General features: G+C 52.6%; 54 protein-coding genes and 1 riboswitch (2 of these 55 cut by a window edge). Of the genes, 35 read left to right on the forward strand and 19 right to left on the reverse strand.

Translation table 11 applies throughout. The features are described from left to right. The 3 genes in view from Q3O12_RS02480 to Q3O12_RS02490 are tightly spaced (at most 60 nt apart) and all read left to right on the forward strand, a layout consistent with a single transcriptional unit that may run on beyond the window. Positions 1 to 820, forward strand: partial view of a ferritin-like domain-containing protein gene (locus Q3O12_RS02480; protein ID WP_301669182.1) — the 3' portion only. It extends 8 nt beyond the left edge of the window; only the last 820 of its 828 coding nucleotides appear in the window; its start codon lies beyond the left edge, outside the window; its stop codon occupies positions 818 to 820. Between the two features lie 44 nt (positions 821 to 864). Beyond that, positions 865 to 1,824 (forward strand): cation diffusion facilitator family transporter, encoded by a 960-nt coding sequence (locus Q3O12_RS02485; protein WP_301669183.1) that lies wholly within the window; start codon positions 865 to 867, stop codon positions 1,822 to 1,824. 60 nt (positions 1,825 to 1,884) lie between these two features. Beyond that, positions 1,885 to 2,547, forward strand: coding sequence for an HAD family hydrolase (locus Q3O12_RS02490; protein ID WP_301669184.1), 663 nt, complete (start codon positions 1,885 to 1,887; stop codon positions 2,545 to 2,547). A 63-nt stretch (positions 2,548 to 2,610) separates the two neighbouring features. On the opposite strand, the gene ppsR is transcribed toward Q3O12_RS02490, so the two are convergent. After that, positions 2,611 to 3,432: a posphoenolpyruvate synthetase regulatory kinase/phosphorylase PpsR gene (gene ppsR, locus Q3O12_RS02495; protein ID WP_301669185.1), complete on the reverse strand. Its 822-nt coding sequence runs from the start codon at positions 3,430 to 3,432 to the stop codon at positions 2,611 to 2,613. Positions 3,433 to 3,843: 411 nt separating this feature from the next. On the opposite strand from ppsR, the gene ppsA reads away from it, so the two are divergent. The 3 genes from ppsA (at position 3,844) to Q3O12_RS02510 (ending at position 9,595) form a co-directional block, all read left to right on the forward strand. Next, positions 3,844 to 6,228, forward strand: a complete 2,385-nt coding sequence (ppsA, locus tag Q3O12_RS02500; RefSeq protein ID WP_301669186.1) for a phosphoenolpyruvate synthase — start codon at positions 3,844 to 3,846, stop codon at positions 6,226 to 6,228. Between the two features lie 221 nt (positions 6,229 to 6,449). Continuing rightward, positions 6,450 to 7,709, forward strand: coding sequence for a transcription termination factor Rho (gene rho, locus Q3O12_RS02505; protein ID WP_003710445.1), 1,260 nt, complete (start codon positions 6,450 to 6,452; stop codon positions 7,707 to 7,709). 581 nt (positions 7,710 to 8,290) lie between these two features. Continuing rightward, entirely contained in the window at positions 8,291 to 9,595 is a 1,305-nt protein-coding gene (locus Q3O12_RS02510) for an ammonium transporter (protein ID WP_107862645.1), read from the forward strand. 244 nt (positions 9,596 to 9,839) lie between these two features. Here Q3O12_RS02510 and Q3O12_RS02515 read toward each other — a convergent pair whose 3' ends face one another. From Q3O12_RS02515 to yajC, 8 genes are all read right to left on the reverse strand, one after another. Then, entirely contained in the window at positions 9,840 to 11,135 is a 1,296-nt protein-coding gene (locus Q3O12_RS02515; protein ID WP_301669328.1) for an NAD(P)/FAD-dependent oxidoreductase, read from the reverse strand. 125 nt (positions 11,136 to 11,260) lie between these two features. Continuing rightward, positions 11,261 to 12,148: an ABC transporter permease subunit gene (locus Q3O12_RS02520; protein WP_003753981.1), complete on the reverse strand. Its 888-nt coding sequence runs from the start codon at positions 12,146 to 12,148 to the stop codon at positions 11,261 to 11,263. Further along, on the reverse strand, positions 12,148 to 13,113 hold the full coding sequence (locus Q3O12_RS02525; RefSeq protein ID WP_301669187.1) for an ABC transporter permease subunit: 966 nt from the start codon (positions 13,111 to 13,113) through the stop codon (positions 12,148 to 12,150). The genes Q3O12_RS02520 and Q3O12_RS02525 overlap by 1 nt, the downstream gene beginning before the upstream one ends. 15 nt (positions 13,114 to 13,128) lie before the next feature. Then, entirely contained in the window at positions 13,129 to 14,253 is a 1,125-nt protein-coding gene (locus Q3O12_RS02530) for an ABC transporter ATP-binding protein (RefSeq protein ID WP_301669188.1), read from the reverse strand. A gap of 276 nt (positions 14,254 to 14,529) precedes the next feature. After that, a complete protein-coding gene (rpsO, locus tag Q3O12_RS02535) occupies positions 14,530 to 14,799 on the reverse strand; it encodes a 30S ribosomal protein S15 (RefSeq protein ID WP_002217790.1) in 270 nt (89 codons plus the stop codon). A 202-nt stretch (positions 14,800 to 15,001) separates the two neighbouring features. Beyond that, positions 15,002 to 15,937 carry a protein translocase subunit SecF gene (gene secF, locus Q3O12_RS02540; protein WP_301669189.1) on the reverse strand — a complete coding sequence of 312 codons (936 nt, stop codon included), beginning with the start codon at positions 15,935 to 15,937 and terminating at the stop codon, positions 15,002 to 15,004. A 3-nt stretch (positions 15,938 to 15,940) separates the two neighbouring features. Continuing rightward, positions 15,941 to 17,794: a protein translocase subunit SecD gene (secD, locus tag Q3O12_RS02545; RefSeq protein WP_301669329.1), complete on the reverse strand. Its 1,854-nt coding sequence runs from the start codon at positions 17,792 to 17,794 to the stop codon at positions 15,941 to 15,943. Positions 17,795 to 18,005: 211 nt separating this feature from the next. Continuing rightward, complete coding sequence (gene yajC / locus Q3O12_RS02550) at positions 18,006 to 18,272, reverse strand: preprotein translocase subunit YajC (protein WP_107818542.1); 267 nt, start codon at positions 18,270 to 18,272, stop codon at positions 18,006 to 18,008. 130 nt (positions 18,273 to 18,402) lie between these two features. Between yajC and Q3O12_RS02555 the strand changes: the two genes are divergently transcribed. The 22 genes from Q3O12_RS02555 (at position 18,403) to Q3O12_RS02660 (ending at position 37,887) form a co-directional block, all read left to right on the forward strand. Continuing rightward, a complete protein-coding gene (locus tag Q3O12_RS02555; RefSeq protein ID WP_301669190.1) occupies positions 18,403 to 19,521 on the forward strand; it encodes a histone deacetylase family protein in 1,119 nt (372 codons plus the stop codon). A 204-nt stretch (positions 19,522 to 19,725) separates the two neighbouring features. Then, positions 19,726 to 20,790 carry a 2,3-butanediol dehydrogenase gene (locus Q3O12_RS02560; protein WP_301669191.1) on the forward strand — a complete coding sequence of 355 codons (1,065 nt, stop codon included), beginning with the start codon at positions 19,726 to 19,728 and terminating at the stop codon, positions 20,788 to 20,790. Positions 20,791 to 20,930: 140 nt separating this feature from the next. Beyond that, positions 20,931 to 21,254 (forward strand): phosphoribosyl-ATP diphosphatase, encoded by a 324-nt coding sequence (locus Q3O12_RS02565; protein WP_025457909.1) that lies wholly within the window; start codon positions 20,931 to 20,933, stop codon positions 21,252 to 21,254. Positions 21,255 to 21,325: 71 nt separating this feature from the next. Next, positions 21,326 to 21,649, forward strand: a complete 324-nt coding sequence (locus tag Q3O12_RS02570; protein WP_301669330.1) for a histidine triad nucleotide-binding protein — start codon at positions 21,326 to 21,328, stop codon at positions 21,647 to 21,649. A 46-nt stretch (positions 21,650 to 21,695) separates the two neighbouring features. Beyond that, on the forward strand, positions 21,696 to 21,899 hold the full coding sequence (gene tatA / locus Q3O12_RS02575; protein WP_003753955.1) for a Sec-independent protein translocase subunit TatA: 204 nt from the start codon (positions 21,696 to 21,698) through the stop codon (positions 21,897 to 21,899). Between the two features lie 3 nt (positions 21,900 to 21,902). Then, positions 21,903 to 22,586 (forward strand): Sec-independent protein translocase protein TatB, encoded by a 684-nt coding sequence (gene tatB, locus Q3O12_RS02580; protein WP_301669193.1) that lies wholly within the window; start codon positions 21,903 to 21,905, stop codon positions 22,584 to 22,586. A gap of 14 nt (positions 22,587 to 22,600) precedes the next feature. After that, positions 22,601 to 23,371, forward strand: coding sequence for a twin-arginine translocase subunit TatC (gene tatC / locus Q3O12_RS02585; RefSeq protein ID WP_107818536.1), 771 nt, complete (start codon positions 22,601 to 22,603; stop codon positions 23,369 to 23,371). 43 nt (positions 23,372 to 23,414) lie between these two features. Continuing rightward, positions 23,415 to 24,017, forward strand: a complete 603-nt coding sequence (locus tag Q3O12_RS02590) for a Maf family nucleotide pyrophosphatase (RefSeq protein ID WP_301669331.1) — start codon at positions 23,415 to 23,417, stop codon at positions 24,015 to 24,017. Positions 24,018 to 24,032: 15 nt separating this feature from the next. Beyond that, complete coding sequence (locus Q3O12_RS02595; RefSeq protein WP_002222851.1) at positions 24,033 to 24,386, forward strand: DUF2069 domain-containing protein; 354 nt, start codon at positions 24,033 to 24,035, stop codon at positions 24,384 to 24,386. After that, positions 24,376 to 26,190, forward strand: a complete 1,815-nt coding sequence (locus Q3O12_RS02600; RefSeq protein WP_301669194.1) for a PglL family O-oligosaccharyltransferase — start codon at positions 24,376 to 24,378, stop codon at positions 26,188 to 26,190. The genes Q3O12_RS02595 and Q3O12_RS02600 overlap by 11 nt, the downstream gene beginning before the upstream one ends. Before the next feature lie 189 nt (positions 26,191 to 26,379). Further along, positions 26,380 to 27,057, forward strand: coding sequence for a two-component system response regulator MisR (gene misR / locus Q3O12_RS02605; RefSeq protein WP_061699231.1), 678 nt, complete (start codon positions 26,380 to 26,382; stop codon positions 27,055 to 27,057). A gap of 12 nt (positions 27,058 to 27,069) precedes the next feature. Beyond that, positions 27,070 to 28,476 (forward strand): two-component system sensor histidine kinase MisS, encoded by a 1,407-nt coding sequence (gene misS / locus Q3O12_RS02610; RefSeq protein WP_301669196.1) that lies wholly within the window; start codon positions 27,070 to 27,072, stop codon positions 28,474 to 28,476. A 117-nt stretch (positions 28,477 to 28,593) separates the two neighbouring features. Then, positions 28,594 to 31,020, forward strand: a complete 2,427-nt coding sequence (locus Q3O12_RS02615; RefSeq protein ID WP_301669197.1) for a bifunctional acetate--CoA ligase family protein/GNAT family N-acetyltransferase — start codon at positions 28,594 to 28,596, stop codon at positions 31,018 to 31,020. Between the two features lie 45 nt (positions 31,021 to 31,065). After that, positions 31,066 to 31,311, forward strand: a complete 246-nt coding sequence (gene rpsP / locus Q3O12_RS02620) for a 30S ribosomal protein S16 (RefSeq protein WP_301669199.1) — start codon at positions 31,066 to 31,068, stop codon at positions 31,309 to 31,311. A gap of 15 nt (positions 31,312 to 31,326) precedes the next feature. Next, entirely contained in the window at positions 31,327 to 31,836 is a 510-nt protein-coding gene (gene rimM / locus Q3O12_RS02625) for a ribosome maturation factor RimM (RefSeq protein WP_301669200.1), read from the forward strand. Further along, complete coding sequence (gene trmD / locus Q3O12_RS02630) at positions 31,836 to 32,585, forward strand: tRNA (guanosine(37)-N1)-methyltransferase TrmD (RefSeq protein ID WP_301669201.1); 750 nt, start codon at positions 31,836 to 31,838, stop codon at positions 32,583 to 32,585. Before rimM ends, trmD begins: the two co-directional genes overlap by 1 nt. A gap of 15 nt (positions 32,586 to 32,600) precedes the next feature. Then, entirely contained in the window at positions 32,601 to 32,966 is a 366-nt protein-coding gene (rplS, locus tag Q3O12_RS02635; protein WP_002217809.1) for a 50S ribosomal protein L19, read from the forward strand. Between the two features lie 18 nt (positions 32,967 to 32,984). Beyond that, positions 32,985 to 33,290: a hypothetical protein gene (locus Q3O12_RS02640; protein ID WP_301669202.1), complete on the forward strand. Its 306-nt coding sequence runs from the start codon at positions 32,985 to 32,987 to the stop codon at positions 33,288 to 33,290. Continuing rightward, positions 33,287 to 34,012 (forward strand): metal ABC transporter ATP-binding protein, encoded by a 726-nt coding sequence (locus tag Q3O12_RS02645; protein WP_301669203.1) that lies wholly within the window; start codon positions 33,287 to 33,289, stop codon positions 34,010 to 34,012. The genes Q3O12_RS02640 and Q3O12_RS02645 overlap by 4 nt, the downstream gene beginning before the upstream one ends. Before the next feature lie 23 nt (positions 34,013 to 34,035). Then, positions 34,036 to 34,911, forward strand: a complete 876-nt coding sequence (locus Q3O12_RS02650; RefSeq protein ID WP_002219667.1) for a metal ABC transporter permease — start codon at positions 34,036 to 34,038, stop codon at positions 34,909 to 34,911. A 76-nt stretch (positions 34,912 to 34,987) separates the two neighbouring features. Beyond that, complete coding sequence (locus Q3O12_RS02655) at positions 34,988 to 35,905, forward strand: metal ABC transporter substrate-binding protein (RefSeq protein WP_301669205.1); 918 nt, start codon at positions 34,988 to 34,990, stop codon at positions 35,903 to 35,905. Between the two features lie 320 nt (positions 35,906 to 36,225). After that, positions 36,226 to 37,887, forward strand: a complete 1,662-nt coding sequence (locus Q3O12_RS02660) for an electron transfer flavoprotein-ubiquinone oxidoreductase (protein ID WP_301669206.1) — start codon at positions 36,226 to 36,228, stop codon at positions 37,885 to 37,887. 238 nt (positions 37,888 to 38,125) lie between these two features. On the opposite strand, the gene Q3O12_RS02670 is transcribed toward Q3O12_RS02660, so the two are convergent. The 10 genes from Q3O12_RS02670 to gcvT form a co-directional block, all read right to left on the reverse strand. After that, a complete protein-coding gene (locus Q3O12_RS02670) occupies positions 38,126 to 38,620 on the reverse strand; it encodes a nitrous oxide reductase accessory protein NosL (RefSeq protein WP_301669207.1) in 495 nt (164 codons plus the stop codon). After that, positions 38,617 to 39,447, reverse strand: coding sequence for an ABC transporter permease (locus Q3O12_RS02675; protein ID WP_301669208.1), 831 nt, complete (start codon positions 39,445 to 39,447; stop codon positions 38,617 to 38,619). Before Q3O12_RS02675 ends, Q3O12_RS02670 begins: the two co-directional genes overlap by 4 nt. Beyond that, entirely contained in the window at positions 39,444 to 40,340 is an 897-nt protein-coding gene (locus Q3O12_RS02680) for an ABC transporter ATP-binding protein (RefSeq protein ID WP_301669209.1), read from the reverse strand. Before Q3O12_RS02680 ends, Q3O12_RS02675 begins: the two co-directional genes overlap by 4 nt. Before the next feature lie 57 nt (positions 40,341 to 40,397). After that, positions 40,398 to 41,753: a nitrous oxide reductase family maturation protein NosD gene (locus Q3O12_RS02685; RefSeq protein ID WP_301669210.1), complete on the reverse strand. Its 1,356-nt coding sequence runs from the start codon at positions 41,751 to 41,753 to the stop codon at positions 40,398 to 40,400. A 172-nt stretch (positions 41,754 to 41,925) separates the two neighbouring features. Then, positions 41,926 to 43,887 (reverse strand): TAT-dependent nitrous-oxide reductase, encoded by a 1,962-nt coding sequence (gene nosZ, locus Q3O12_RS02690; protein WP_301669211.1) that lies wholly within the window; start codon positions 43,885 to 43,887, stop codon positions 41,926 to 41,928. A 128-nt stretch (positions 43,888 to 44,015) separates the two neighbouring features. Then, on the reverse strand, positions 44,016 to 46,322 hold the full coding sequence (locus Q3O12_RS02695) for a NosR/NirI family protein (protein WP_301669212.1): 2,307 nt from the start codon (positions 46,320 to 46,322) through the stop codon (positions 44,016 to 44,018). 400 nt (positions 46,323 to 46,722) lie between these two features. Beyond that, positions 46,723 to 47,970, reverse strand: coding sequence for a glutamyl-tRNA reductase (gene hemA, locus Q3O12_RS02700; RefSeq protein ID WP_002241216.1), 1,248 nt, complete (start codon positions 47,968 to 47,970; stop codon positions 46,723 to 46,725). Positions 47,971 to 48,115: 145 nt separating this feature from the next. Further along, positions 48,116 to 48,502, reverse strand: coding sequence for a glycine cleavage system protein GcvH (gene gcvH, locus Q3O12_RS02705; RefSeq protein WP_002236767.1), 387 nt, complete (start codon positions 48,500 to 48,502; stop codon positions 48,116 to 48,118). Between the two features lie 51 nt (positions 48,503 to 48,553). After that, the gene (locus tag Q3O12_RS02710; protein WP_301669332.1) at positions 48,554 to 49,171 is read right to left on the reverse strand and encodes a hypothetical protein; all 618 of its coding nucleotides are present in this window, start codon (positions 49,169 to 49,171) and stop codon (positions 48,554 to 48,556) included. Positions 49,172 to 49,240: 69 nt separating this feature from the next. Further along, positions 49,241 to 50,341 carry a glycine cleavage system aminomethyltransferase GcvT gene (gene gcvT / locus Q3O12_RS02715; protein WP_301669213.1) on the reverse strand — a complete coding sequence of 367 codons (1,101 nt, stop codon included), beginning with the start codon at positions 50,339 to 50,341 and terminating at the stop codon, positions 49,241 to 49,243. A 214-nt stretch (positions 50,342 to 50,555) separates the two neighbouring features. After that, positions 50,556 to 50,652, reverse strand: a riboswitch (glycine riboswitch). 202 nt (positions 50,653 to 50,854) lie between these two features. Here gcvT and Q3O12_RS02720 point away from each other — a divergent pair. From Q3O12_RS02720 to Q3O12_RS02750, 7 genes are all read left to right on the forward strand, one after another. Beyond that, complete coding sequence (locus tag Q3O12_RS02720; protein ID WP_003753890.1) at positions 50,855 to 51,331, forward strand: Lrp/AsnC family transcriptional regulator; 477 nt, start codon at positions 50,855 to 50,857, stop codon at positions 51,329 to 51,331. Positions 51,332 to 51,432: 101 nt separating this feature from the next. After that, a complete protein-coding gene (locus tag Q3O12_RS02725; RefSeq protein ID WP_003753889.1) occupies positions 51,433 to 51,792 on the forward strand; it encodes a YbaN family protein in 360 nt (119 codons plus the stop codon). A gap of 358 nt (positions 51,793 to 52,150) precedes the next feature. Next, positions 52,151 to 53,572, forward strand: a complete 1,422-nt coding sequence (locus Q3O12_RS02730) for a sodium:proton antiporter (RefSeq protein ID WP_301669214.1) — start codon at positions 52,151 to 52,153, stop codon at positions 53,570 to 53,572. A gap of 244 nt (positions 53,573 to 53,816) precedes the next feature. Beyond that, on the forward strand, positions 53,817 to 55,160 hold the full coding sequence (locus Q3O12_RS02735; protein WP_301669215.1) for a Na(+)-translocating NADH-quinone reductase subunit A: 1,344 nt from the start codon (positions 53,817 to 53,819) through the stop codon (positions 55,158 to 55,160). A 2-nt stretch (positions 55,161 to 55,162) separates the two neighbouring features. Then, positions 55,163 to 56,395: an NADH:ubiquinone reductase (Na(+)-transporting) subunit B gene (locus Q3O12_RS02740; RefSeq protein ID WP_301669216.1), complete on the forward strand. Its 1,233-nt coding sequence runs from the start codon at positions 55,163 to 55,165 to the stop codon at positions 56,393 to 56,395. Beyond that, positions 56,388 to 57,164 carry a Na(+)-translocating NADH-quinone reductase subunit C gene (locus Q3O12_RS02745; RefSeq protein ID WP_003753877.1) on the forward strand — a complete coding sequence of 259 codons (777 nt, stop codon included), beginning with the start codon at positions 56,388 to 56,390 and terminating at the stop codon, positions 57,162 to 57,164. The genes Q3O12_RS02740 and Q3O12_RS02745 overlap by 8 nt, the downstream gene beginning before the upstream one ends. Then, positions 57,164 to 57,671: the 5' portion of an NADH:ubiquinone reductase (Na(+)-transporting) subunit D gene (locus tag Q3O12_RS02750; protein WP_002214361.1), read on the forward strand. It continues 119 nt past the right edge of the window; the window shows 508 of its 627 coding nt (coding positions 1-508); the start codon lies at positions 57,164 to 57,166; its stop codon lies off the right edge, out of view. The genes Q3O12_RS02745 and Q3O12_RS02750 overlap by 1 nt, the downstream gene beginning before the upstream one ends.

Here is a 57,671-nt window from a genome sequence, read left to right on the forward strand (position 1 = left end):
TGATATCTATGCTTTGCTGGAACTTGCCCTGCTTTCAGACGACCCCGATGAAAAAGGACGGCTGACGGATGAGGCGTTTGCCGCCGTTCAGAACATGGACGGTGCTGAAGCAAACGCTGCGCCACTGGACTTCCGCCACGCGGGACGGCCGCCGAAGCCTGTTTTGGTCGCGCCGTCGCAACTGACGCCGCGCAAGATGAACACGACCGAAGGCTATGCGGCGATGCTGCATGCGATTGCTCATATCGAGTTCAACGCCATCAATCTGGCTTTGGACGCGGCATACCGTTTCCGCACGCTGCCGTTTCAGTTTGTGCGCGACTGGGTGCGGGTGGCGAAAGAAGAGGTGTACCACTTCCGCCTGATGCGCGAAAGGCTGCGCGCTTTCGGCTTTGATTACGGCGATTTCGAGGCGCACAACCATTTGTGGGACATGGCGTATAAAACCGCCTACGACCCGCTGTTGCGCATGGCGTTGGTGCCGCGCGTGTTGGAAGCGCGCGGGCTGGACGTTACGCCGGGGATACGCGCGAAGGTGGAACAGCGCGGCGATTCGGAAACCTGCGGCGTGTTGGACATCATTTACCGCGATGAAGTGGGCCATGTCGCCATCGGCAACCATTGGTATCAGTACCTCTGCCGCGAACGCGGTTTGGAACCTGTCACCCTGTTCCGCAGTCTGATTGCCCGTTACGATATGTTTATCTTCCGCGGCTATGTGAACATCGAAGCGCGCGAAAAAGCAGGCTTCAGCCGCTTCGAATTGGATATGTTGGAAGATTTCGAGCAGGGTTTGAAACAAGGCAAAAAGGTCGTCTGAAACCCTGAATCCGGATTTTCAGACGGCCTCTGTTGAGGAACGTTATGTCTCACCATCACGAACACCATCATCACGCACACGCCCACACGCATACTGCCAACAAAAAAGTATTGCGCGTGTCGTTCATCATCATCGCCGCCTTTATGCTGCTGGAGGCGGTCGGCGGCTGGCTGACCCACTCGCTCGCGCTGCTTTCCGACGCAGGGCATATGTTCAGCGACGCATTTTCCTTGGGCGTGGCATTGTGGGCGTTCAAACTCGGCGAAAAAGAAACCACGCTGCAAAAGACCTTCGGCTACAAACGTTTCGAAATCCTCACCGCTATGTTCAACGGCTTGTCGCTGGTGGTCATCGCCGTGCTGATTTTCTACGAAGCCGTCAAACGCCTGCTTTATCCGCCCGAAATCGCCACGCTGGGGATGCTCGTCATCAGCGTCGTCGGGCTGCTGGTCAACATCGGCGTGGCGGTTTATATGCTGAAAAACAGCGACACAGAAGCCAACGTCAACATGCGCGGCGCGTATCTGCACGTTTTAAGCGACCTTCTCGGCTCAATCGGCGCGATTGCCGCCGCCGTACTCATGATGGCGTTCGGCTGGAAATGGGCGGATCCGCTCGCCAGCGTGTTCGTTGCCGCGCTGGTCGGACGCAGCGGCTGGAGCCTGCTCAAACAAACGCTGCACATCCTGATGGAAGGCGCACCGGAAAACATCCACACCGACGACCTGCTCGCCGTCATCCGCAACACCGACGGCGTCAAATCCGTCCACGACTTACACGTCTGGACGATTACCAGCAATATCAACGTCCTATCCTGCCACATCGTCGTGGACGGCAGCATGACCGTTGCCGAATCCGAACAAATCGCCTACCGCATCGAACACGAGTTGTCCCACAAAAACATCGGACACTGCACCATCCAAATCGAAAGCGAACACCACCCGCATCCCGACAGCGTCTTGTGTGCCAACGAGACCGATAACGCGCACCATCACCACCACTAAACCCAAAGGTCGTCTGAAACCCTTTTCAGACGACCCCACCAAAAAACCAAAGGAAAACACATGATACAAGCCGTATTGTTCGACCTCGACGGCACGCTCGCCGACACCGCCCTAGACCTCGGCGGCGCACTCAATACCCTGCTCAACCGCCACGGACTGCCCGAAAAAAGCATGAACGAAATCCGCACCCAAGCCAGCCACGGCGCGGCAGGACTGCTCAAACTCGGTGCAGGCATCACCCTCGACCACCCCGACTACGCCCAATGGCGCACCGAATACCTCGACGAATACGACAGCCGCTACGCCCAAGACACCGAGCTCTTTGACGGCGTGAACGAACTCATTGCCGAACTCGACCAACGCGGCATCAAATGGGGCATCATCACCAACAAACCCATGCGCTTCACCGACAAACTCGTCCCCAAACTCGGCTTCATCATCCCACCCGCCGTCGTCGTCAGCGGCGACACCTGCGGCGAACCCAAGCCCAGCGTCAAACCCATGCTGTATGCGTGCGAACAAATCCAAATCAATCCTCAACACGCCCTTTACGTCGGTGATGCCGAACGCGACATCCAAGCAGGCCGCAATGCCGGCATGAAAACCGTCCTCGCCGAATGGGGCTACATCTCAGATGAAGACAATACCGACTCATGGCAACCCGACTACCGCATCGCCACACCGATCGAACTAATCGGCTGCCTTACCAAAAAACAGATGTAAAAATGCCGTCTGAAAACCTTTCAGACGGCATTTCCCGCATTTCGGTACAACCTCGACACCACATCAGAACCTACGCTTCAACTTGCACGCCTGAAGGATGTGCACAGCAAGCTCTTCCACCGATTTATCCGTCGTATTCGCAAACGGAATCCCATGCCGTCTGAACATACTCTGCGCGTCTGCCACCTCGCTGCGGCATGTATCGATTTTGGCATAAGTTGAATTCGGGCGGCGTTCTTGGCGGATGGCCTGCAGGCGTTCGGGCTGAATGGTGAGGCCGAACAACTTGTCTTTGTAAGGTTTGACCATACGCGGCAAATCACTGGATTCCAAATCATCGGGAATCAACGGATAGTTGGCTGCCCGGATGCCGTATTGCAACGCCAAATACAGGCAGGTCGGCGTTTTGCCTGAACGCGATACACCCATCAAGATTACATCCGCTTCCTGAAGGTTCTTATCGCTGACCCCGTCGTCGTGGTTCAATGAGAAATTCACCGCCTCCATACGCGCATCATAACGCTTCGTATTACCGATACTGTGATGCCCCTGTTCGGCGGCAACCGCCTCGGTGTTGAGTTCCTTTTCCAAAAGCCCGAGGAAGGTTTCAAAAAAATTGATGTGGAAAGCGTCTGCCTGTTTGATGATTTCACGGATTTCGTCATTGACCACGCTGACAAACGCAATCGGACGCTGACCGTTTTCCTGCCGGCTCCGATTGACCTTCTCCACCACCGCGCGCGCCTTTTCCGGCGTATCGACAAACGGGTGCGTATGGCGTTTGAACGACAGATTGCCAAACTGGTTCAGCAAAGCCTCGCCGATATTCTCGGCAGTCAGACCGGTACGGTCGGAAATGTAAAACACATGGCGCGGACTGCTCATCTTCCATCCTTAAAACACAGGTTTAAAACCCCATCATAACAGCAGCGGCAGACACAAGGAAAGCACCCGCAGCACGCCTACCTCGGATTACACCAAAACAGACACAATATAGTTTTGAAATAAAATTATTTATATAAAGTATTTTTTGGCAGAAAATTTTAAAAAATAAACAAGAAAATCAAACAGAAAAAACATTAACCTATTCAAACCATCTGTTTTACAAAGAAAATACCCAAAAAAGGAAACATACCGGCTGCAAGTTTCAAACCGCTACACACGCCGAAACCGCAATTTTTCAGACGGCATCATGATTTTAAAACGGATAAAACACATGACAGCAGAGGAACGAATCGCTTAAAATAAGCAAGCGGATTTGTTTCTTTTTTAACATATTTTGGATTGGACACACAAATGGCCGACAACTACGTAATCTGGTTTGAAAACCTGCGTATGACAGATGTTGAACGCGTGGGCGGTAAAAACGCCTCGCTGGGCGAAATGATCAGTCAGCTGACCGAAAAAGGCGTGCGCGTCCCCGGCGGCTTTGCCACCACGGCCGATGCCTACCGCGCATTCCTCGCACACAACGGTCTGAGCGAACGCATTTCCGCCGCACTGGCAAAATTGGATGTCGAAGACGTTGCCGAACTGGCACGCGTCGGCAAAGAAATCCGCCAATGGATTTTGGACACGCCCTTCCCCGAACAGCTCGATGCCGAAATCGAAGCGGCATGGAACAAAATGGTTGCCGATGCCGGCGGTGCGGACATTTCCGTTGCCGTACGCTCTTCCGCAACCGCCGAAGACCTGCCGGACGCATCATTCGCTGGGCAACAGGAAACCTTCTTGAACATCAACGGCTTGGAAAACGTTAAAGAAGCGATGCACCATGTATTCGCCTCCCTGTACAACGACCGCGCCATTTCCTACCGCGTCCATAAAGGCTTCGAACATGACATCGTCGCCCTGTCCGCCGGCGTGCAGCGTATGGTGCGTTCCGACAGCGGCGCATCAGGTGTGATGTTCACCCTCGACACCGAATCCGGCTACGACCAAGTCGTCTTTGTTACCTCCTCTTACGGTCTGGGTGAAAACGTCGTACAAGGCGCGGTCAACCCCGACGAATTCTATGTATTCAAACCCACACTGAAAGCAGGCAAACCTGCCATCCTGCGTAAAACCATGGGTTCGAAACACATCAAAATGATTTTTACCGACAAAGCAGAAGCCGGCAAATCGGTAACCAACGTCGATGTCCCCGAGGAAGACCGCAACCGCTTCTCCATTACCGACGAAGAAATCACCGAGTTGGCACACTACGCGCTGACCATCGAAAAACACTACGGCCGTCCGATGGACATCGAGTGGGGCCGTGACGGCTTGGACGGCAAACTCTACATCCTGCAAGCCCGTCCCGAAACCGTCAAATCCCAGGAAGAAGGCAGCCGCAACCTACGCCGCTTTTCCATCAACGGCGAAAAAACCGTCTTGTGCGAAGGCCGCGCCATCGGTCAGAAAGTCGGTCAGGGCAAGGTGCGCCTGATTAAAGATGCTTCCGAGATGGATTCCGTCGAAGCCGGCGACGTACTCGTTACCGATATGACCGACCCGGATTGGGAACCGGTGATGAAACGTGCTTCCGCCATCGTTACCAACCGCGGCGGCCGCACCTGCCACGCCGCCATCATCGCGCGTGAATTAGGTATTCCTGCCGTTGTCGGCTGCGGCAATGCAACCGAATTGCTGAAAAACGGTCAAGAAGTGACCGTATCCTGTGCCGAAGGCGATACCGGCTTTATCTACTCCGGCCTGCTGGACGTACAAATTACCGATGTTGCTTTGGACAACATGCCTAAAGCACCTGTAAAAGTAATGATGAACGTCGGTAACCCCGAGCTTGCATTCAGCTTTGCCAATCTGCCGAGCGAAGGCATCGGCTTGGCGCGTATGGAATTTATCATCAACCGCCAAATCGGTATCCACCCCAAAGCCTTGTTGGAATTTGACAAACAAGACGACGAATTGAAAGCGGAAATTACCCGCCGCATCGCCGGCTACGCGTCCCCTGTCGACTTCTACGTCGATAAAATCGCCGAAGGCGTGGCGACATTGGCCGCATCGGTTTATCCGCGTAAAACCATCGTCCGTATGTCCGACTTCAAATCCAACGAATACGCCAACCTGGTCGGCGGCAGCGTATACGAACCGCATGAAGAAAACCCGATGTTGGGCTTCCGCGGTGCGGCGCGTTATGTTGCCGAGAGCTTCAAAGACTGTTTCGCCTTGGAATGCAAAGCCTTGAAACGCGTCCGCGACGAAATGGGTCTGACCAACGTCGAAATCATGATTCCGTTCGTCCGCACTTTGGGCGAAGCCGAAGCAGTGGTTAAGGCATTGAAAGAAAACGGCTTGGAACGCGGCAAAAACGGCCTGCGCCTGATTATGATGTGCGAACTGCCGAGCAACGCGGTATTGGCGGAACAATTCCTGCAATACTTCGACGGCTTCTCCATCGGCTCGAACGACATGACCCAATTGACCCTCGGCCTCGACCGCGACAGCGGCTTGGTGTCCGAATCCTTCGACGAACGCAACCCTGCCGTTAAAGTAATGTTGCACTTGGCAATCTCCGCCTGCCGCAAACAAAACAAATACGTCGGTATTTGCGGTCAAGGTCCGTCAGACCATCCGGACTTTGCCAAATGGCTGGTAGAAGAAGGCATAGAGAGCGTTTCCCTGAATCCGGATACCGTCATCGAAACCTGGCTGTATTTGGCTGATGAATTGAACAAATAATCAATCCCCATACCCCCAAGCCTGAAAAGCTCGGGGGTATTTTTCCAAACGACTTTACTCAAGCGATATATCCTGCCGATAAAGGCTAACCCGCCTGAGATAATATTTGACACCTGCACGCCGACTGCCTACAATTCCCCCTTCCCCGAGCAACCGGCAACGGTCCGCTTCTTCTTTCAGACGGCATCCGCCCGTCTTTTCCTCTTCTATATATCATTATTATGCACGTCTCTGAATTACAAACCCTGCACATTTCCAAACTTTTAGAGTTGGCAGAAGAACACGCTATCGAAAATGCCAACCGTTTCCGCAAGCAAGACTTGGTTTTTGCCATCGTCCGTCAAATGATGAAAAAAGGCGAGAGTTTTACCTGCTCCGGCACACTCGAAATCCTGCCCGACGGTTTCGGTTTCCTCCGAAGTGCGGATACCTCCTATCTTGCGGGTCCTGATGACATATATGTCTCACCCACCCAAATCCGACGCTTCAACCTACATACGGGCGACACCATCGAAGGCAGCGTGCGCGTCCCCAAAGACAACGAACGCTATTTTGCCCTGGTCAGACTGGATTCCATCAACGGCGACCACCCGGAAGTATGCCGCCATAAAATCCTGTTTGAAAACCTAACTCCTCTGTTTCCGACCAAACAGTTAAAACTGGAACGCGACTTAAAGTCCGAAGAAAACCTTACCGGACGTGCCATTGACCTGATTTCCCCCATCGGCAAAGGTCAACGCGCCCTCTTAGTTGCCCCGCCCAAAAGCGGTAAAACCGTGATGCTGCAAAATATTGCCCACGCCATTACCGCAAACTATCCTGAAGTCGAGCTCATCGTCCTCTTGATTGACGAGCGTCCCGAAGAAGTTACCGAAATGAGCCGCTCCGTCCGTGGCGAAGTAGTCTCCTCCACCTTTGACGAGCCGGCTCAACGCCACGTCCAAGTTGCCGAAATGGTGCTTGAAAAAGCCAAGCGTATGGTAGAACACAAAAAAGATGTGGTCATCCTGCTGGATTCGATTACTCGCCTTGCCCGTGCCTACAACACCGTCGTGCCTACCTCGGGCAAAATCCTGACCGGCGGTGTCGATGCCAACGCACTGCATCGCCCCAAACGTTTCTTCGGCGCGGCGCGCAACGTGGAAGAAGGCGGTTCGCTGACCATCATCGCCACAGCATTGGTTGAAACCGGTAGCCGTATGGACGATGTGATTTACGAAGAATTCAAAGGCACCGGCAATATGGAATTGCACCTTGACCGCCGTATGGCGGAAAAACGCCTCTTCCCCGCCATCAACATCAACAAATCCGGCACGCGCCGCGAAGAGCTGCTTGTGCCGAACGACCAGCTGCAACGTATGTGGTTACTGCGCAAATTCCTGCACCCGATGGATGAAATCGAAGCTGCCGAATTTTTAATCGGAAAAATCAAAGCCTCTAAAAACAATGATGATTTCTTTGAACTGATGCGCGGAAAATAAACGCGCCGCCCGCATTAATGCGAAATGCCGTCTGAAGCCTGAAAATCGGGTTTCAGACGGCATTTTCATTCACACGATCCCGGTGCGGTAACGGCGCAACCGCCGGCAGTGTCCGTATCTGCCCGCCGAATGTGCAGCCTTTGCAAAGCCGGCTTTAAGGCATCCGTACCGGCACTGAAAACCGATGCGGGAACTTGATTCGAGATTGCAGCAAACCGCGTCCATTCTTATATAAATTTTATTTTTATTTCATAACTAAAATTTTTTAATATATTAATCAATAAATTAATTTTATTAAACGTAAATATTGTCAACAATATTTTGCCTTATCCTCCAAACCTCTGTATATTTTCCTACGGTAGATTGTTGACAATCCATCCGCCCCCATATGCGCCGCCTGAGGATGCACCCTCCTGCCGGACAACGGATACGACGGATCGGATGCACTATTTTCACGTTCAAACAAGGGATTTGTTTCACACAGGGCGGCACATCGGCACAATTCCCCGCGCCTCCCGGACAAGCCCCGACCCCGCCTTCCCGAAAGACAGGATCCAACCATTAAGGAAACTTCAATCAAAATGAAAAAACACATATGGGCGGCATCTTTGCTGCCGGCATCCCTATCGGCAGAACCATTAAACTGGTGGAAACCTTATTCCGCCATCAATTCGGGCGATACCGCCTGGGTGATGACTGCGGCTGCCTTGGTATTGTTGATGACGCTTCCCGGACTGGCTTTATTCTACGGCGGTATGGTGCGGAAAAAAAACCTGCTCTCGACGATGATGCACAGCTTTTCCATCGCGGCATTGGTGGGCATTCTTTGGGTCGCCGTCGGCTATTCTTTGGCGTTCACGCCGGGAAATGCCTTTATCGGCGGTTTGGGGCGCGTATTTTTAAACGGGATGCAGATAGACGCTGCCGCAAAAATGTTGACCGTCTCGCCTAATGCACCGACTGTTCCCGAACCGGTATTTATGTTTTTCCAGATGACGTTTGCCATTATTTCGACCGCCATTATTACTGGCGCGTTTGCCGAACGGATGAAATATTCGGCAATGATGCTGTTTTCGGGCATATGGTTTTTATTGGTTTATGTGCCGGGCGCGCATTGGGTGTGGGGCGGCGGCTTTATGAGCAAAGGCGGCGTATTGGATTATGCCGGCGGTACGGTGGTGCACATCAATGCCGGTATCGCGGGACTCGTAGCCGCCTTGGTTTTGGGCAGGCGCATAGGCTACGGGCGCGAGGCGATGCCTCCGCACAATATGGCGATGACGCTGATCGGCGCGGCAATGTTGTGGTTCGGCTGGTTCGGCTTTAACGCCGGTTCGGCACTTGCGGCAGACGCGGCGGCGGGTATGGCGATGGCGGTAACGCAGGTGTCGGCCGTATTCGGCGCGGCAGGCTGGCTTGCCTGCGAAAAAATAGCGGGACACAAACCTTCCGCTTTGGGGCTGGCTTCCGGCGCGGTTTCCGGGCTGGTCGGCATTACCCCTGCCGCCGGCTTTACCGGCCCGTCGGGCGCGGCCGCCATCGGTATATTGACTGCCGCCGCGTGCTTTGTGTCCGTCACCGTCGTCAAACACAAATTGCGTTACGATGATTCTTTGGACGCTTTCGGCATACACGGATTCGGCGGGCTGGTGGGCGGAATATTGACCGGCATCTTTTTCGACAACCGCATTTTCGGCGGGGATGCGGCAGTTTGGCAGCAGTTGTGGATACAGGTAAAAGACGGGTTCGTTATGGCGGCATACAGCGGGCTGATGAGTTGGGCGATTTTGAAGGTTGTGGGGAAAATCTGCGGCGGCCTGCGCGTCGGCAAGGATGTCGAACGCGAGGGCTTGGATCTGAATATCCACGGCGAACGCGTGGAATAAGGGCGGCTATGCCGTCTGAAGCCTGAAAATCGGGTTTCAGACGGCATTTTTCACGTTTGCCGCCGATGGATAAACATATAGTGGATTAACAAAAATCAGGACAAGGCGACGAAGCCGCAGACAGTACAAATAGTACGGAACCGATTAACTTGGTGCTTCAGCACCTTAGAGAATCGTTCTCTTTGAGCTAAGGCGAGGCAACGCTGTACTGGTTTTTGTTAATCCACTATACTGCCTGCGACGCTTAACGGCTGTCTTTCCACTGATAATATTTCGAGCCGAGGAAAGAACCGAGTTTGCGCAAAAACGGTTGCAGGATAATATTCGGCTGGCGCAACTGCTCAAACGGCTTCAGACGGCATTCATCCCCTAAAATTGCTTCGGCAATCGCCAAACCGGCAATACCCGTTATTGCCATACCATGGCCGGAATAACCTTGTGCATAAAAAACATTTTCGGCCAAACGTCCAAAATGTGGAACAAGGTTGGCGGTAATATCGCACTCCCCGCCCCACGAATATTCGATTTTGACATCTGCAAGCTGCGGAAAAACTTTAAGCATATCTTGGCGGACAAGCTCGGTCATACGCGCGGGATTGTCGATAAACTCGTTATCCTTACCGCCGAAAAGCAGTCTGCCGTCCGCGCTGAGGCGGTAGTAGTCCAAAATATGGCGGTTGTCGCATACTGCCATATTGTTGCGGATAAGCCCTTTTGCGCGCGCGCCCAAGGGTTCGGTCGCAATAATAAAGGTGCTGACGGCAATCGCCTTACGCTCCAAAGGCTTGAATATCGGATTCAAACCGGCATAGGTATTGACGGCGTACACCAGATTTTTGCATTCGACGCTGCCTTCGGGCGTGTAAACCAGCCAACCGTTTTGATGCGGTTCGATGCGCGTCATCGGGGACTGCTCGAAAATCTGCGCGCCGGCTTCGGCAGCGGCACCGGCAACACTCAACGTGTAATTGAGCGGATGAAGGTGTCCGGACAGGGGGTCGAATTGCGCCCCTTGGTACATATCGCTGTCAAGCTGCTGTTTCAACTCGGCTTTATCCCAAAGTTGATAATGACTCGCACCGTAATGCCGTTGGGCGTGTTCATGCCACTGCTGCAACTCTTCCCAATGCTGCGAACGGACGGCAACCGTGGCATAACCGCGCTGCCAATCGCAATCAATGGCATGTTTGCGGACGCGTTCGTCCACCAGTTCGACCGCCTGTAAAGACTGCTGCCAAAACCATTGTGCCCGCTCCAAACCAACCTGTTTTTCAATTTCCTCCATACCGCAGGCGTAATCGCTGATAACCTGACCGCCGCTCCTGCCGGACGCGCCGAAGCCGATACGCGCGGCTTCCAAAACGACGGCTTCATGTCCATGTTCCGCCAGCGGTAATGCGGTACACAAACCGCTCAAACCGCCGCCGATAATGCAGGTTCCGGCTTTCAGACGGCATTGGAGTTTCGGATGGGCAATATACGGATTAACCGAACTAAAATAATAAGAAGGCAGATATTCTTGAAAATCAGGACGAATCATTATGTTTACTTTATCAGGTATATTTTCAGACGGCATGATATGGTTTGCCGTACCATGCCGTCTGAACGGGAAATTACTTTAAGAAAACAGGCTGACCTGATAATGCGGTCAGCCTGCCCTGTCGGTCAATGCGCTTTCTCGGCAGCCAGTTTTTCCTGGCGGTAGGCTTCTGCCGCCTCGCGGTCGCGCTTGGTTGCCTGCCTCATCATCCAATAATTAACGATGATGACCAATGTTCCGATGATGCCGATCAGGATGGTCGCCAAGACATTCATCTGAGGATCAAGACCCAGCTTGATTTTGGAGAAAATCACCTGCGGCAATGTAGAAGAACCAGGGCCGGACAGGAATGAGGTAATCACCAAATCATCCAAAGACAGGGTAATGCCGAGCAGAAAGCCTGAAGCGATGGCAGGGGCAATCAAAGGCAAAGTGATGACAAAAAAGATTTTCAGCGGACGCGCACCCAAATCCATTGCAGCTTCTTCGAGCGATTGGTCAAGCTCAACCAAACGCGAACGGATGACAACGGTAATGTATGCCATGCAAAGCGTGGTATGTCCTAAGAAAATAGTGAAAAAGCCTCGATCAAAATAAAGCGATTGCAGCAATTCGCTACCTTGCAGGAACATCTGCACCTGAATAATCAGCAGCAGCATAGACAGACCGGTAATCACGTCGGGCATCACCATAGGTGCGGAAATCATACCGGCGAACAAGGTACTGCCGCGGAAACGTTTGATACGCGCCATCGCATAGCCCGCCAGCGTACCCAAAACGACGGCGGCAAGCGAAGACACAACGGCAATACGCAGCGATAACCAAGCAGCTTCCAAGATGGTGTCGTTTTCCAGCAATGCGCCGTACCACTTGGTCGAAAAGCCGCCCCAAACGGTAACGAGCTTGGATTCGTTAAACGAATAGACAACCAAAACGACCAGCGGGATATACAGAAACGCCAGCGACAGTGCCAACATCAGTTTCAAGAACCAAGATAATTTGGATTTCTGCATTATTTGGCTCCTTCTTCCAATTCGCGGTTTTCATAATGCTGGAACAGCGCAATCGGCACAACCAGCAGCGCGACCATCACAACGGCGACGGCGGAAGCCAACGGCCAGTTGTTTTGATCAAAGAATGCCTGCCACAAGACTTTACCAATCATCAAGTTTTCCGAACCTCCGACCAGCTCGGGAATGACGAACTCGCCGACAGCGGGGACGAAAACCAGCATCGAACCTGCAATAATGCCGGTTTTAGACAGAGGCAGTGTAATCGTCAAGAACGACTTGACCGGTCCCGCACCCAAATCGGAAGCTGCTTCGAGCAGGCGGCTGTCCAGTTTCACCAGCTGCGTGTAAAGCGGCAGAATCATAAACGGCAGATAGGCATAAACCATCACCAAGTTCAATGAGAACGCATTATAGAACAAATCTAATGGCTCACTGATAATACCCATCTTAATCAATAAGTTGTTTATGATGCCGTTATGCCCGAGCAAACCCATCCACGCATAAACACGCAGCAGGAACGATGTCCAAAAGGGCAGCATAATGGCAAGCAGCAAACCATTACGGACAGAAGGATTGGCGCGGGAAATCGCATAGGCAGTCGGGTAACCGACCAACAGGCAAATCACTGTCGTCATCAATGCGGTTTTGATTGAAGACCAGTAGGTCATCAGATAGATATTGCTGTTTTCACTATCGCCGAAGGGATTCAGGGTATTCCAGAAATTTTGGAAAATATCGGCATAGTTTTGATAGCTGACGGCGATGTTCAGGCGACCCAAATCCTCATCTATCGTCGTTAAAGGAGTAAACGGCGGGATGGCGATTTCTTGTTCGGCAAAGCTAATTTTCAGCACGATGGCGAACGGAATCAGAAACAGCACCAAAAGCCAAATATACGGCACGGCAATCACCGCACGCTGCCCCGGGCGGCGGAACAGTTTGTTTTTCAGTTTTTTAAGGTTCATCTCACTCCCCTTAAATCAACGGAACAACGGAGTCGGTTGGTTTTCCGGCCAGCTGATATACACGGTTTCTTCCCAAGTCGGCGGCGTGATGTTACGCACATACCAGTAAGGGGCAGGGACTTGGCTTTTGACGACGCGCCCGTTGGCGAGTTTGATGTGGTAAATGGCGAAGCTGCCCAAATAGGCAATTTCTTTTACCGTGCCTTTCGCCCAGTTATAATCGCCCAAATGATCAGGTTTTTCTTTATATAAATCAATATCCTCTGGTCGAATACTAACCCAAAGATCCTGCTCGCTCGGGCCGCCCAAACCATGATCGATACGGACGTGGTTTTCTAAACCTTTGCATTCGATGACGGCATAGTCGGCATGATCTTCAATCACGACACCGTCAAAAATATTGGTCTCGCCGATAAACTCGGCAGTAAAGCGGCTGTTGGGATAGTCATACACATCGCTGGGTGTACCGACCTGCTGCAACTGACCGTCGGACATAATGGCGATGCGGGTCGCCATCGTCATGGCTTCTTCTTGGTCGTGCGTAACCATAATACAGGTTACGCCGACTTGTTCCAGCGTATTGACCAACTCAAGCTGGGTTTGTTGGCGCAATTTTTTGTCCAACGCGCCGAGGGGTTCGTCCAACAGCAGAATTTTCGGACGTTTTGCCAGACTGCGTGCCAAAGCGATGCGCTGCTGCTGACCACCGGACAATTGATGAGGCTTGCGCTTGGCATACTTGGTCATCTGAACCAGGCGGAGCATTTCTTCCACGCGCGCGGCGATTTCGTCCTTAGGCATTTTGTCCTGTTTCAGACCGAAGGCAATGTTTTGTTCTACGGTCATATGCGGAAAAAGCGCGTAACTTTGGAACATCATATTGATGGGACGTTCGTAGGGTGCAAGCTTAGTAATATCCTGACCGTCAAGGATGATTTTGCCCTGATTGGGGCTTTCCATACCCGCCAGCATACGCAGCAGCGTGGATTTACCGCTGCCGGAGCTGCCCAAAAGGGCAAAGATTTCGTGTTGATAAATGTCCAAGTCGATGTTATCGACAGCGTAATTGTCACCAAACTTTTTCACCAAGCCTTGGATTTGCAGATAAGGTTTGGCTGAAGACGCAGTGGTTGCGGTCATAATGGCAATACTCCAATAAAAAGACGAGTACCGGCAAAACGGATTTTCGAATGGGTGATAAAAAGCTGTTTGATTGCTGGCGGGAGTCGCAACGTCTGATGCCGTCTGAAACTCTTGTGAAGCGCACGGGCAGCATGAAATGGAACAGGATTCCAAAGAACTTTGTATTATATTAGTTTATGCGGTTTTCGGGCAATAAATATGGATTTGAACTTGTCGGAAAGCAACAGAAAAGAAAACACCGCCCATTTTTCTGGGCGGTGTCGGAAAGCGCAATTATTTACGCAGACCCAAGCGGGTAATCAACGCACGATACGTATCGGGCTGGGTACGGCGCAGGTAGGCCAACAGGCGGCGGCGTTGGCTGACCATTTTCAACAGGCCGCGACGGCTGTGGTGGTCTTTGGGGTTGGCTTTGAAGTGGGGGGTCAGGTCGTTGATGCGGAAAGTCAACAGGGCGACTTGTACTTCAGAAGAGCCGGTGTCGCCTTCTTTACGTTGGAAATCTTTAACGATTTGTGCTTTTTGTTCTACGGTCAGTGCCATAATGAAAACTCCAAAAATATAAGAATCCCCATAGGGATTCAGACAAGTTTGCCAAGCCTGAAGACAACGGCAAACTCCCTATTCCTGAAACAGGAACGGCGCATTATCACACAATTTTTGCTGTTCTGCACGCTATTTTACGATGTCGGCGAAATGCCGTCTGAAAACGGAGACATCTTCCGGTTTCAGACGGCATTTGACATCAGACCACAATTTCTTCCTTCTGTTTCGCTTCCTTGGCGATATTGTCGCGGCTCAAGCCAAACATCAGCAAGAGCGGGCTGGCAACCAATACGGAAGAATAAATGCCGAACACGATGCCAATGGTCAACGCCATAGAAAAGCCGTGCAAGGCCGCACCGCCGAACACCAGCATGGATACGACCATCGCCTCGGTCGAACCGTGGGTAATGATGGTGCGGCTCATCGTTGCGGTAATCGCGTTGTCGATAACTTCCGGCACGGTATGTCCGCGCATCGCCGGCTTGCGGAAGTTTTCACGGATACGGTCGAAGACGACGACGGATTCGTTCACAGAATAGCCCAATACGGCAAGAATGCCCGCCAAGACGGTCAGCGAAAATTCCCATTGGAAGAAGGCAAAGCAGCCGAGAATAATCACGATGTCGTGCATATTGGCGATAATGGCAGATACGGCAAAACGCCATTCGAAACGCATCGACAGGTAAATAATGATGCCGATAACGACAAAACCTAAAGCCATCAATCCATTACTTACCAATTCCTCACCGACTTGCGGGCCGATAAATTCGACTTGGCGCAAAGTAACGTCGGGACTGTCTTTTTTCAGCAAATCCATCACACGGTTGGACAACTGTGCGGAAGTAACGCCTTCTTTGTTCGGCAGGCGAATCATGATGTGTTTGTTCGTACCCAATGCCTGAACCTGTACATCACCCATTTTCAGCGTATCGAGGCGTTCGCGCATCTTATTGACATCCGCACCCTGCTGATATTGGACTTCCATTACCGTACCACCGGTAAATTCGACAGAGAAATTCAGGCCTTTGGTCACCAAAAAGAATACGGCGGCAACAAAGGTAACCAACGAAATAAAAGTCGTCAGTTTGCCGTAGCTCATAAACGGAATATCGCGTTTGATTTTAAATAATTCCATGTTTTACTCCTTGCCTTCTGCCATTTCGGCTTTCGGCTTCCATACCGAACCGATGGAAATATTTTGCAATTTGCGACGGCGGCCGTACCACAGGTTGACCAACGCACGGAATACGACGACGGACGAATACATCGAAGTCAGAATACCCAAGCAGTGTACGACGGCAAAACCGCGTACCGGACCGGAACCGAATACCAAAAGCGCGATACCGGCAATCAGCGAAGTCAGGTTCGAATCGACAATGGTCGCCCATGCGTGTTGGAAACCGAGATTAATTGCCTGCTGCGGCGGCACACCGGCACGCAATTCTTCGCGGATACGTTCGTTAATCAAGACGTTGGAGTCAATCGCCATACCCAATGTCAATGCCAACGCAGCAATACCCGGCAGGGTTAACGTTGCCTGCATGGCAGACAAAATACCGATTAGGAACAGTATGTTGGTGCTCAATGCAATGGTAGAAAAGAAACCCATCAGACGATAGTAAACCACCATGAATGCAGCAACGATGGCAAAACCCCATAAAGTCGAATGGAAGCCTTTTTCGATGTTCTCCTTACCCAAAGACGGACCGATGGTACGTTCTTCGACAATCTGCATCGGTGCGGCAAGAGAACCGGCACGCAACAGCAAAGACGTATCGTTGGCTTCGGCTGTCGTCATGCTTCCGGAAATTTCCACGCGTCCGCCGGTAATGGCAGTACGGATAACCGGCGCGGTTACAACCTCGGATTTTCCTTGGTCAATCAAAACCATCGCCATGCGTTTGCCGACATTTGCGGCAGTCAGTTCGCCGAAAATGCTGCCGCCCGCGCTGTCCAGGCTCAGACTGACGGCAGGTGCGCCCATTTGGTCGAAACTTGGTTGCGCGTCGTTGATGTTGTCGCCCGTCAGCTCGACCTGTTTGCTGATCAGCAGGGTTTCGGGATGCTCCCCGCCGCTCGAAAGCAGCTCGTAACCGCTCGGCACGTTGCCTTCCGATGCCTCGCGCAACTTAACAGGATCATCCTCCACCATGCGCACTTCCAAAGTCGCAGTACGGCCGATAATGTCTTTTGCCTTGGCAGTATCTTGCACGCCGGGAAGCTGTACGACAATACGGTCCAAACCTGACTGTTGGATAATCGGCTCTGCCACACCCAATTCGTTTACACGGTTATGCAGTGTAGTGATGTTTTGCTTCACCGCATCTGATCGTACTTTATTCACCGCCCCTTCCGAAAGCGTCAATACAATATTGCTGCCTTCCGAATTTAACGTTGCCTCAGGAAACAGCTTGCGTAACTGAGGCAGCGCCTTTTGCACATCACCGGCATCCTGCAAAGGAACAGTCAGACTGTTTTCAGTCTGACGCACCGTGCCGCTGCGGATTTTTTCGCGGCGCAATTCGCGGCGGATATCGCCGGAATAACGTTCAAATGTTTTCTGCATGGCGGCTTTCATATCGACCTGCATGGTGAAATGCACACCGCCGCGCAAGTCCAGACCCAAGAACATCGGATTGGCTTTGATTTTCGCCATCCATTCGGGGCTGTCCGCCAACAGGTTGAGCGCGGTAATATACCCTTCGCCCAAAGTATTTTCGATGATGTCGCGCGCTTTAAGCTGCGTTTCGGTGTCTTTAAAACGCACTTTCAGTGAATTGTCCACAACAAACATCCCGTCGGTCTGAATACCCGCGTTTTGCAGTGCGGCATCCACTTTGGATTGAGTCTGTTCGTTGATGATGATGGCTTGTCGGTTGGTCGATACCTGCACGGCGGGCGTTTCGCCGAATAGGTTGGGCAGCGAATACACTGCGGCAACCGCAATCGTGAACACAATCAGCAGATATTTCCATAAAGGATAACGGTTCATCATTGTTCCTTAATGGTTGAAACCCCACCCTTTCGGTGGTGTCGGAATCGGGCTATTTCAGAAGAGGCAAAACCCCTTCCCAGTCAGACGAGACCGGAGGGCGGCATCCTGAATATGCCGCCCTGCGTGTCGGAACATGGTCAAGCCTTCGGTTGGAATTCAAAACAAAGTGCCGCATACGGGCTTTCCCGATGCGGCTTGTCGGCACAAATCAATCGACTTTTGAGGCAATCGCATTGCGTTCCACTTCGACCTCGATTTTTGTACCCTGTCCGATATCCACGGTAAAAAACTGTTCGCCGACTCTGGTTACCTTACCCTTGAAACCTGCCGCCAAGACCACTTTATCACCGGCTTTCAAGGCGGCAAGCATTGCCTGATGCGCTTTGAATTTCTTTTGTTGGGGGCGCATGATCAGGAAGTAGAACACCACCATAATCAACACCAAAGGAGCAAATTGTGCAACAGCTTGATTCATAATTTATCCGTTCTTTCTAAATATGATTGAAAATCGAGCAGGGTATATAATAGCATAAGACCGTAAATAATATATCGGGTTTGCTGCCCATACCCAACCGTATGCCGTCTGCAACCCCTTTCCCGAACCCATGCCGCTGACCCGCCTGTTCCTGAAACTCTACGCCCTGCTGCACCTTTTTTTGGGCAAAAACGCCCAGACCGCCTGGCTTTTCCACCCCGCCTGCACCGGACACGAACCCGGAGCAAACCATCCCGATTCGCCCGACCGCATCCTCTGCATCGAGCAGGCATTGCGCCGCGCCGGTATTTGGCAGCACCTCCAAACCGTAGAGGCGGAAGAAATCAGCGATACGCGCCTTGCACTTGTCCACTCGAGCAAATATCTGAACCGTTTGGAATCTTGCCTACCCGAAGACGGCAAGATTTGTCGTTTGGACGACGACACCGTTATCAGCAAAAACTCCCTGTCCGCCTCCCGTTTTTCCGCCGGTTCGGCAGTTCAGGCAGTCGATATGGTCATGAAACGCAAAGCATGGCATGCCTTTTGCGCCGCCCGCCCGCCGGGGCATCACGCGAAAAGCGGCAAAGCCGGCGGATTCTGCCTGCTGAACAACGTTGCCGCCGGCGTCATGCATGCCATTGCCGAATACCGCCTGAAACGCATTGCCGTCATCGATTTCGATGTCCACTACGGCGACGGTACGGCAGAAATATTCAAAGACGATCCGCGCATCCTGTTTTTCAACCTGTTTGAAACCGACCTTTTCCCCTTCCCCGAAAACAACAATATGCCCGACGGCGGCAATATGGTGCACCTGCCCTTGCCGCCGGGAACGGGCAGTCGCACATTCCGCGAAGCCATCCGCAGGCAGTGGCTGCCCCGGCTTGCCGCATTCGAACCCGAACTGGTGCTGCTGTCGGCAGGATTCGACGCACACCGTCTGGACGAATCGGGCAGGCTCAACCTGCACGAGGCGGATTTTGCCTGGCTGACACACAAAATCATTCAGACGGCATCCAGCTGCTCCGGCAAAATCGTATCCGTACTCGAAGGCGGTTACACCCTTGAACCTCTGGCACAATCTGCTGCCGAGCATATCCGCGTGCTGGCAGGGCTGGGCAAATCCGATGCCGCAACCGCCTATCAGAAAACACTGAACCCGACAAAAAAACGGTTTGCCAAACCGAAAACCGGACAGGTGCGCCAACCTACCCAATCCGACCGTTACGATATAAATGCCGTCTGAAGCCGATTCGGTTTTCAGACGGCATCATTATTTGACCTGACGCAAACAGAAAGCCTTCCGCGTGCTTAAACACGTCTCTTGTAGTAAAATAACATCTAAACAGATTCAACCGGAAACGGTCAGGCTTCTTCACGCCATTCCCATTTCAACCGCCGTCCGACATTTTTCAGACGGCATTCCTACTTGAAAACAAGGAGCGTTACAATGAAAGCAGCACGTTTTTACGATAAAGGCGACATCCGCATCGAAGACATCCCCGAACCGGCCGTCGCCCCCGGCACCGTCGGCATCAATGTCGCTTGGTGCGGCATCTGCGGCACCGACCTGCACGAATTTATGGAAGGCCCGATTTTCATCCCGCCCTGCGGTCATCCGCACCCGATTTCCGGCGAGTCCGCACCCGTCACGATGGGACACGAGTTCTCCGGCGTGGTCTATGCCGTCGGCGAAGGCGTAGACGACATCAAAGTCGGTCAACACGTTGTTGTCGAGCCTTACATCGTACACGATAACGTACCGACCGGCCCCGGCAGCAACTACCACCTCTCCAAAGACATGAACTTCATCGGCTTGGGCGGCTGCGGCGGCGGCCTGTCCGAAAAAATCGCCGTCAAACGCCGTTGGGTGCATCCGATTTCCGACAAAATCCCGTTGGATCAAGCCGCTTTGATCGAGCCTCTGTCCGTCGGCCACCACGCTTATGTACGCAGCGGCGCGAAAGAAGGCGATGTCGCATTGGTCGGCGGCGCAGGTCCGATTGGTTTGCTGTTGGCCGCCGTGTTGAAAGCCAAAGGCATCAAAGTCATCATCACCGAATTGAGCAAAGCGCGCAAAGACAAAGCCCGCGAATCCGGCGTTGCCGACTACATCCTCGACCCGTCCGAAGTCGATGTCGTCGAAGAAGTGAAAAAACTGACCAACGGCGAAGGCGTGGACGTGGCATTCGAATGTACCAGCGTGAACAAAGTGTTGGATACTTTGGTCGAAGCCTGCAAACCCGCCGCCAACTTGGTTATCGTATCCATCTGGAGCCACCCCGCCACCGTCAACGTCCACAGCGTCGTGATGAAAGAACTGGATGTGCGCGGCACGATTGCCTACTGCAACGACCACGCCGAAACCATCAAACTGGTCGAAGAAGGCAAAATCAACCTCGAACCCTTCATCACCCAGCGCATCAAGCTGGACGAACTGGTTTCCGAAGGCTTCGAGCGTCTGATCCACAACAACGAATCCGCCGTTAAAATTATTGTGAATCCAAACCTGTAAGCAAATTATATTTGCAACAGCACAAATGCCGTCTGAAACGCTCAGACGGCATTTTTCAACGAAACGTAACAGGCGTATTGCCCGAGAGCAGCCGTTTAGCCTATCATTCCGAACAAACAGAAACAAACAGAAGGAAAATCATGGGAGATTCCGTACTATCCGCCATCCAACAAACCATCACCCAGCGAAAATCTGCCGATCCGTCCGAATCTTACGTCGCACAGCTCCTGCATAAGGGCGAAGACAAAATCCTAAAAAAAGTGATTGAAGAGGCGGGCGAAGTGTTGATGGCATCCAAAGACAAAGACCCGTCCCACCTGGTTTACGAAGTTGCTGACTTATGGTTTCACACCATGGTTCTTCTGACACACCACGACCTGAAGGCGGAAGACGTACTGGACGAACTTGCGCGCCGTCAAGGTTTGTCGGGCTTGGCCGAAAAAGCCGCTCGCACAGAATCTTGAATTTATATTACAATCCGCACTTTCCCACATTCAATCCGTCTGACCGCTTTTCAGACGGCATCGGAGCTGTTATGGACAACTGTATTTTCTGCAAAATCGCCGCCAAAGACATTCCGGCGCAAACCGTCTATGAAGACGGGGAGATGATTTGTTTCAAAGACATCAACCCCACCGCTCCGGTTCATCTGCTGCTGATTCCCAAAGTCCATTTCGATTCGTTGGCACACGCCGCTCCCAAACATCAGCCCCTTTTGGGAAAAATGATGCTGAAAGTTCCCGAAATCGCCAAAGCGGCAGGACTGGCAGACGGCTTCAAAACCCTTATCAATACCGGCAAAGGTGGCGGACAAGAGGTCTTCCACCTGCATATACACATCATGGGCACACCCGTATAAACCGTTATTTCACAATCAACCCCTAATACTTACTTAAGGATACATCATGGGCAGTTTTTCTCTTACGCACTGGATTATCGTACTGATTATCGTCGTTTTGATATTCGGCACCAAAAAACTGCGCAACGTCGGCAAAGACCTCGGCGGCGCGGTTCATGACTTCAAACAGGGGCTGAACGAAGGCACAGACGGCAAAGATGCTGGAAAAGACGATGTAATCGAACACAAAAAAGACGAAGACAAAGCATAACTTATGTTTGATTTCGGTTTGGGCGAGCTGATTTTGGTCGGCATTATCGCCCTGATTGTCCTCGGCCCCGAACGCCTGCCCGAGGCCGCCCGCACCGCCGGACGGCTCATCGGCAGGCTGCAACGCTTTGTCGGAAGCGTCAAACAGGAATTTGACACTCAAATCGAACTGGAAGAACTGAGGAAGGCAAAGCAGGAATTCGAAGCTGCCGCCGCTCAGGTTCGAGACAGCCTCAAAGAAACAGATACGGATATGCAGAACAGCCTGCACGACATTTCCGACGGTCTGAAACCTTGGGACAAACTGCCCGAACAGCGCACGCCTGCCGATTTCGGTGTCGATGAAAACGGCAATCCGCTTCCCGATGCGGCAAACACCCTATCAGACGGCATTTCCGACGTTATGCCGTCTGAACGTTCCTACGCTTCCGCCGAAACCCTTGGGGACGACAGGCAAACCGGCAGTACAGCCGAACCCGCGGAAACCGACAAAGACCGCGCATGGCGCGAATACCTGACCGCACCTTCTTCGCCTGCCGCACAGACCGTAGAAGTCAGCTATGTCGATACCGCCATCGAAACGCCTGTTCCGCACACCACTTCCCTGCGCAAACAGGCAATAAGCCGCAAACGCGATTTGCGTCCGAAACACCGCGCCAAACCGAAATTGCGCGTCCGTAAACAATAGAGAAGGCAAATCCGGTGTCCGAAGCACAAAACGAACAAACCGTCCAACCGCTTGTCGAGCATCTCATCGAGCTGCGCCGCCGCCTGATGTGGATGGTTGTCGGCATTCTCGTCTGCTTTTTCGGCATGATGCCGTTTGCCCAGCAGCTCTATACCTTTGTGGCTGCCCCGCTGATGGCAAACCTGCCCAAAGACACCAGCATGATTGCGACCGATGTCATCGCACCGTTTTTCGTTCCCGTCAAAGTTACCCTGATGGCGGCGTTTTTGGTTTCACTGCCGCATACGCTCTACCAAATCTGGGCATTCGTCGCACCCGCACTCTACCAAAACGAAAAACGCCTGATTACGCCGCTCGTCCTCTCCAGCGTCAGCCTGTTTTTCATCGGCATGGCATTTGCCTACTTTCTGGTTTTTCCCGTCATTTTCAAATTCCTTGCCGGCGTTACCCCTGTCGGGGTCAATATGGCGACCGACATCGACAAATACCTGTCCTTCATCTTGGGGATGTTTGTCGCATTCGGCACAACGTTTGAAGTCCCCATTGTCGTTATCCTGCTGACCAAAATAGGTGTGGTAACAACCGGACAGCTCAAACACGCCCGCCCCTATGTGATTGTCGGCGCGTTTGTCATTGCCGCCATCATCACGCCGCCCGACATTATTTCTCAGATCCTGCTCGCCATTCCGCTGATTCTCTTATACGAAGCAGGTATTTGGTTTGGACGCTTCTTCACTCCACGTTCAGAACAGGATGGCGACATACAGCCGCCTGCAAAAACCTGACACTATGCCGTCTGAAGCCCTGTCGCACATTAAGGAGCACACCGTGAACACCCTTTACTTAGGTTCGGGCAGCCCACGCAGAATGGAAATCCTGACGCAGTTGGGCTATCGGGTCGTCAAGCTGCCTGCCGAGATCGACGAAACGGTCAGACAGAACGAAGACCCTGCCCGTTACGTTCAAAGGATGGCAGAAGAAAAAAACCGAACCGCCCTGACCCTCTTTTGCGAAACCAATGGCGCAATGCCTGACTTTCCCTTGATTACAGCGGATACCTGCGTTGTTTCAGACGGCATCATATTGGGCAAACCCCGCTCCCAAGCCGAAGCAGTCAAATTCTTAAAACTGCTGTCGGGAACCCGGCATACCGTCCTGACTGCCGTCTGCATCCGTTATCGCGGCAAAACGACAAGCCGCGTCCAAACCAACCGCGTCGTTTTCAAACCCCTGAGTTCGGAAGAAATTTCCGCCTATGTGCAAAGCGGCGAACCGATGGACAAAGCCGGCGCCTACGCCGTACAAGGCATAGGCGGCATCTTTATCCAATCTATCGAAGGCAGCTTCAGCGGCATTATGGGGCTGCCCGTTTATGAAACCGTTTCGATGTTGCAAGATTTGGGATACCGCTCCCCCCTTGTCCGCCCTTAAACCGTAAAGACTGCCGTGAACAGACAAACCGCTTACCTCCTTGCCTCCTTCAGCCTGATTGCACTGATAATCCTGTCCCTTTCCTGGGAACTGTGGATTGCACCGTTGCGCCCGGGCGGTTCGTGGCTCGCGCTCAAAGCCCTCCCCCTCTGCCTGCCGCTTTCAGGTATCTTGAAAAAGAAAATCTATACCTACCAATACAGCTCTATGCTGGTTCTGATTTATTTTGCCGAAGCCGTTATGCGCCTGTTCGACGCCTATCCGGCAGAACAGATTTGCGCCGCACTTTCCGCAGTATTCAGCATCATCTTCTTCATATCCTGCCTGTCGTTCGTCAAACAATACAAGGAAACAAACAATGCCCGCTGAAACGACCGTATCCGGCGCGCGCCCCGCCGCCAAACTGCCGATTTACATCCTGCCCTGCTTCCTTTGGATAGGCATCGTCCCCTTTACCTTCGCGCTCAGACTGGAACCGTCGCCCGACTTTTACCACGATGCCGCCGCCGCAGCCGGCCTGATTGTCCTGTTGTTCCTCACGGCAGGAAAAAAGCTGTTTGATATCAAAATCCCCGCCATCAGCTTCTTCCTGTTTGCCATGGCGGCGTTTTGGTATCTTCAGGCACGTCTGATGAACCTGATTTACCCCGGAATGAACGACATCGCCTCTTGGGTTTTCATCTTGCTCGCCGTCAGCGCGTGGGCCTGCAAGAGTTTGGTCGCACACTACGGACAAGAACGCATCGTGACCCTGTTTGCCTGGTCGCTGCTTATCGGCTCCCTGCTTCAATCCTGCATCGTCGTCATCCAGTTTGCCGGCTGGGAAGACACCCCCCTGCTTCAAAACATCATGGTTTACAGAGGGCAGGGCGTAATCGGACACATCGGGCAGCGCAACAACCTCGGACACTACCTCATGTGGGGCATACTCGCCGCCGCCTACCTCAACGGACAACGAAAAATCCCCGCCGCCCTCGGCGCAATCTGCCTGATTATGCAGACCGCCGTTTTAGGTTTGGTCAATTCGCGCACCATCTTGACCTACATAGCCGCCATCGCCCTCATCCTTCCCTTCTGGTATTTCCGTTCGGACAAATCCAACAGGCGGACGATGCTCGGCATAGCCGCAGCCGTATTCCTTACCGCGCTGTTCCAATTTTCCATGAACACCATTCTGGAAACCTTTACCGGCATCCGCTATGAAACTGCCGTCGAACGCGTCACCAACGGCGGTTTCACAGACTTGCCGCGCCAAATCGAATGGCGCAAAGCCGTCGCCGCCTTCCAATCCGCCCCGATATTCGGGCACGGTTGGAACAGTTTTGCCCAACAAACCTTCCTCATCAATGCCGAACAGCACACCATACACGACAACTTCCTCAGCAACTTGTTCACCCATTCCCACAACATCGTCCTCCAACTCCTTGCAGAAATGGGAATCAGCGGCACGCTTCTGGTTGCCGCAACCCTGCTGACCGGCATTGCCGGGCTGCTGAAACGCCCCCTGACCCCCGCATCGCTTTTCCTGATCTGCACGCTTGCTGTCAGTATGTGCCACAGTATGCTCGAATATCCTTTGTGGTATGTCTATTTCCTCATCCCCTTCGGACTGATGCTCTTTCTGTCCCCCGCAGAGGCTTCAGACGGCATCGCCTTCAAAAAAGCCGCCAATCTTGGCATACTGACCGCCTCCGCCGCCATATTCGCAGGATTGCTGCACTTGGACTGGACATACACCCGGCTGGTTAACTCCTTTTCCCCCGCCACTGACGACAGTGCCAAAACCCTCAACCGGAAAATCAACGAACTGCGCTATATTTCCGCAAACAGTCCGATGCTGTCCTTTTATGCCGACTTCTCCCTCGTAAACTTCGCCCTGCCGGAATACCCCGAAACCCAGACTTGGGCGGAAGAAGCAACCCTCAAAGCACTAAAATACCGCCCCTACTCCGCCACCTACCGGATTGCCCTCTACCTGATGCGGCAAGGCAAAGTTGCAGAAGCAAAACAATGGATGCGGGCGACACAGTCCTATTACCCCTACCTGATGCCCCGATACGCCGACGAAATCCGCAAACTGCCCGTATGGGCGCCGCTGTTGCCCGAACTGCTCAAAGACTGCAAAGCCTTCGCCGCCGCGCCCGGCCATCCGGAAGCAAAACCCTGCAAATGACCCGCGCCGGCGGATGCGGATACCGCCCGAAATGTAAAGCTCCATGCAAGACATTGCAAAAAACAGCAAACCGGTAGGGAAATACGCTATCAAAAAACATTGCAGCCGTGTTAAGATAAACCGTCAAACAATCTTTTCACGCCCCGCCCGAAACAGGGTCGGGGCATACCCTTACGAAAAGGAAACACCATGAGCCGCGTATTACTCGTAGATGACGATGCCCTGCTGACCGAACTGCTGACCGAATACCTGAGCGCCGAAGGTCTGAACGTCCACAGCGTTCCCGACGGCGAAGCAGGCGTACAGGAAATTCTGAGCGGGCAATACGATGTAGTCGTATTGGATTCCATGATGCCCAAAATGAACGGCTTGGATGTCTTGAAAAACGTACGCGCCCAAAGCACCGTCCCCATCATCATGCTGACCGCCAAAGGCGACGACATCGACCGAATCATCGGCTTGGAAATGGGTGCGGACGACTATGTCCCCAAACCCTGCACACCACGTGAACTCTTGGCACGCATCAATGCCATCCTCCGCCGCGCACAACACAGCGGCGAACAAAACAACGCACCCAACAGCATCTCCGTCAGCGATGTCGTCCTGTACCCCGCCAAACGCCAGGCATCCGTCAAAGACACGCCGCTCGAACTGACCAGCACCGAATTCAACCTGCTCGAAGTCCTGATGCGCCACGCCGGGCAGGTAGTCAGCAAAGAAACCCTGTCCGTCGAAGCACTCGACCGCAAGCTGGCAAAATTCGACCGCAGCATCGACGTGCATATTTCCAGCATCCGGCACAAGCTGGGCGATGCCTCGCTGATTCAAACCGTACGCGGCTTGGGCTACCTGTTTGTCAAAAACTGAAGCAGCGGGCAAATGAAACTGTTCCAACGCATTTTCGCCACATTTTGCGCGGTTATCGTCTGCGCAATCTTTGTGGCGAGTTTTTCTTTTTGGCTGGTGCAGAACACCCTTGCCGAAAACCAGTTCAACCAACGCCGCACCATCGAAACCACATTGATGGGCAGCATTATTTCCGCATTCAAGACACGGGGCGACAACGGCGCACGCGAAATCCTGACCGAATGGAAAGACAGCCCCGTCTCATCCGCCGTTTACGTCATACAGGGCGACGAGAAAAAAGACATCTTAAACCGCTATATCGACAATTACACCATAGAACGCGCCCGGCTGTTTGCCGCCAACAACCCCCATTCCAACCTTGTCCGCATCGAATACGACCGTTTCGGCGAAGAATACCTGTTCTTCATTAAAGGCTGGGACAACCGCCAGGCACAACGCCTGCCCAGCCCCTTATTCATTCCCGGACTGCCGCTCGCCCCGATTTGGCACGAATTCATCATCCTCTCCTTCATCATCATCGTCGGCCTGCTGATGGCATACATCCTGGCTAGCAATATCGCCAAACCCATCAGGATTCTTGGCAACGGTATGGACAGGGTAGCAAACGGAGAACTTGAAACCCGGATTTCGCAACAAGTAGACGACCGTGACGACGAATTGTCCCATCTCGCACTGCAATTCGACAAAATGGTGGAAAAACTCGAAAAACTTGTCGCCAAAGAACGTCACCTGCTCCATCACGTCTCCCATGAAATGCGTTCTCCCCTTGCACGCATGCAGGCAATTGTCGGATTAATTCAGGCACAACCCCAAAAACAGGAACAATACCTGAAACGACTCGAAGGCGAGCTGACCCGCATGGATACGCTGGTCGGCGAACTCTTAACCTTGTCCCGGCTCGAAACCTCCAATATGGCTTTGGAAAAAGAAAAACTGAAACTCCTACCCTTCCTAAGCAACCTTGTAGAAGACAATCAAAGCATCGCCCAGAAAAACGGACAAACGGTTACCCTGTCTGCCGACGGGAAAATTCCCGAAAACGCCACCCTATATGCCAATGAAAGTTACCTGTACCGCGCCTTCGACAACGTTATCCGCAACGCTGTCAATTACAGCCCGGAAGGTAGTACCATCCTGATCAACATCGGACAAGACCACAAACACTGGATTATCGACGTTACCGACAACGGACCGGGTGTGGACGAAATGCAGCTTCCCCACATATTTACCGCCTTCTACCGGGCCGACTCCAGTGCCAACAAACCCGGAACAGGACTGGGACTTGCATTGACCCAACATATTATTGGACAGCACTGCGGAAAAATCATCGCCGAAAACATCAAACCAAACGGGCTGCGGATGCGCTTCATCCTACCCAAGAAAAAAACCGGTTCCAAAACAGAAAAAAGTGCGAACTGACCATAATGCCGTCTGAACCCGCTTCAGACGGCATTGCACAAACAGTTACCCCAAAACAAACATACAGTGAGTGCATCTCCAACAATTACGCACATACCGTCCGCAAAGGAATATATCATGCCGACACAAACCGATCCCGGCTACTTCTTCATGCCCAACCACATTATCCTGATAGGCGCGAGCGAACAACCGTACAGCCTTGGCGAACGCATACTCAGCAACCTGCTGGGCACACCTTTCCAAGGGAAAATCACCCCTGTAAACCCGCGCCACCACACCATAGCAGGACTGCCCGCCTACCCCAACCTCAACAAAATCCCCGGCGGCGCAGACCTTATCATTGCCGTTACCCCGCCCGACAGCTACGACACCCTATTCAAGGCCTGCCAAAAAAAACAACTCCAACACATTATCCTCATACAAGACTGGAACAGCCTCTCCTCCTCCGAGCTAAACACAGCCGAAAACGCCATACGCAAACACCACGGAGACCGCCTCAACATTACCGCCTGCACCACGGCAGGCATTCAGATTCCTTCGCTCGGACTCAACATCAGCACCCATGACGAATACGCCGCAGGCTATACCGCCATACTGACCGGAGATGCCGCCGTCAGCCGCCAAATCGATACCGTCCTCAAAAAACTCCATCAAGGCATATCCCGCCACATCAGCCTGAACTACGGCATCAGCCCCATCACTTCCTCCGACTGGCTCAACCGCTTCGGCCACAGCCTGCACACCAAAACCGCCGTCCTACACCACAACCCGGAAGAAGACCAGCGCAAACTGTTCAGCGCCATCCGCCAATTTACCCGCCACACACCACTCATTCTCCACATCACCTATCGCACGACCGAAACCGACCATGCCGTACTGTACAGCCTCGCCCGCCGTTGCAACTTCCTCATCAGCTTCAACACCGACGACCTCGAAGCCGCACTACGCGCCCAACTATCTAATCTTCCACAGCTGTCACGACTCGACATCCTGTCCGACACGCCTGCCGAATGGCTGCACGCACACACACCGGCAAACCTCTCGCTCCACTTCCCGACAACATCCCGTCAAGTCAGCAACGGATACATAACCTGCACGCCCACGCCCTCGCTCTGCCACAACATCGTATCCCGCCAACTTTCACACCCCGATACGCAAGCCGTATTGACAATACTCACCCCTTCCGGACACAAAGACTATAAAAACACAGCACGCGCGCTTATCCGCCTATCAGAACAAACCGCCAAACCCCTACTCATCAGCAGCCCCGTATCAGACGGCATAAACCACTTCGACTCGCCCACACAGGCAATCCGCACACTCGCCTTTCACAATACCGCCGCCGAACTAAAGCAGCTGCAGCTTTGCACCGCACCGCTGAAACCATGCCGTCTGAAAACCCCGCAACCCCAAAATATCAAGAAAGCCCTTGCAGCGGCAAATCCCTCCCTGCTCGCCGAAACCCTGCACCTCCCCCCCTACCGGCACACCACCCATAACGCCGTACAATTCCAACTCGACAGCCATCCCATTTACGGCAATATTCTGACCGTACGGTACGCAGGGCAAACCACGGCCGCCCTTCCCCCGTTTACCACACAAGACAGCCTCCATATCGCCCAGTTTGCCGAACTGGAAGACTCGCAAACTCTTAACCAGTTCCTTCACACACTGACTATCCTTTCCGACCACAACCTGCACATCGGCAAAATCACCCTCAACCTAAACGGCGGGCAATACAATACCGACTTTGACCTAAAAGCACCCGAAACACACAATGCACCCGGACGCAAAACAACAAGCAAGACCGTACAAACCCTCGAACACGCCGCCGCAAAAATGCAAAGTGCCGCCCAATACCTGAAACACAAAAACCCGGCAGCCTCAGAGTTCCTCCGACACACAAGCGAAGCTGCCGCCGAACTGCTCGGCAGCAAAACCGCAACCGATAAAAAAACACCCAACGTGCTCCCACCCTACCCTGAGGCACACCCAAAAATACTGTCTCTAAAAAACAACATGACCGTTACAGTAAGCCCGCTGCTGCCCGAAGATGCCGAGGCTAAACAAAAATTCATCCGAAAACTCAGTCCCGAAGCACGGTACACACGCTTCATGACCCACACCAACGAACTTCCTGAAGGTACATTGGCACGCTTATGCAACCCGGACTACTACTGCGAAGCCGCATGGACAGCAAGAGATAATAACGACAACATCGTCGCCGTCGTCCGCCACAGCCGCTTGAACCGCAACGAATGCGAGTTCGGCATCACATTGGCAGAAAATATGCGCGGCAGCGGGCTAGCACAGCAAATGATGAACCTCGCCATCCATACCGCAACACAACAAGGCTACCGGACTATGAGTGCCGACATCCTCAAAGCCAACACGCCCATGGTTAAACTTGCTGAAAAATCAGGATTTACTCTCAAAGAATCGGACACCGAAAAAAATCTGTACCGCGCATATCTGAACCTTGCGGCAGACAAAACAACAGGAAAAACAAATAAAAACTTGCGCACCGACCACAAAATAACCTAAAATTGGCAGTTTCCATATATCCGATTTTCTCAAAAGGACCTAAAGATGATAGTTATCCGTTTGGCACGCGGCGGCTCAAAACACCGCCCTTTCTACAACGTCATCGTTACTGACTCACGCAACCGCCGCGACGGTCGCTTCATTGAACGCGTAGGCTTCTACAACCCCGTAGCCAACGAAAAACAAGAGCGCGTCCGCCTCAATGCAGACCGCCTGAACCACTGGATTGCACAAGGCGCGCAAGTCAGCGACTCCGTTGCAAAACTGATTAAAGAACAAAAAGCCGCCTAATCCGCGTTTGCCGCCATGACAGACACTCAAAACCGGGTAGCCATGGGCTACATCAAAGGCGTATTCGGCATAAAGGGCTGGTTGAAAATTGCCGCCAACACCGAATATTCCGACAGCCTTTTGGATTACCCCGAGTGGCAATTGGTCAAAGACGGCAAAACCGTCAGCGTTACCCTTGAAGCTGGAAAAGTTGTCAACGGTGAGCTCCAAGTCAAATTCGAAGGCATAGACGACCGCGACTTGGCATTCTCATTGCGCGGTTACACCATCGAAATCCCCCGTGAAGCATTCGCACCGACGGAAGAAGGAGAATACTACTGGGCCGACTTGGTGGGCATGACTGTTACCAATAAAGACAATACCATCTTGGGTAAAGTCAGCAACCTGATGGAAACAGGTGCAAACGACGTATTAGTGGTTAATGGAAAATACGGGCAAATCCTGATTCCGTTCGTATCCCAATACGTCGAAACCGTCGATGCCGGCAGTAAAACCATTATTGCCGATTGGGGTTTGGACTACTGATGCTTATCCAGGCGATTACCATTTTCCCCGAAATGTTCGACAGCATAATCCATTACGGTGTAACGGGGCGTGCAAACAAACAGGGAATTTGGCAGTTTCAATCGGTTAATCCCCGAGCGTTTGCCGACAACAGGCTGGGCTATATCGACGACCGCCCGTTCGGCGGCGGGCCGGGAATGATTATGGCGGCTCCGCCGCTTGATGCGGCGATAAAATATGCCAAGGCACAATCCTCCCACACTGCAAAAGTTATCTGCCTCAGCCCGCAAGGGAAACCGCTGACACATCAGAAAGCGGCAGAACTGGCAAAACTCCCGCACTTGATTTTGCTGTGCGGACGGTACGAGGGCATAGACGAAAGACTGCTGCAAAGCAGTGTCGATGAAGAAATCAGCATCGGGGACTTTGTCGTTTCCGGCGGAGAGCTTCCCGCTATGATGCTGATGGATGCGGTATTAAGGCTGGTACCCGGTGTATTGGGCGATATTCGGTCTGCCGAACAGGATTCGTTCTCAAACGGTATCCTGGATTGCCCCCACTACACCAAACCCTTAGAATTTCAAGGTATGGCTGTCCCGGAAATACTCCGTTCGGGCAATCATAACTTGATTGCGGAATGGCGGTTGGAACAATCGCTTCGCCGCACCCTGGAGCGCAGACCCGACTTATTGGAAAAGCGCGATTTAATCCCAAAGGAATCCCGCCTCTTGGAAACTATCCGGCAAGAGCAACGGGAAATCCAATCATAATTTAGGAAAAAAACAATGAACCTGATTCAACAGCTCGAGCAAGAAGAAATTGCCCGCCTGAACAAAGAAATCCCCGAATTCGCACCGGGCGACACCGTAGTCGTATCCGTACGCGTCGTGGAGGGTACCCGCAGCCGTCTGCAAGCCTACGAAGGCGTTGTCATTGCACGCCGCAACCGTGGTCTGAACAGCAACTTTATCGTCCGTAAAATTTCCAGCGGCGAAGGTGTTGAACGTACTTTCCAACTGTACTCTCCGACCGTTGAGAAAATCGAAGTCAAACGCCGTGGCGACGTACGCCGTGCCAAACTGTACTACCTGCGCGGCCTGACCGGCAAAGCTGCACGCATCAAAGAAAAACTGCCTGCACGCAAAGGTTGATTCAAACCGTTTTCCCCAATGCCGTCTGAACCTTCAGACGGCATTTCTTATTGCCGCAACATCCGCAACGGAACAGCACCAAGAAGCACACCCCTTCCGGCACATCCCGAATCCCCGTCCGAACCGAACAAAATTTACAGACTAAACGTTATACAGTATCATATCTGCCATATAACGATAACCGCTTTACCGCTTTCCCTTTCAAAACCGCAAATCATTATGACACCTTCCCTTTTACTATCAGGATTGACTTTCCGCCTCATCCTTGCCCTGATTGCCGTATCCCTTTTATGGGGCGTTTACTTTTGGGCAGTATCCGCATGAGCATCATTGTCGAAAACCTGACCGTCAGCTACCGCCGCCGACCTGCCGTGCACCATGTGGACATTACTTTTGAAGAACATAGTATGTGGGCGATTTTCGGGCCGAACGGCGCAGGGAAATCCACCTTTCTCAAATCCTTGATGGGATTGCAGCCTATCGATACAGGCAGCATCCGGCTGGACGGATTGACCCGTCAGAACATTGCCTACCTTCCCCAGCAGTCCGACATCGACCGCTCCCAACCTATGACCGTTTTCGACTTGGCCGCGATGGGGCTTTGGTATGAAATCGGCTTTTTCAAAGGCATAAACTCAACTCAAAAGCAACGTGTTCACGAAGCCTTGGAGCGCGTCGGAATGCAACAGTTTGCCGATCGTCAGATTGCCTATCTCTCAAACGGACAATTTCAGCGTGTCCTTTTTGCCCGAATGCTGGTTCAAAACGCCAAATTCCTACTTCTGGACGAACCTTTCAATGCCGTTGATGCACGGACAACCTACGAGCTTCTCGACGTATTGCAAAAATGTCATTGCAACGGACACGCCATCATCGCCGTACTGCACGACTACGAACAGGTTCGCGCCTACTTTCCCAATACCCTGCTGCTCGCCCGCGAAAAAATTGCGGCAGGCGCAACCGAGACCATTCTGACAGAACCCTACCTCGCCCAAGCCAACGCCAAAATGCAGCAACAGGAAAGCCCCGAGTGGTGCGCGTCATAAATGCCGTCTGAAACCGAAAAACCATGAACCTCTACGACCTGCTCCTTGCCCCCTTTGCAGAATTCGACTTCATGCGCTACGCCCTCGCATCCGTCTTCTGCCTGTCCCTCAGTGCCGCACCCGTCGGTGTATTCCTCGTCATGCGCCGTATGAGCCTGATAGGCGACGCACTCAGCCACGCCGTCCTGCCCGGCGCCGCCGTCGGCTACATGTTTGCCGGTTTGAGCTTGCCCGCCATGGGTTTGGGCGGCGTAGCCGCAGGCATGCTGATGGCACTGCTTGCCGGACTCGTCAGCCGCTTCACCACCCTGAAAGAAGATGCCAACTTTGCCGCCTTCTACCTGAGCAGCCTCGCCATAGGCGTAGTCCTCGTCAGCAAAAACGGCAGCAGCGTCGATCTGCTGCATCTGCTTTTCGGCTCCGTACTTGCCGTCGATATTCCTGCCCTGCAACTCATCGCCGCCGTATCCACCCTCACACTGCTTACCCTTGCCGTCATCTACCGCCCGCTCGTACTCGAAAGCATCGACCCCCTGTTTCTCAAATCCGTCGGCGGCAAAGGCGGGCTTTGGCACGTCCTCTTTCTCGTCCTGGTCGTCATGAACCTCGTATCCGGCTTTCAAGCCCTCGGCACACTCATGTCCGTCGGACTCATGATGCTGCCAGCCATTACCGCCCGCCTATGGGCGAAGCACATGGGCGCACTCATCCTCCTATCCGTTCTGACAGCCCTGCTGTGCGGCTTGAGCGGACTGCTCATTTCCTACCACATCGAAATTCCTTCCGGTCCCGCCATCATCCTCTGTTGCAGCGTCCTTTATCTCTTTTCCGTCATACTCGGCAAAGAAGGCGGCATTCTGACCAAATGGCTCAAAAACCACCGCCACCACACCACCTGACCCCGCAAGTCGCTTGAACAAACAGGCGGCTTGTTTTACCATAACAGATGTTACGTTATATCACAGGAGAACAGTTATGAAACACCTCAAACTCACCCTTATTGCCGCATTGCTGACCACCGCCGCAACTGCCGCCCCCCTGCCCGTCGTAACCAGCTTCAGCATTTTAGGCGACGTAACCAAACAAATCGGCGGAGAGCGCGTATCCATACAAAGTTTGGTCGGAGCCAACCAAGATACGCACGCCTATCACATGACCAGTGGCGACATTAAAAAAATCCGCAGTGCAAAACTCGTCCTGCTCAACGGCTTAGGACTTGAAGCTGCCGATGTACAACGTGCCGTCAAACAAAGCAAAGTATCCTATGCCGAAGCGACCAAAGGCATCCAACCCCTCAAAGCCGAAGAAGAAGGCGGACACCATCACGATCACGACCACGATCATGACCACGAAGGACACCACCACGACCACGGCGAATATGACCCCCACGTCTGGAACGACCCCGTCCTTATGTCCGCCTATGCCCAAAACGTCGCCGAAGCCCTGATAAAGGCCGACCCCGAAGGCAAAGTTTATTATCAACAACGTTTGGGCAACTACCAAATGCAGCTCAAAAAACTGCACAGCGACGCACAAGCCGCATTTAATGCCATCCCTGACGCCAAACGCAAAGTCCTGACCGGTCACGATGCCTTTTCCTACATGGGCAAACGTTACCATATCGAGTTCATCGCCCCGCAAGGCGTGAGCAGCGAAGCCGAGCCTTCGGCCAAACAAGTCGCCGCCATCATCCGACAAATCAAACGCGAAGGCATCAAAGCCGTATTTACCGAAAACATCAAAGACACCCGCATGGTTGACCGCATCGCCAAAGAAACCGGTGTCAACGTCAGCGGCAAACTGTATTCCGACGCACTCGGCAACGCGCCCGCAGACACCTACATCGGCATGTACCGCCACAATATCAAGGCAATGAGCGAAGCGATGAAATAACCCTCCAACCCGAATGCCGTCTGAAATCCTTCAGACGGCATTTTGACATCCGTACACTGCCGGCTGTTTCAAAACCGCCCCAAACCGCCGTTACCGATTTTTGAATCCAATCTGACAAAATCAGTAAAATATCCGGTCATCTCCCCAATTCAAAAGTATGGATACAAACCGCCAATAAAAAATATTCCTGCCCATATGAGGGCAAATGCCGTCTGAATGCCCGAAAAGCCGTTTCAGACGGCATTGTTTTATTTGGTAAGCAACTGTCTGCGTTGTATAATTGCCCGTTTTATAATCGATAATAAATCATAGGAACCGCCATGACAGAATCCATCACCCGCGACAGTATGCAATACGATGTCGTGATTGTTGGCGCAGGCCCGTCGGGTTTGTCCGCCGCCATCAAACTCAAGCAGCTTGCCGAACAGAACGGGCGCGAAATCAGCGTTTGCGTGGTGGAGAAAGGTTCTGAAGCAGGTGCGCATTCGCTGGCGGGCGCGGTTATCGATCCGATTGCACTGAACGAGCTGATTCCCGACTGGAAAGAAAAAGGCGCGCCGCTGACACGCACAGTAACGCAGGATAAGGTGTTGTTCCTGACCGAGAAAAAAGCGTTCAATCTGCCTATTACCCCCAACTTCGACAATCACGGCAACTACATCGTCAGCTTGGGCGAAGTCGTACGCTGGTTGGCGGAGCAGGCGGAAAATATGGGCGTGGAAATCTATCCGGGCTTTGCCGCCGCCGAAGTGCTGTATCACGAAGACGGTTCGGTCAAAGGCATTGCAACCGGTAATATGGGCATCGGCAAAGACGGAGAGCCGACCGATTCATTCCAGCCCGGCATGGAGCTTTGGGCACAGCAAACCCTGTTTGCCGAAGGTTGCCGCGGTTCGCTTTCCAAACAAGTCATCGAACGTTTCCAACTCGACCAAAACAGCCAGCCGCAAACTTACGGCTTGGGCATTAAAGAAGTTTGGGAAGTGCCGTCTGAACAGCATCAGCCCGGTTTGGTGGTGCACAGCGCAGGCTGGCCGCTGGACAGCAAAACCTACGGCGGCGCGTTTATTTACCATTTCGACGACAACAAAGTCGCCGTCGGCTTCGTGGTCGGTTTGGACTATCAAAATCCTTATCTGTCGCCGTTTGAAGAGTTCCAACGTTTCAAAACCCATCCCGAAATCCGCAAAACCTTCGAAGGCGGCCGCCGCATCGCTTACGGCGCGCGTTCGCTGATTGAAGGCGGTTTGCAAAGTTTGCCGAAGCTCTCGTTCAAAGGCGGCGTTTTAATCGGAGATGCGGCGGGTTTCCTCAATATGCCGCGCATTAAAGGTATTCATACCGCGATGAAATCCGCCATGCTCGCCGCCGAAGCCGTGTTCCCCTTGTTGGAAAACCTTGAAGAAGTGGAAAACTTCGACAGCGGCAAAGAGGTGGCGGATTATCAGCAACGTTTTGAACAAAGCTGGCTGTATCAAGAGCTTTACGCCGCGCGCAATGTCCGTCCGTCATTCAAATGGGGCGTTTACCTCGGCTCGCTTTATACCGGCATCGACCAGATGATTTTCAGAGGCAAAGCCCCGTGGACTTTGAAACATCACGGCAAAGACAACGAGCAGCTCAAAAAAGCCGCCGCGTGCAAGCCGATTGATTATCCGAAACCCGACGGCGTGTTGACCTTTGACCGCTTGAGCAGCGTCTTCCTTGCCAATCTTGCGCACGAAGAAAACCAGCCCGACCATTTGGTGCTGAACAATCCGCAAACGATGATAGACGTGAACTACAAAGAATACGCCTCGCCCGAAACGCGCTATTGTCCTGCGGGTGTGTACGAAATTGTTGAAGAAAACGGCAGTCCGCGTCTGCAAATCAATGCCGCCAACTGCGTGCACTGCAAAACGTGCGACATCAAAGACCCGACGCAAAACATCACTTGGATTTGCCCCGAAGGCGCGAGCGGGCCGAATTACGGCGGGATGTAAACCTTATTCCGCCGTTACGTCCGGTCAGGAATAAGGAATGGGGCAGTTGTTCAAACCTGCCCCGTTTGAACCCATAATATAGTGGATTAAACTTAAATCAGGACAAGGCGACGAAGCCGCAGACAGTACAAATAGTACGGCAAGGCGAGGCAACGCTGTACTGGTTTAAATTTAATCCACTATAAAAAATGCCGTCTGAACCTTGGCTTCAACGTTCAGACGGCATTTTTGTTTGGATTTATTTGAAAATATAGGTATCAGGCATATCGTCGAAACTGACAACCTTACCGCCTTTATCCTTTGCAAATTTTTCAGCCTGCTCCTTTTTGCCGAACGGCAGCGCGTCTTCCGCACCCATACCGCCGATAAAGCCGCTGTCAATTACATAAAAGGCTTTTTTCGCATCTATCCACTTCGTGTCGGCATTGGGATTTGTCCAATCGGTAACATTACCCATATCGGTAACGTAAATAACACGGATGCCTTTAGGCTCTTCAGGCAGTTTGGTATAGCCGAACATCTGCTTGATGGTGGAGAACCAAACTGGCTGGTCAGGTTTGCCGTTCATGAAAATCTGGGCTTTGGGGCCGTTGTGTTCGGTCAGATTCATACTGCAATAGTGTCCGACCGAACGATCGCTGATCTGCTGAGGTAAAGGAGGCGCCGCCTCTTCCGCCTGCTGGCAGGCACTTAAGGCGAAAACGGCAACAATTGCCGACAGGGTTTTTTTCATATTTGTCGCTTTCCAAAAATTCTGGCTGCCAAGATAAGCGGAATAATAACCCATAAAACCTGCGCGGTCAGCAAAACAGGAACCGTCAGGCTGATTTGTCCGCTCAAACCCGCCATACCCGCATACATAGCAGTATTTTCATAACCGGTCAGGTTGAGCAGGCGGTAGATGTCGGTGGGATTAAACAGAAGCACTGTTTCAACGACAGGCGCGGTAATAACCTGCTGAGAGTCGGCAACCAGAATACCCAGTAGTGCCATATCAAAGATGACGACGAAAAACAACCACACACCGATGGAAATACCGGCCGCCGTACCCCGTTCTTTGACTTTTGCACTGATTAAGTAGCCCATGGACAGAAAAGCCGCGCCGAGGATGACGCTGGCGGCAATCAACAATGCAAAGGGTTTCCAGGCGGCAATATCAAAGCTGCCGTTGGCAAGTTGCAGCGTAATGCCTGCCAATCCGTAGCCTGCCGTGGTGGCAAGGGCGAGGATGATGAGGTGTCCGACAAACTTGCCGGCAAGGATTTGGTTGCGCGAAATGGGATAACTCAACAGCAACGCCATCGTTCCGCGCTCGATTTCGCCGATCAGTGCGTCATAGGAAAGCAGCATCGCAATCAGCGGAATCAGGAAAATAGACAGGCTCGACAGGCTGACGACAGTAACGGTCAGCGGATCGACCTTGACCGAACCGGTGGGCGAGCTGCCGAGAAAACCCAAAGAAAGGGCGAGTGCGGCAAGCAGGAGGGCGGCGGCAAGCACCCAACGGTTGCGCAGGCTGTCGCGGACTTCTTTGCCGGTAATAATCCAAACGGGGTTCATACGTCCTCCCTTTTCAAGAACTGTGCGTACATTTCATCAAGCGTCGGCGTGTGGATGTCGAGATAGGCAAGGTCGGACAGGCTGCCCAGCTCGCCCAAAAGGTTCATACGCTCTTCCGCCTGACATTGCGCCCGGTAGGAAATGCCGTCTGAAAACGGCTGCCAGCGGCTGCTGAGGGTACGCGGTGCATTGAGGCGGATATTGACGGTCAGCGGCAGTCCGCTTTGGACGTGCAATTCGTCCATACTGCCATCGGCAACCTTAACGCCGTTTTTCATCACGATAATGCGGTCGGCGTGTCCGTCCAACTCGGCAAGGGCGTGGGTGCTGAGCAATACGGTCGCGCCGCGCCCGTTGAGTTCGCGCACGACTTCGTAAAACATTTGCCTTGATGCAGGGTCGAGGCCGGTTGTCGGTTCGTCAAACAGCAGGACTTTGGGCTCGCCCAGCAGGGCTTGTGCCAAGGCAAGGCGTTGGCGCATCCCTTTAGAATAAGTGCCGACGCGGCGGTGTGCCGCCTGTGAAATACCGACACGCTCAAGCAGCCCCCGGTTCTGCGTGAGCGGCTGTTTTTTAAGTTTGGCATAAAAATCCAGCGTTTCGATGCCGGTCAGCGAAGGGTGCAGCGCAACGGTTTCGGGCAGGTAGCCGATTTGGCTGCGAAGCCGTGCCCCCGCTTTGCTGCCGGTACGTTCGCCCAAAAGCATCACTTCGCCTTCGGTCGGGGTAATCAGCCCGAGTATCAGCTTCATAATGGTGGACTTGCCCGCGCCGTTGTGCCCGGCAAGCCCGACGCTTTCTCCTGCCTTCAAAACCAAATCGACTTGGTTGACGGCTTTTTGCGCCCCGAACCGTTTGGTGACATTCCTCAATTCGACATGATGTGTGGTCATGGTTGTTCCTTTTGTGTTTTCAGACGGCATTTGAATCCGGATGCCGTCTGAAGCAGACTAGTTCAAAGAACCGTTTTCCGCCCTGCCCCATTCCGACTGCCGCGTTTCGGCTTCTTTGAGCAGCTCGTCCTTCATCGCCTGATAACGGGTTTGAATTTTGGGGGCATAAGGCTTCATCAGCGGTTTGCTGTCCACCACGCCTCCGGGCAAAACGGCGGGAAATTGCGCCTGCGCCCATTTGACGATGCTGATTGCGGGACTGTTCATCAAGAGGCGCGATACAGGTGCGCGCCAGATGATTTGGTCGATAATGCCGTTGGGGCGGTACGCGCTGTCTCCGAAGCCGTCGCCGTTCAAATCGAACGCGCTGTTGTCGCTCCAATAGTTGCCGTGTCCGCCCTCGCTCCAGTCGAGAAAGCGCGTGCTGACGTATTTGACCTGGCTTTCGTTGTTGATAAAGGAATTGTCATGCAGGGACGTGCCTTCGATGGCGGCGGTAAAGTGTATGCCGATTTGGCAGTTTTCAAAATGATTGGCGGACAGTTTATCGTAGTTGGCATTGTAGGCAAAAACGCACTTGCCCGCTTTGTTGATAATGTTGTCGTGAATATCGGAATAGTTGACATAGTTGAGCATAATGCCCTGATCGCGGCTGCCGACGGCGATATTGTCAAACACTTTGAGCCGCTCGGAAAACATCAGCACATAGCCCATATTGTTGCCCACGGAAATATTGCCGCTAACTTCGCTGTCGTTGGTGTACATATAGTGGACGGCGAAACGCAAATCGCTGAAGCGGTTGTTTTTATAGGTGTTGTGCGTGCTGGTGTTGGAAAAAATACCGTCCCGCCCTTTGGAAATGTCGTTGCCGACGACCTGCGCGCCGGGCGCGTTCCAAACGGTAACACCATTGCCGCGCTCATTCACGCGCAAAGTCGCGTCGCCGACGATTTTATTTTTGCGTACCATCGCATCGGCAGAACCATGCAGATATACGCCGACCGAATTATCCAAAATATTGTTGTGTTCAATCAGGGCGCGCGGGGCGGTTTCTTCGAGATAAATACCGGCATCCATTGCTGGCAGGCTCATACCGGAACGGATAACGGTCAGGTTGCGGAGCGTTACGTCCGGCGCGTGTACGGCTATGGTACGGCCGCTCCTGTCCCCTTCGATGGTTGCGGAACGGTCGGCAGGCCCTTCAATCGTAATCGGTTTGTCGATATAAAGTTTGGTTTGATATACGCCGGAAGCCAGTTTGAGCGTATCGCCCGCCCGGGCGCGGGCAAAAATTTCGGCAAGGTTGTCTTGCGGGGAAACGTGGACGACGGCTGCCGATGCCGTCTGAAAAATACTGCCGCCGGCAAATATCAGCACGGCCTTCAGCCATGTACGGAGCGCGGATGTGTGCATGGTGTTCCTCTGTTTCGTTCGGTATGGCAAAACAAAATGAAGCATCATTCAAATGTGCCTGTTTTTATAGCGAAACCGCCTGAAACGGTACGGCAAGCGGTTTGGCTATAAATGCCGTCTGAAGACCTGTTGCCTTCAGACGGCATTCTCCATATTCAGCCGTCAGGTCGCATTATTTGGGATGAACAATCATCTGACCGGACATTTCCATATGCAATGCGTGGCAGAACCATTGGCAGTAGTACCAGTGCACGCCCGGACGGACGGCTTTGAAGGTTACGGAAGAAGTGGCTTGCGGGCCGATTTCCATAGCGATGCCGTAGCCTTCCAAAGTGAAGCCGTGGGTCAGGTCTTCGATGGTTTCGACGTTGGTAACGTAAACGGTTACTTCGTCGCCTTGGTTCACTTCAAACTGCGGAATGCTGAATGCAGGCGCAACGGCAGTCATGTACACGCGTACTTTGTTGCCTTCGCGTACGACTTTGGCGGCTTTTTCCAGCTCGACACCGTCTTTTTTCGCCTGTTCCAAAGCATCCTGCCAGAACCACGGGTCTTTGCGATCCCAAGTTTTGCCCGGGTTCAGTTTGGACGCGGCAACCAAACACAAGTCGTGCGGTTCGGCAAAAGTCGGGTTGTCGTGTACCAGACGCATTTCGTCGCCGGAGATGTCGATCAATTGGTCGCACTCGGGTTTCAACGGGCCGGCATTCAGGAAGCGGTCTTTGGAGAATTTGTTCAAAGACACCAGCCATTGGCCGTCGGCTTCCTTGGTTTCGCCCATAGTCGTATGGTTGTGGCCCGGTTGGTAGTGAACGTCGAGTTTTTGTTTGATCGGATCGACTTTGTCGCCTTTGTAGGCTTTGATTGCGTCGTCGATGTTCCATTTGACCATTTGGCTGTCGATAAACAATGTCGTATAAGCATTGCCGCGACCGTCAAATGCAGTGTGTAACGGGCCGAGACCCAGTTGCGGTTCGGCTACGACCACATCGCGCTCTTTGATTTTGCCTGCAAACAAATCGTCCAGTTTGCTGACATCCAATACGGTAACAGTTGGAGAAAGCTTACCGTTGAGCATGATGTATTTACCGTCAGGGCTTGCGTTACAGCCGTGAGGAGAGTTCGGCACGGGGATATAGCGCGTGTATTTGGATTTGGCTTCAGCGCGACCGTCCAGCATTTTCACACCGTTCACTTCTTTGAAGTCGCCTGCTTTAATACCTTCTTCAATAGCCTTCAGGTCGAAAACGACGCACCAGTCCTGCTCGTTGGAAGACGCACCTTGTACTGTCAGCGCGCGCTCGGAGTTGTAGCAGGTGGAGAAAGAATATTTGCCTTGGTAGTCGGCATCGCCGTTGTCCAAGTTGCCGTCAACCAATACTTGCCATGCGATTTCCATGGTTTCGCCGTCGATGGCGGTGTACACGGCATTCCAAGTTTTCGCATCATCCAGTTTGCCTACGCCGCTGACGGGGGTGATGTGTTCGCCGTTGGCAAAGACATAACCGGTTTTCGGATAACGTTGCGGACGCAGACCGTGAATACCCGAGGCATTGGGGATGTCGATGATTTTGTCGGCCTTCATCACATCCAAACGCACGCGGCAGACGCGGTTGTTTGCCTTGTCGTTGGCATAGGCATAGCGGCCGTCATAAGTTTGGTCGGTAAACGACAAGTGTGGGTGGTGCAAGTCGCCGTTGGGGTAGCAGCGCAGGCCGCTGTCTTTTAAGAATTTACGGGTTTCTTCAGTAATATTGCCGTTGAGGACTTTCAAGCTCTCATTGGTACGTCCCCAACCGGTCGCACTGTCCATATTGAACACGGGGATACGCATCAGTTCGCGCATGGAAGGCAGACCAATCAGGCGCATCTCGCCGGACTGACCGCCGGAAAGGAAGCCGTAATATTGGTCGAGTTCTCCCGGACCGACTTCGGAAGACAGTTGACCTGGTTTGGCTTCACCATGCTCCTTGGCGACAGGGGCGGCGCCAGAAGCAGCAGCCTGTTCGCCGTCTTTAGAGCAACCCGCCAAACCCAACAGGCCCGCACCGGCAATACCTGCACCGGAAGCGGCGGCCGTACCTAAGAATGAACGACGGCTTAAGCCGTTTTGTTCTAATTTTTCGTCTGACATACAACACTCCTTGGATAAAATACGGCAAACCGGTTTTCAGACGGCAAGCCGATGGGAAAAAAATTTTATTATCCTTCCGGGGAAACCCTGCCTGCCTGACACTTTGGCTTCAGGCTTTCCCCGGATGCTTATTTTTCAGGTTGCGCCGTTTCGGGTTTGACAAAATAGACGACCTGTTCCTGCGGCTGCTTGGAGACACTTTCCAATTCCCCTGATTTTGCAGCAGCCTGTTTTTGTTTTTTCTTATTTGCCGCCACAACTTGCGGACAGCGCGTATCGTGGTGGTACATGACTTGGCAATGCAGACACTGGATACATTCGTTCGGATGGATATCTCCCTCCGGGGCAATCGCTTGTACAGGGCATTCATGTGTACAAATTTGGCAGGGATTACCGCACATTTTATAACGTCTCAACCAATCAAACACGCGGAATCTGCCCGGCAGCGCGATGCCCGCACCCAAAGGACACAGATAACGGCAGAAGAAACGTTCGATAAACAGCCCCGCAACCAAAAGGGCGACGGCAAAGGCGACAAACCACCAATCGCGCATGAATTTCAAAATAATCGCGGTTTTAAAGGGTTCGACTTCGGCAAATTTTTCCGCCGTACCCAAATCATACAGCGAAATTGCCAAAAGCCCGAAGAAAATCAGGTATTTGATGACGCTCAAGCGGGTATGCAGCATATGCGGCACGGTAATCTGTTTCACACCCAGTTTTTTGGCAATCCGGTTAGTCAATTCCTGTAATGAGCCGAACGGACACAACCAACCGCAAAACGTTCCCCTGTTCCACAGCAGCATGGTTGCAGCCGTGAACAGCCACAGGATGAACACAATCGGATCCATCAGGAAAAACTCCCAATGAAATTCGGTAAGGATGGCGGAAAACAGCGTCAGCGTATTGACGACCGAAAGCTGTGCCTGCGCATACCAGCCGATATAGAAGAGCGTGAAGGTCAAAAAGGCAAGGCGGAAGCGGTCGTACCATTTTTCGTAACGCACAATCCAGTCTTGGAACAAAAACACCAGTAACAATATGGTCAGCGCAATGCCGACAACGACAATCTGCCCCTGTTTCGCTTTCCAAATCTGTTTCCATAATTGGTTGGATACACCGTTTTCAGCTGACGCATCTTCGGCAATGCCGTCTGAAGCGGTATCGGATGCCGCGGCAGGCACAGCTTCGACAGGCGCACTGATTTCTACGGGCGGCGCTTTGGGATCATCGACATAATAACCCTGAGGCAATTCGTAATCCAAATCGGCGGTAACGAAGGCTTTATCGTTCACACTCAAGACGCGCTGAACCATTAATTGCAGACGCCACGGCTCCGCACCGTCAAACTCTACGCCTTCAGGGATGGTAAACCAAGAAACTTCTTTAAAGCGCGGCGCACCGGCGGCAGACAGCGCGACGACGCGTTCGTGTTGGGCATCGGTAAAACGGAAGCTGTTCTCCCCCTGTATCATCTCGATACGGTCGAAAATACCGCCGCGCACATAGCCCGAACCTTTCCAAGAATAACGACCCTCCCCGGCAACCAAAACCGCCTGCTGCCCGGGTTTCAGCCGTTTTTGCAGATGCGCCCAGCCGTCCTCTCCCAGCAGGCTTTTACCGATGGAGGGCTGGCTGACCAAAGCAACATATAAATCGATAAAGGTATCGTCAGGATCGCCCTGTTCGGCGTGATCGGCCACGCCGGCCTTGCCGCCTTTCTCAAACAGTTTGTTGATTTGATCGAGCGTGATGTGCAGATGGCCGACAGCCTTTTGTTTCAAAAGTTCGTCCCAAGACAAAATATCCTGCTTGTCGGGATTTGCCATACGGCGCGGACGGGTTTTTACCGCAGGCGCGGCTTCCCGGACATCAGAAGCGGATGCCGTCTGAAGAGCCTTATCCGAACCCAAGCGGTATTGGTTGGCAATGACCTTGTACGAACGCTGGATACTGTCGTTAATCACCATCAGCGTAACAGTCGCACCGCTGATAATGTCGCCCGGCGCCACGCCCGGAGTCGGCGGATTTTTAATAAAGTTCAGACCGATATATTTGTCGATGAATTTATCGACACGCGATTGCGGGATACCGATCAGCATAATCGGTTCGTGATGATCGACCAGTTTCGCCCCGGCTATCGTGCCGTCGTTTGCCAACGCCATCAGCGTATCGATCGGTTTGCTCGAATAACCGCGCGTATTAACCACATCGGTTGTAATATAGACCAGACCGAGCTGCTCGTCGCCTTTGTAAACGCGGGCGACCATGGGCTTACCTTCCGGTTTGCCGTAACGGTCCGCCCCCGGAAAAATTTCCGAAGGCTGTATTTTCGCCAGAAAATCAGGCAGACGCTCCGCATAAGCGGGCAGTGCCGCCGTCAAAAAGACAAAAGCGGCAAAAAACGCCGTTATCCGCGCTCGAAACGCAGACATACGCCGGATTGAAAAACAGGACATAGCTATCCCCGATATACCGATACTCTTTAATATTGATATTATATGAATCATCTATCGGCGATTTTTTGATGCAAATCAAATTTACAAATCTTAAAACCAATCCGTATACGGGATAATACTTTGTAATTACATCGATATATAGTGGATTAACAAAAATCAGGACAAGGCGACGAAGCCGCAGACAGTACAAATAGTACGGAACCGATTCACTTAGTGCTTCAGTACCTTAGAGAATCGTTCTCTTTGAGCTAAGGCGAGGCAACGCCGTACTGGTTTTTGTTAATCCACTATAATGTGGGATTTCACGATGTTGTCAGACAGCACAAAAATATGCCGTCTGAAACCCCTTCAGACGGCATCCTTTTCCGGCGCACCGTTATTTGTCCAAATGATAAATCTGCGCGACGGCATGAACCAAATCTTTATCTTCTTCCCCCGCCTTATTCAAGGTTTGGGTCGGCGAATGCAGCAGCTTGTTGGTCAGTTGGACGGACAGCCGTTCCAAAACCTCTTCTGCCGTTGCGCCTTTGGCAAGCTGTTTCATCGCATTTTCCAACACCTGCTTGCGCGCTTTCTCGCCCTCGTCCCGCAAGGCTTTAATCAAGGGGACACTCTGCCTGCCCTGCTGCTGCCGGACAAATTCGGCAACCTTCTCGGACACCAGCGTTTCGGCGGCGGCGGCGGCCTTCTGCCTTGCCTCCTTGCCACTTTGGACGATATTGACCATATCGTCCACAGTATAAAGATAGGCATCATTCAAATCGCCGACTTCCGCTTCAATGTCACGCGGCACTGCCAAATCAAGCATGAACAACGGCATACTCTGCCTTTGTTTCAATGCACGCTCCACCATGCCTTTGCCGACAATGGGCAACTGGCTCGCCGTCGAAGAAACCACTACGTCGTAATCGTGCAGAATGGCAGGCAGATCGGACAGCAGACACGGTTCGGCGTTAACACCGAGCTTGTCGCACAACTCCTGGGCACGCGCCAACGTCCGGTTGGCAACCGTCATCAATCTGGGGTTTTTAGCAGCAAAATAAGTAGCAACCAACTCAATCATCTCACCCGCACCGATAAACAAGACATTCAAATCGCCGATGTCGGGGAAAATCTGCTCTGCCAACTTGACGGAAGCGGAAGCCATGGAAACCGAGTTTTCGCCGACGGCAGTATCGGTACGGACCTCTTTAGCAACAGAAAAGGTTTTTTGGAACAGGGCATTGAGTTTCTTACCCATACTTTCCTGCTCTTGAGCAACCCTGACCGCATCCTTAATCTGCCCTAAAATCTGCGGCTCGCCCAACACCATCGAATCCAAGCCGCAGGCGACGCGGAAAGCATGGCGCACAGTCTCCTGCATCCCCAAAGTATAAAGGTAGGGGCTGATTTCTTCTATGGGAAGGCTGTGATAGTCTGCGAGCCAACGGATGATTTCTTCCGAATCGCCGACACAGTAAAGCTCGGTGCGGTTGCAGGTAGAAAGGATTACCGCCTCCGTTGCCGCATTGCTTCGGGCAAGATTGCGGACGGCTTCGGGCAGGCAGGCAGCGGCAAACGCCAGCTTTTCCCGTATGCTTAAAGGTGCGGTTTGATGATTGAGTCCGACAGCGGTAAGTTGCATGAAAAAATCGGTAAAGATGAATATAGGCCGTTATTATAGCCTAACTGACATTGAAGACACAGACAAAAACTGCACTTCCAAACGCATCCTTGCCGTCTGAAAGTGCAGTTCCTTAAATAAGGCATCCTATTATCAGGATAGGAATTTAATCTACTTCGCCTGCGTATTGTTCGGCAGTCAAAAGACCGTCGTAGTCGGCAGGATTGGCAGGTTTGATTTTGAAGAACCAGCCTGCGCCGTAAGGGTCGCTGTTGGCAGTTTCAGGTGCACTGGGTAAGTCATCGTTGACGGCAACGACTTCGCCCGCAATCGGCGCGTACACGTCAGATGCGGCTTTTACAGACTCAACCACACCGGCTTGTTCTTCGGCGGCAAGGTTCGCGCCAACTTCAGGCAGCTCGACAAACACGATGTCGCCCAACAGCTCTTGCGCGTGGTGGGTAATGCCGACGGTGATGGTACCGTCTTCTTCAAGGCGCAGCCATTCATGGCTGGCAACGTATTTCAGTTCTGCTGGGATGTTGTTGCTCATGGTTTGATTCTCCATTGGTAGGGGGTTATTTTCAGACGGCATCTGCACAACTTAGCGTACGCAGATACCTCGTGCGATTAATTCTTCCAAGCGTCCGTAATGGACGGCAATCATATTGTTTTTATCTTGTTCCAATTCTTGCTTTTGGGCGGAAGGCAGTTTAGAGGATGCAGAATAATCCAAATATGCTTCGTTTATCTTGCGCTTGTTACTTGCCATTACGCCGCTTGCACGGAATACAACGATTTCTTGTTTGGACCTCATATTGTCTGCAACGGCAACCTTCAGGCCTTTGCTGCGGTAATCCGCACAAATACCGGTAACAGCCGATACCTTATCCACTTCAACTGTACCCGCATAACGGCTGAACGCAATCAGGGTAAATGATTTCGCTTGCGACAATGCTTCCAGGTCGGAAGCACGGCTTCTACCCTTATTATCTTGCACGGCAATACTCAAATCATCATTCATACGGACAATATCAAGAGCATATTCCCCGTCTATCACCACCTCGCCGACAATCTTTCCATTGCCGCCAACGATTTTCATAAATATTGCAGTATGGGATTTTCCTTCTGTATCGAAAAACATCAATCCGCGCTCGTCGGCAGACGAAGCGCAAGCCGATAACATCAATAACAACAATAAACTGCCAAAGTTTGCTTTCATAGGAAACAACAATTCCTAAAAACCTGCTTTCAGACGGCATATGAAATGAAAATGCCGTCTGAACCGATATTAATCAAACTGTTTTTGACCGTTGCGGACGAACGGCAGCTTCAGTACGCGTACATCCACTTCTTTGCCGCGCATCAGCACTTTGGCGGTATCGCCGTCAAAGTCTTTCGGTACGTGGGCGATAGCGATGGATTGTTTCAGGCTGGGCGAGAATACGCCGCTGGTGGTTTCGCCTTTGCCTTTGTCGGTCAACACTTCCATATGCGCGCGCAGGATGCCGCCTTTTTCGAGCAACAGGCCGACCTGTTTGACGGCAACGCCTTTTTCTTTCAATGCCAGCAAGGCGGCTTTGCCGACAAAATCGCGGCTTTCGTCTTTCAAATCAACCGTCCAACCCATGCCTGCTTCGAGCGGGCTGGTGTCGTCGTCCATATCGTTGCCGTAGAGGTTCATACCGGCTTCCATGCGCAGGGTATCGCGCGCGCCGAGGCCGCAGGGTTGTACGCCTGCTGCTTGCAGGGCTTTGAAGAATGCGACGGCTTCAGTGCCGGGCAGGATGACTTCGACGCCGTCTTCGCCGGTGTAGCCGGTGCGGGCGACAAACCAGTCGTTGCCCAAATCCGCGCCTTGGAACGGTTTGAGGTTGTGGACGACATCCGCCCATTCGGGTTTGACGGTCAGGAGTTTTTCAATGGCTTTAGGGCCTTGCACGGCAAGCATGCCGAGGTCGTAGCGCGGATTAAAGGCAACGCCGAACTCTTGTCCGACTTTATGGAACTGGGCGGTGTCTTTTTCGCGGGTCGCGCCGTTGGACACGATGCGGTATCGGGTTTCAGCTTCATTGGTGCGGTAAACGATCAAGTCGTCAATCACGCCGCCGTTGTCGTTGAGCAGCGCGGAATAAAGGGCTTTGCCGACAAAAGCGAGCTTGGCAACGTCGTTGGCAATCAGTTTGCGGAAAAAGGCTTTGGCGTTCACTCCGGCGACGTCGGTAACGAGCATATGGGATACGTCGAACATGCCTGCGTCGGTGCGCACGGCTTCGTGTTCGGCGATTTGTGAACCATAATGGATGGGCAGCTCCCAGCCGGCAAAATCGACCAGCTTCGCGCCTGCATCTTGATGGGCTTGATGAAATGGGGTGGTTTTCAGGGCAGTCATTCTCAAGTTTCTCCGGATTTTTTGTTCAGATGCCGCCCGCGCACCTGTGCGCGGAAGACCCTATCTGTCCTTGAACCTGAGATTTTCGGCCGTATCCGCTTGATGGCAAACCAGTCTGCTCACTGCTTTGCGCGGTTGTCTGAATGGTGGTTCAGACGGCCTTCTCCCCTTCGGTGGGCGTATCTTTGGGAAACGCCGCTCTCCAGATGTTTTATTTCAATGTGCAGTCCCTGTTGCCTGAGCGATTTAAGGGCATCTGCGCCTTCGGCGGCTACGCGTAATCGGGTGTAGCTCTCTCCTGCACATTTCCCGATTATGTCTTGAATCGGCGGTTTGGGCAAGCCGTCTTAAAGAGATGCAAACCGACCGCCTCTGTTTTCACATGATTTTCCGAAAACAAAATTTGTCCCGGATGACGGTATAACTTTTTATATGTTAATATGGTCTCCATCTACGCGGATTGCCGCAAACATACGGACAGACAATCCGAATTCCTTAAAACGGAACGCAAATATGCCCCAACTCACTTTAGACAAAACCGATATTAAAATCTTACAGGTTCTCCAGGAAAACGGCAGGCTGACCAATGTCGAACTGTCCGAACGTGTCGCACTTTCGCCTTCTCCGTGCCTGCGCCGTCTGAAGCAGTTGGAAGATGCCGGCATCGTCCGCCAATATGCCGCGCTGCTGTCTCCGGAATCTGTCAACTTGGGACTTCAGGCATTTATCCGCGTTTCCATCAGCAAAGCAAAAGACGCGCGGGAAGATTTTGCCGCATCGGTTCGAAAATGGCCGGAAGTTTTGAGCTGCTTCGCGCTGACGGGAGAGACCGACTACCTGCTTCAAGCATTTTTTACCGACATGAGCGCGTTCTCCCATTTCGTTCTTGACACTCTTTTATCCCACCACGGCGTACAGGATGCCCAATCAAGTTTCGTTTTAAAAGAAATCAAACATACCACATCCCTACCACTCAACCATCTGTTGTAGGAATAAGACCTTCCTCCCCATTTTCCCTACCGGCACGGCGGATAGAAACGGGCGGGATTCTTACAATACCTGTTTGTCTCCGATAAAGACCGGATTGGAAAATGATACGTTATCTATTGATTATTTGCGGCTGCATTTCCCTGCTGTTGGGTATCATCGGCATTTTTTTGCCGCTGTTGCCGACCACGCCGTTCGTACTGCTCTCCGCCGCCTGCTGGGCAAAGGCATCCCCGCGTTTTCACCGCTGGCTGCACCGGCACCGCTATTTCGGTCCGATGGTTCATAACTGGGAACAAAACGGCGCAGTGCCGCGCAAAGCCAAGATTTTCGCCATCAGTATGATGACCGCATCCTGTCTGATGATGTTTTGGCAGTTTCCCCAACGCTGGTGGGTCGGGGCGGTTTCATCGGTTTTTTGTTCCCTTGTCGCCATATGGATGTGGCGCAGGCCCGAATCTTGAATGCCGTCTGAAAGGGATAAGGGCAAACAAACGGGTGGGGCAAACCTGTTTCATTGCAAATATATGTTAAAATAAATTCATTTTTCGTTTTCGATAGATTATTTATTAAAGACATATATTTATTTGTTTTAAATAAAATTATTTATCAAAAAGAACATATATTCCCAAGCACGGCAATCCGCCTTCCCGCCGCCTTCCGGTTTGGGAAACTGGTTTATCCTGATTATTTACTTTACAATCAATCGGAAAACTTTTTTCAAAAACAAACAGGCAGCACAGTCCGCCTATGTCCGGGCGGCACGAAGCCTGTATCACTCCCGCGCGCCGCGCAAGGCAGCGCTTGAATCGAGGAAACACGATGCGCCACCTACCCCTGTTTTCACTAATGCTTTTCCCGGCATCGGTTTACGCCGCAGATTTGGACGGCGCAAACCTAAACCTGCTGTGGGGTCTGCCCTTTGCCCTGATTTTGCTGTCTATCGCATTGGGTCCCTTGTTTTTTTCGCATACCTGGCATCACCATTACGGCAAAATCACCGCCTTTTGGACATTGCTGTTCCTCATCCCGTTCAGTTTGGTTTTTGGCGCGTCCGCCGGTATCCATACCGTCGCACACGCACTCGTTGAAGAATACATCCCCTTCATCCTGCTGCTACTTGCCCTGTACACCATTTCAGGCGGCATTTTGGTTTGGGGCGACTTGAACGGCACACCCAAGCTCAACACCGCCCTGCTTGCCGTCGGCACGGCACTGGCTTCAATTATGGGTACGACCGGCGCGGCAATGCTGATGATCCGCCCTTTGCTGAAAGCCAACCAAAACCGTGTCCACCGCGTGCACATCGTCATCTTCTTCATTTTCTTGGTTGCAAACATCGGCGGCGGCCTGACCCCTTTGGGCGACCCCCCACTCTTCCTCGGCTTCCTCAAAGGCGTAGATTTCATGTGGACGGTCAAGCATATGCTTGCCCCTGTCCTGATCAGCACCGCTGTCCTGTTGACCGCCTTCTATTTCATCGACAACCGTTTCTTCAAACAGGAAAGCATTGCACAAGATACTCCGGCACAACAGGAAAAACCCGAAAAAATCGCCATCTTCGGCAAATGGAACTTCCTCCTGCTGGTGGGCGTGGTTAGCGCGGTTCTAATGTCCGGCCTTTGGAAACCCGAACACCCGGGATTTGAAATCCTCGGCAGCCGTTACGCCCTGCAAAACCTCGTCCGCGATGTCATCCTGATTGCATTGACCGCCGTATCTATGGCAATCACGCCCAAACAAGTCCGCGCAGGCAACGAATTCAACTTTGAACCCATCGCCGAAGTGGGTAAACTCTTCCTCGGCATCTTCATCACCATCTTCCCCGTCCTGAGCATTCTGAAAGCAGGCGAGGCAGGCGCGCTGGGTGGGGTGGTATCGCTGGTTCACGATACGGCAGGTCATCCGATTAATACGATGTATTTTTGGATGAGCGGCATATTGTCGGCATTCTTGGATAACGCGCCCACTTATCTCGTGTTTTTCAATATGGCGGGCGGCGATGCCCAAGCCTTGATGACGGGGCCCCTGTTCCATACCCTGCTGGCGGTTTCTATGGGTTCGGTATTTATGGGCGCACTGACCTATATCGGCAACGCGCCGAACTTCATGGTCAAAGCCATTGCCGAACAGCGCGGCGTACCAATGCCGACTTTCTTCGGCTATATGATGTGGTCGGTCGCCTTCCTGATACCCGTCTTCATCGTACATACCCTTATCTTTTTCGTTTTCAAACTGCTGTAAACGCTATGCCGTCTGAACATTCAGACGGCATTTTAAATTTCAGCATAATCAAATCGATATTTTCCCCTTCCGACAATTAAAAACGGCTTCCGCAAGGAAAAAAGCGGCGAATCTGACAAACAGGTACAATTCCTGATAAAATCTAACACTTTGCTACATTAATTTATTCAATGCTTTTGATGCCTCGCGACACCGTATCAAAACACGCCGTTTTTACCTTAACCATCACAAGTAATGCAAATCTATGATTAGAATCAAAAAAGGTCTAAACCTGCCCATCGCGGGCAGACCGGAGCAAGTCATTTATGACGGCCCGGCCATTACCGAAGTCGCGTTGCTTGGCGAAGAATATGTCGGCATGCGCCCCTCGATGAAAATCAAGGAAGGCGAAGCCGTCAAAAAAGGCCAAGTGCTGTTTGAAGACAAAAAGAATCCGGGCGTAGTATTTACTGCTCCGGCTTCAGGCAAAATCGCCGCCATCCATCGTGGCGAAAAGCGCGTACTTCAGTCAGTCGTGATTGCCGTTGAAGGCAACGACGAAATCGAGTTCGATCGCTACGCACCTGAAGCGCTGGCAAACTTGAGCGGCGAAGAAGTGCGCCGCAATCTGATTCAATCCGGTTTGTGGACCGCGCTGCGCACCCGTCCGTTCAGCAAAATTCCCGCCGTCGATGCCGAGCCGTCCGCCATCTTCGTCAATGCGATGGACACCAATCCGCTGGCTGCCGATCCTACGGTTATCATCAAAGAAGCCGCCGAAGACTTCAAACGCGGTCTGTTGGTATTAAGCCGCCTGACCGAACGTAAAATCCATGTGTGTAAAGCAGCAGGCGCAGACGTGCCGTCTGAAAACGCTGCCAACATCGAAATACATGAATTTGGCGGCCCGCATCCTGCCGGTTTGAGCGGCACGCACATTCATTTCATCGAGCCGGTCGGTGCAAACAAAACCGTTTGGACCATCAATTATCAAGATGTAATTGCCATTGGCCGTTTGTTTGCAACAGGCCGTCTGAACACCGGGCGCGTAATTGCCTTGGGTGGTTCTCAAGTCAACAAACCGCGCCTCTTGCGTACCGTTTTGGGTGCGAAAGTATCGCAAATTACTGCGGGCGAATTGGTTGATGCAGAAAACCGCGTGATTTCCGGTTCGGTATTGAACGGCGCGATTGCACAAGGCGCGCACGATTACCTCGGCCGCTACCACAATCAGATTTCCGTTATCGAAGAAGGCCGCAGCAAAGAGCTGTTCGGCTGGGTTGCGCCGCAGCCGGACAAATACTCGATTACGCGTACGACCCTCGGTCATTTCCTGAAAAACAAACTCTTCAAATTCACGACAGCCGTCAACGGCGGCGACCGCGCCATGGTTCCCATCGGCACTTACGAGCGCGTGATGCCCTTGGATATCCTGCCTACCCTGCTTTTGCGCGATTTAATCGTCGGCGATACCGACAGCGCGCAGGCTTTGGGTTGCTTGGAATTGGACGAAGAAGACCTCGCTTTGTGCAGCTTCGTCTGCCCGGGCAAATACGAATACGGCCCGCTGTTGCGCAAGGTGCTGGAAACCATTGAGAAGGAAGGCTGATTATGGGCTTGAAACATTTTCTTGAAAAAATCGAACCGCACTTCCTGCCGGGCGGCAAACATGAAAAATGGTATGCCCTCTACGAAGCTGCGGCGACGATTTTCTATACATCCGGCGCGGTAACGCGCAAAGCGGCCCACGTCCGCGACGCGCTCGACTCCAAACGCATGATGATTTTGGTGTGGCTGGCTTTGTTCCCTGCCATGTTCTACGGTATGTACAACGTCGGCGTACAGGCATTCGGTGCGTTAACGCCCGATTTGCTGCAACAAAGCATCGCCAACGACTGGCATTACGCCCTTGCCAACGCTTTGGGCATCAATATGTCGTCTGAAGCGGGCGTGTCGGGCAAAATGCTGTTCGGCGCGATTTACTTCCTGCCGATTTACGCAACCGTATTTATCGTCGGCGGTTTTTGGGAAGTCTTGTTCGCCACCGTGCGCAAACATGAAATCAACGAAGGTTTCTTCGTGACTTCGATTCTGTTTGCCTTAATCGTTCCGCCTACGCTGCCTTTGTGGCAGGCGGCTTTGGGCATTACCTTCGGCGTGGTGGTTGCAAAAGAGGTATTCGGCGGTACGGGTAAAAACTTTATGAACCCTGCGCTGGCAGGCCGCGCCTTCCTGTTCTTCGCCTACCCTGCCAACTTGAGCGGCGATGCGGTTTGGACGGCGGTTGACGGTTATTCCGGCGCAACCGCGCTGGCGCAATGGGCGGCACACGGTGCAGACGGTCTGAAAAACGCCGTAACCGGTCAAACCATCACTTGGATGGATGCGTTTATCGGTAACGTACCCGGCTCCATCGGCGAAGTATCCACTTTGGCACTCTTAATCGGCGGCGCATTTATCGTGTTTGCCCGCATCGCTTCTTGGCGCATTATTACCGGCGTGATGATCGGTATGATTGCGATGTCTTCGCTGTTTAATGTCATCGGTTCGGACACCAACGCTATGTTTGCTATGCCTTGGTACTGGCATCTGGTCGTCGGCGGCTTCGCCATCGGTATGCTGTTTATGGCGACCGACCCTGTTTCCGCTTCCTTTACCAATGTCGGCAAATGGTGGTACGGCGCGCTGATCGGCGTGATGTGCGTATTGATCCGCGTGGTCAACCCTGCTTACCCCGAAGGCATGATGTTGGCGATTCTGTTTGCCAACCTGTTTGCCCCGATTTTCGACTATTTCGTCGCACAAGCGAACATCAAACGCAGAAAGGCGCGCAGCAATGGCTAAGAAATTCGATAAAGACAGCTTCAGCGGCACGCTGATTGTCGTGTTGGCGGTCAGCCTGATTTGCTCGGTCATCGTTGCCGGTGCGGTTGTCGGCTTGAAACCCATCCAAGAAAAACAAAAACTCCAAGACAAACAAGGCTATATCTTGAGCGTAGCCGGTTTGATGGATAAAAATACCGACATCAGCAAAACCTTTGCCGAGCGTATCGAGCAACGCGTGGTCGATTTGGCGACCGGCGAATATGTGAAAGACGCGCCAAAAGACTTCAGCGCGCGCATCGCAGGCAAAGACCCCGCGCAAAGCATCCGAATCAAACCCGAAGACGATTTGGCAGGCATCAAAAGCCGTGCCAAATACACCGAAGTTTACTTGGTAAAAGGCGAAGACGGCAAAATCGGGCAAATCATCCTGCCGATGCACGGCAACGGTTTGTGGTCTGTTATGTACGGCTTTGTCGCCATCCAACCCGACGGCAACACCATCAACGGCATCACCTACTACGAACAAGGCGAAACCCCGGGCTTGGGCGGCGAAATCGGCAATCCGTTGTGGCAGCAAAAATTCGTCGGCAAAAAACTGTTTGACGGACAAGGCAAACTCGCCCTGCACGTCGGCAAAGGCGCGGGTTCGGACAAAGAACACGGCGTAGATGCCCTCTCCGGCGCGTCGCTGACATCCAAAGGCGTGCAAGGTTCGTTCGCCTACTGGTTCGGCGAAAACGGCTATATCCCCTATCTGAACAAATTGAAATCAGCAGGAGCGCAATAATGGCTGATATGAAACGCTTGAAACACTTAATGTTTTCACCCTTTATCGACAACAACCCGATTGCCTTGCAGGTTTTGGGTATTTGTTCGGCTTTGGCGGTTACCACCAAACTTCAGACGGCCATCGTGATGGGTATTTCCGTAGCTTTGGTAACCGGTTTTTCCAGCTTCTTCATTTCGCTGGTACGCAACTACATCCCCAACAGCATCCGCATCATCGTGCAAATGGCGATTATCGCGTCGCTGGTTACGCTGGTCGACCAACTGCTCCAAGCCTTTGCCTATGAGTTGTCCAAACAGCTTTCCGTATTCGTCGGCCTGATTATTACCAACTGTATCGTGATGGGCCGCGCCGAAGCATTTGCGATGAAAGAGCCGCCGCTGGAAAGCCTGATCGACGGCATCGGCAACGGCGCGGGCTACGGGATGATGCTGCTTGTCGTCGCCACCGTCCGCGAACTGATTGGCTCGGGCAAACTCTTGGGCTACACCGTTTTCCAAACCGTGC

Source organism: Neisseria benedictiae (assembly GCF_958267435.1).
Lineage (GTDB): Bacteria > Pseudomonadota > Gammaproteobacteria > Burkholderiales > Neisseriaceae > Neisseria > Neisseria bergeri.

What these genes read in the sequence shown, in the direction of transcription:
- Q3O12_RS02680 (WP_301669209.1), bottom strand. Translation starts at nt 40,340, where the DNA reads ATGACCACACATCATGTCGAATTGAGGAATGTCACCAAACGGTTCGGG.
- Q3O12_RS02685 (WP_301669210.1), bottom strand. Translation starts at nt 41,753, where the DNA reads ATGCACACATCCGCGCTCCGTACATGGCTGAAGGCCGTGCTGATATTT.
- Q3O12_RS02560 (WP_301669191.1), top strand. Translation starts at nt 19,726, where the DNA reads ATGAAAGCAGCACGTTTTTACGATAAAGGCGACATCCGCATCGAAGAC.
- misR (WP_061699231.1), top strand. Translation starts at nt 26,380, where the DNA reads ATGAGCCGCGTATTACTCGTAGATGACGATGCCCTGCTGACCGAACTG.
- rho (WP_003710445.1), top strand. Translation starts at nt 6,450, where the DNA reads ATGCACGTCTCTGAATTACAAACCCTGCACATTTCCAAACTTTTAGAG.
- ppsA (WP_301669186.1), top strand. Translation starts at nt 3,844, where the DNA reads ATGGCCGACAACTACGTAATCTGGTTTGAAAACCTGCGTATGACAGAT.
- misS (WP_301669196.1), top strand. Translation starts at nt 27,070, where the DNA reads ATGAAACTGTTCCAACGCATTTTCGCCACATTTTGCGCGGTTATCGTC.
- Q3O12_RS02725 (WP_003753889.1), top strand. Translation starts at nt 51,433, where the DNA reads ATGATACGTTATCTATTGATTATTTGCGGCTGCATTTCCCTGCTGTTG.
- Q3O12_RS02525 (WP_301669187.1), bottom strand. Translation starts at nt 13,113, where the DNA reads ATGAACCTTAAAAAACTGAAAAACAAACTGTTCCGCCGCCCGGGGCAG.
- ppsR (WP_301669185.1), bottom strand. Translation starts at nt 3,432, where the DNA reads ATGAGCAGTCCGCGCCATGTGTTTTACATTTCCGACCGTACCGGTCTG.
- Q3O12_RS02490 (WP_301669184.1), top strand. Translation starts at nt 1,885, where the DNA reads ATGATACAAGCCGTATTGTTCGACCTCGACGGCACGCTCGCCGACACC.
- Q3O12_RS02670 (WP_301669207.1), bottom strand. Translation starts at nt 38,620, where the DNA reads ATGAAAAAAACCCTGTCGGCAATTGTTGCCGTTTTCGCCTTAAGTGCC.
- Q3O12_RS02655 (WP_301669205.1), top strand. Translation starts at nt 34,988, where the DNA reads ATGAAACACCTCAAACTCACCCTTATTGCCGCATTGCTGACCACCGCC.
- Q3O12_RS02745 (WP_003753877.1), top strand. Translation starts at nt 56,388, where the DNA reads ATGGCTAAGAAATTCGATAAAGACAGCTTCAGCGGCACGCTGATTGTC.
- Q3O12_RS02740 (WP_301669216.1), top strand. Translation starts at nt 55,163, where the DNA reads ATGGGCTTGAAACATTTTCTTGAAAAAATCGAACCGCACTTCCTGCCG.
- Q3O12_RS02660 (WP_301669206.1), top strand. Translation starts at nt 36,226, where the DNA reads ATGACAGAATCCATCACCCGCGACAGTATGCAATACGATGTCGTGATT.
- tatB (WP_301669193.1), top strand. Translation starts at nt 21,903, where the DNA reads ATGTTTGATTTCGGTTTGGGCGAGCTGATTTTGGTCGGCATTATCGCC.
- Q3O12_RS02530 (WP_301669188.1), bottom strand. Translation starts at nt 14,253, where the DNA reads ATGACCGCAACCACTGCGTCTTCAGCCAAACCTTATCTGCAAATCCAA.
- Q3O12_RS02555 (WP_301669190.1), top strand. Translation starts at nt 18,403, where the DNA reads ATGCCGCTGACCCGCCTGTTCCTGAAACTCTACGCCCTGCTGCACCTT.
- Q3O12_RS02520 (WP_003753981.1), bottom strand. Translation starts at nt 12,148, where the DNA reads ATGCAGAAATCCAAATTATCTTGGTTCTTGAAACTGATGTTGGCACTG.
- Q3O12_RS02600 (WP_301669194.1), top strand. Translation starts at nt 24,376, where the DNA reads ATGCCCGCTGAAACGACCGTATCCGGCGCGCGCCCCGCCGCCAAACTG.
- rpsP (WP_301669199.1), top strand. Translation starts at nt 31,066, where the DNA reads ATGATAGTTATCCGTTTGGCACGCGGCGGCTCAAAACACCGCCCTTTC.
- Q3O12_RS02730 (WP_301669214.1), top strand. Translation starts at nt 52,151, where the DNA reads ATGCGCCACCTACCCCTGTTTTCACTAATGCTTTTCCCGGCATCGGTT.
- rpsO (WP_002217790.1), bottom strand. Translation starts at nt 14,799, where the DNA reads ATGGCACTGACCGTAGAACAAAAAGCACAAATCGTTAAAGATTTCCAA.
- yajC (WP_107818542.1), bottom strand. Translation starts at nt 18,272, where the DNA reads ATGAATCAAGCTGTTGCACAATTTGCTCCTTTGGTGTTGATTATGGTG.
- Q3O12_RS02485 (WP_301669183.1), top strand. Translation starts at nt 865, where the DNA reads ATGTCTCACCATCACGAACACCATCATCACGCACACGCCCACACGCAT.
- Q3O12_RS02615 (WP_301669197.1), top strand. Translation starts at nt 28,594, where the DNA reads ATGCCGACACAAACCGATCCCGGCTACTTCTTCATGCCCAACCACATT.
- hemA (WP_002241216.1), bottom strand. Translation starts at nt 47,970, where the DNA reads ATGCAACTTACCGCTGTCGGACTCAATCATCAAACCGCACCTTTAAGC.
- Q3O12_RS02645 (WP_301669203.1), top strand. Translation starts at nt 33,287, where the DNA reads ATGAGCATCATTGTCGAAAACCTGACCGTCAGCTACCGCCGCCGACCT.
- Q3O12_RS02695 (WP_301669212.1), bottom strand. Translation starts at nt 46,322, where the DNA reads ATGTCTGCGTTTCGAGCGCGGATAACGGCGTTTTTTGCCGCTTTTGTC.
- tatA (WP_003753955.1), top strand. Translation starts at nt 21,696, where the DNA reads ATGGGCAGTTTTTCTCTTACGCACTGGATTATCGTACTGATTATCGTC.
- secF (WP_301669189.1), bottom strand. Translation starts at nt 15,937, where the DNA reads ATGGAATTATTTAAAATCAAACGCGATATTCCGTTTATGAGCTACGGC.
- Q3O12_RS02675 (WP_301669208.1), bottom strand. Translation starts at nt 39,447, where the DNA reads ATGAACCCCGTTTGGATTATTACCGGCAAAGAAGTCCGCGACAGCCTG.
- gcvT (WP_301669213.1), bottom strand. Translation starts at nt 50,341, where the DNA reads ATGACTGCCCTGAAAACCACCCCATTTCATCAAGCCCATCAAGATGCA.
- Q3O12_RS02735 (WP_301669215.1), top strand. Translation starts at nt 53,817, where the DNA reads ATGATTAGAATCAAAAAAGGTCTAAACCTGCCCATCGCGGGCAGACCG.
- gcvH (WP_002236767.1), bottom strand. Translation starts at nt 48,502, where the DNA reads ATGAGCAACAACATCCCAGCAGAACTGAAATACGTTGCCAGCCATGAA.
- Q3O12_RS02510 (WP_107862645.1), top strand. Translation starts at nt 8,291, where the DNA reads ATGAAAAAACACATATGGGCGGCATCTTTGCTGCCGGCATCCCTATCG.
- Q3O12_RS02515 (WP_301669328.1), bottom strand. Translation starts at nt 11,135, where the DNA reads ATGATTCGTCCTGATTTTCAAGAATATCTGCCTTCTTATTATTTTAGT.
- nosZ (WP_301669211.1), bottom strand. Translation starts at nt 43,887, where the DNA reads ATGTCAGACGAAAAATTAGAACAAAACGGCTTAAGCCGTCGTTCATTC.
- secD (WP_301669329.1), bottom strand. Translation starts at nt 17,794, where the DNA reads ATGAACCGTTATCCTTTATGGAAATATCTGCTGATTGTGTTCACGATT.
- rplS (WP_002217809.1), top strand. Translation starts at nt 32,601, where the DNA reads ATGAACCTGATTCAACAGCTCGAGCAAGAAGAAATTGCCCGCCTGAAC.
- Q3O12_RS02570 (WP_301669330.1), top strand. Translation starts at nt 21,326, where the DNA reads ATGGACAACTGTATTTTCTGCAAAATCGCCGCCAAAGACATTCCGGCG.
- rimM (WP_301669200.1), top strand. Translation starts at nt 31,327, where the DNA reads ATGACAGACACTCAAAACCGGGTAGCCATGGGCTACATCAAAGGCGTA.
- Q3O12_RS02650 (WP_002219667.1), top strand. Translation starts at nt 34,036, where the DNA reads ATGAACCTCTACGACCTGCTCCTTGCCCCCTTTGCAGAATTCGACTTC.
- Q3O12_RS02720 (WP_003753890.1), top strand. Translation starts at nt 50,855, where the DNA reads ATGCCCCAACTCACTTTAGACAAAACCGATATTAAAATCTTACAGGTT.
- Q3O12_RS02710 (WP_301669332.1), bottom strand. Translation starts at nt 49,171, where the DNA reads ATGAAAGCAAACTTTGGCAGTTTATTGTTGTTATTGATGTTATCGGCT.
- Q3O12_RS02640 (WP_301669202.1), top strand. Translation starts at nt 32,985, where the DNA reads ATGCCGTCTGAACCTTCAGACGGCATTTCTTATTGCCGCAACATCCGC.
- Q3O12_RS02565 (WP_025457909.1), top strand. Translation starts at nt 20,931, where the DNA reads ATGGGAGATTCCGTACTATCCGCCATCCAACAAACCATCACCCAGCGA.
- trmD (WP_301669201.1), top strand. Translation starts at nt 31,836, where the DNA reads ATGCTTATCCAGGCGATTACCATTTTCCCCGAAATGTTCGACAGCATA.